Genomic DNA, 57,353 nt, shown 5'->3' with positions numbered 1-57,353 from the left:
CCCCGGCATGGTCTTCTTCGCGAAGGACCTCGAGCGCGGTGCGCCGTCCTGGGTGAGACGGATGCCGATCGAGCACTCCGGCGGACCCAAGGAGTATCCCCTCGTCGGCGACGTCCCCACCCTCGTCTACCTCGCGCAGGTGGCCAGCCTGGAGCTGCACGTGCCGCAGTGGCGCTTCACGCCGGACGGCGGGCGCGGCTTCGCCGACCGTCTCGTCCTCGACCTCGACCCCGGCCCCGGCACGGGGCTGCCGGAGTGCGCCGTCGTCGCCGGGTGGGCGCGGGCCATCCTCGAGGGCATGGGCCTGGAGCCGTACCCGGTCACGAGCGGAAGCAAGGGCATCCACCTGTATGCGGCCCTTCCGCCACGGCAGACCACTGAGCAGGCATCCGCCCTCGCCAACGAGCTCGCCCGCGCGATCGAGGCCGACCACCCCGACCTCGTCGTGAGCAGCATGAAGAAGACCGAGCGCCGCGGCAGGGTGCTCATCGACTGGAGCCAGAACAACGGCTCGAAGACGACGATCGCGCCGTACTCGATGCGCGGGCGGCCGCACCCGACCGTCGCGGTCCCCCGCACGTGGGAGGAGCTCGACGACCCGGAGCTGCGCCACCTCGAATTCACCGAGGTGCTCGAGCGCATCGACGAGATCGGCGATCCCATGGCGCCGCTCGGGTTCCACGCGGGAGGCCGCGAGGCGGAGTCAGGACCCCTCTCCGCCTACATCGCCAAGCGCAGCGCCGACCGCACACCCGAGCCCGTGCCGGCGAACCCCCTCGGCGCGGCCCCCGCGACCCCCGGCAGCGAGAGGCCGGTCTTCGTCATCCAGGAGCATCACGCGACCGCCCTGCACTGGGACTTCCGGCTCGAGCACGACGGCGTGCTCGTGAGCTGGGCCGTGCCGCGCGGCGTGCCGCACTCGTACAAGCGGAACAACCTCGCGATCCAGACCGAGGACCACCCGATGGAGTACGCGACCTTCGAGGGCACGATCCCCGTGGGCGAGTACGGCGGCGGCAGCGTCACGATCTGGGACGACGGGCGCTACGACCTCGAGAAGTGGCGCGACGACGAGATCATCGCGACGCTCGAGGGCCGGCCCGGCGGTCCGCTCGGGCGCGTGCGCCTCGCGCTCATCCGCACCGAGGGCGAGGGCGAGAAGTCGAGCTGGCTCCTTCATCGCATGAAGACGGATGCCGACGGCCGGCCCCAACCGGACGGCGAACCCGTTGTCGCGAGCGATCAGGCCGACGAGCCGCGACCGCGGTCCGGGCGCGCTGCGCGGAGGCGGCCGGCGGTCGAGGAGCGGCCGAAGGAGTCGAACCCGCCGACGGCCGAGACCTCGGGCCGCGACCTCACGAAGCTGCCACGCGCACCCGAGGGCACGGATGCCCACCGCGTGATGCGGGCGACCGCGGCGACGCCCGCCGTCGCACAGCGCGCGGCGGCTCGATGGGGCGAGGCCGCGTGGGCGGAGGCGAAGTGGGACGGCATCCGCGCCGTCGGCGTCTGGGACGGGCACCGCTTGCGCCTGTTCGCCCGCAGCGGCAACGACATCACGCACCGCTATCCCGAGCTCACCGGGGTCGACGCGGGCTTCGGGGATCAGCCGTGCGTCGTCGACGGCGAACTCGTCGCGCTCGAGCCCGACGGGCGCCCGAGCTTCCCCCTGCTGCAGACGCGCATGAACCTCGAGCGCGCGGGAGACATCTCGCGCGAAGCGCGCCGCACGCCGGTGCGCTACTACCTGTTCGATGTGCTCGCGATCGACGGCCACGACCTCGCGGGGCTGCCGCTGCGCGAGCGGCGCGACGAGCTCGAGCGCATCGCGTCCCGCGTGATCCCCGCGGTCGCAGTGCCTCCCGTGTTCGACGACGTCGACGTCGCCCTCGACACGAGCAGGATGCTGCGGCTCGAGGGCATCGTCGTCAAGGATCCGTCATCGCGCTACCTGCGCGGCGTGCGGTCGGAGTCGTGGCTCAAGGTCAAGCTCACCCGCACGCAGGAGGTCGTGATCGCCGGCATCCGGCCCGGCCAGGGCGGGCGCAGCTCGACGTTCGGGGCGCTGCTGCTCGGCATCCCCGGTCCTGACGGACTGCAGTACGCCGGACGTGTCGGCTCGGGGTTCAGCGACTCGACGCTGCGGATGCTCATGAACAAGCTCACGCCGCTGCGGACCGACGAGAACCCGCTGGTCGGCGTGCCGCGCCTCGACGCGCGCGATGCGCTGTGGGTGAGGCCCGAGCTTGTCGGCGAGGTCGAGTACGGCGAGTTCACACCGGGCGGGATCCTCCGCCACCCCCGCTGGCGCGGGCTGCGCCCCGACAAGGCTCCGGACGAGGTCGTGCGCGAGGACCTTCCGCTGCAGTAGCGCCGCTCAAGCGTGCGCGTCGTGCTCGATGTGCCCCGCGGGTTCGAGCTGGAACGTCGAGTGCTCGACGTCGAAGTGATCCGAGAGGCACGACTGCAGGCGCGTGAGGATCCCCGCGGCCCGTCCATCGCGCAGGGCCTCGTCGTCGACGACGACGTGCGCCGTGAACACCGGTGCGCCACGCGTGAGCTGCCACACGTGCACGTCGTGCGCGTCGACGACGCCGGGCGTCGAGAGGATGTGATCGCGGATCTCGGCGACGTGCGTCCCCTTCGGCGCCGACTCCGCGAGCACCGACATCACCTCGCGGAGAAGGCCGATCGCCCGCGGCACGATCATGGCGGCGATGAACAGCGAGGCGATGGCATCCGCCTGCACCCAACCCGTCGTCACGATCACGATCGCCGCGACGATCACGGCGCCGGACCCGATGAGGTCGCCCATCACCTCGAGGTACGCGCCCCGCACGTTGATGCTCGTGCGCTGCGCCGCTCCGAGCAGCCACAGGGCGACGCCGTTCGCGACGAGACCGACGATCGCGACGACGAGCATGAGGCCGCCCGCGACCTCGACCTCGCCCGGCTCCACGAGCCGTCGCACGCCCTCGATCGCGACCCAGCCCGATAGGACGATGAGGATCACGGCGTTCGCGAGCGCCCCGAACACCTCTGCGCGCTGGTAGCCGAACGTGCGCCGGTCGTTCGCGGGGCGCGACGCCACGGTACTCGCGATGAGCGCGATGACGAGGGCCGCGGCATCCGTGAACATGTGCGCCGCGTCCGCCAGCAGGGCGAGCGATCCCGACACAGCCGCGCCCACGATCTGCACGACCATGACGACGGACGTGATGGCGAGCGACAACGCGAGAAGGCGCCGATTGCTCGCACCACGGATGCCCCGTGCCCGGCCCTTCGCGTGGTCGTGCATGCCTCCAGGCTAGGCCGCACGTGCGTCTCGAGAGGCGCGATCCAGCCTGTCGGGAATGATCCCGATTATCAGTGGCCGGGCCTTCTGAGAGGTCAGAGCTGCTCGAGGAGCGGCGTCAGCTCGGCGAAGGCGCGGGCGCGGTGCGACTGCGCGTTCTTCTCGGCGGCCGACATCTCGGCGACCGTGCGCTCACTGCCCGGTTCCTGCCCGTCGGGGAGGAAGATCGGGTCGTAGCCGAATCCGCCCTCCCCCGCCGGCGTGTGCGCGAGGCGCCCCGGCCACCGGCCCTCGACGACGCTCTCGCTCGATGCGTCTCCGGGCACCACGAGGGCGATCGTCGAGACGAACTGCGCCGTGCGGTGCGGGTCGCCGATGTCGGAGAGCTGGTCGAGCAGGAGGCTCACATTCGCGGCGGCGTCCTTCGCATGGCCCGCCCAGTACGCCGAGAAGACCCCGGGCGCGCCGCCGAGCACATCGACGCAGATGCCCGAGTCGTCCGCGAGCGCCGGAAGCCCGGTGTGCGCGGCGGCGGCGCGCGCCTTGATGAGGGCGTTCTCGACGAACGTCACGCCGTCCTCGACGGGTTCGGGTCCGTGGTACGCGATGACCTGCAGGTCGGGGCGAGTCGCCGCCACGATCGCCTGGAACTCCTCGACCTTGTGCGCGTTGTGGGTCGCGAGCACGATCTGCCGCAGCTCGGCGGCCTCGGGCTCGGCGGCGACGTCGGCGACGGCATCCGCCATCTCGTGCGGGTGCGCCGTCACGTGGAGCTCCCGGTGCTCTCGGTGCTGCTCTCGGCACCCTCGGCGCCGCCGCCGGCCAGCGCCGCGAGCTGGTGCTCGCGCAGCGACGCGCAGCCCGCGACCCCGAGGTCGAGCAGCGCGTCGAGCTCGCGCTTGTCGAACGGCGCGCCCTCGGCGGTGCCCTGCACCTCGACGAACAGCCCGCGGCCGGTCACCACGACGTTCATGTCGGTCTCTGCGCGAACGTCCTCGACGTAGGCGAGGTCGAGCATCGGTGCGCCGTCGATGATCCCGACCGATACCGCCGCGACCGAGTCGACCAGCACGGTCGATCGCTGGGCGATGAACTTCTTTTCGCGCCCCCACTCGATCGCGTCGGCCAGGGCGACGTACGCGCCCGTGATCGCGGCGGTGCGCGTGCCGCCGTCGGCCTGCAGCACGTCGCAGTCGATCACGATCGTGTTCTCGCCGAGCGCCTTCGTGTCGACGACCGCGCGCAGCGCGCGGCCGATCAGGCGCGAGATCTCGTGCGTGCGCCCGCCGATGCGGCCCTTGACGGCCTCACGGTCGTTGCGCTCGTTCGTCGCGCGCGGGAGCATCGCGTACTCCGCGGTGACCCAGCCCTTGCCCTTGCCGGTGAGCCACCGGGGCACGCCGTTGGTGAACGACGCGGTGCACAGCACCTTCGTGCCGCCGAACGAGATGAGGGCGGAGCCCTCGGCGTGCGCGCTCCAGCCACGATCGATCGTGATGGGCCTCAGCTCGCCGGGCGCGCGGCCGTCGCTGCGGACGATCGGGGCATCGGTGGAGGGAAGCGTCACTGGGGATCTCCTTGTGGTCGTTGAGCCGGGTATGTGAGCGGGGGTGCGTCCGCCCGGGGTGTCAGCCGGTGGGCAGGTCGATCGCGCCGGTCTGCACGAGCCGCACCGCAGAGACCTCGCGGCCCATGAGGCGGTGGGCGAGGTCGAGGAACTCGTCGGCGGATGCGCCCGTCGCCTCGTAGACGTGGGTGGGCGCGGCATCCGGCCCCGCGAGCAGGTCGCGGGACACGAGCTGGCGGTAGACGTCCTTCGCGGTCTCGGTGTCGCTCGAGACGAGCGAGACGTCGGGACCCATCACGTAGCTGATCGCGCCCTCCAGGAACGGGTAGTGGGTGCAGCCGAGCACGAGCGTGTCGACGCCCGCGTGGCGCAAGGGCGCGAGGTAGTCCTCGGCGACCGCGAGCACCTCGGGCGTGCCGGTGACGCCCGCCTCGACGAACTCGACGAAGCGCGGGCACGCCCGCGCGAAGACGGTGAGGCGCTCGTTGACCTCGAGCATGTCCTGGTAGGCGCCCGAGCTGATCGTGCCCGCGGTGCCGATCACGCCGATGCGGCCGTTGCGTGTCGTCGACATCGCGGTGCGCACGGCGGGGCCGATGACCTCGACGACGGGGACGTCGTAACGCTCGCGCGCGTCGCGCAGCATGGCGGCGGATGCCGTGTTGCACGCGATCACGAGCATCTTGACGCCCTGCTCGACGAGCGTGTCGAGCACCTCGAGCGAGTAGCGCCGCACGTCGGCGATCGGCTTCGGCCCGTAGGGCGAGCGGGCGGTGTCGCCGAGGTAGAGGATGGACTCGCGTGGGAGGAGCGCCGAGACAGCGCGCGCGACCGTGAGTCCGCCCACACCCGAGTCGAAGATTCCGATCGGCGCGTCGGCGCCGTCGCGAGTCGGTCGAAGGGTCACGATCAGCCAGCCTACGCCAGCGCCCTGATCACTAGGCTGACCGCATGACGGCCTGGACGAGCTCCGCCCTGCACACCGACCGGTACGAGCTCACGATGCTCGACGCAGCCCTGCGCGACGGAACCGCCGGCCGCCGGTGCGTGTTCGAGCTCTTCGGCCGAAGGCTTCCCGGAGGCCGCCGTTTCGGCGTCGTCGCGGGCACAGGGCGCCTCCTGATGCTCCTGCGCGACTTCCGCTTCGGGCACGACGAGCTCCGATACCTGCGCGACGAGCGGGTCGTCGACGCGGAGACGATCGACTTCCTCGAGGGCTACCGGTTCAGCGGCGACATCACGGGGTACCGCGAGGGCGAGCTGTACTTCCCCGGCTCCCCCATCCTCACCGTCGAGGGCACGTTCGCGGAGGCCGTCGTGCTCGAGACGCTCGCGCTCAGCGTGCTCAACCACGACTCGGCCGTCGCGACCGCGGCCGCCCGCATGAGCGTCGCCGCCGGAGAGCGTCCGCTCGCCGAGATGGGCTCGCGCCGCGCCGGCGAGGCATCCGCGATCGCCGCGGCCCGCGCCGCCTACATCGCCGGGTTCAGCGCGACGTCGAACCTCGAGGCCGGCCGCCGGTGGGGCATTCCGACGATGGGGACCGCTGCCCACGCGTGGACGCTCCTCCACGACACCGAGGAGGCGGCCTTCCGCGCCCAGGTCGAGACGCTCGGCGTCGACACGACGTTGCTCGTCGACACGTACGACATCCGCGAGGGCGTCGAGACGGCGGTGCGGGTCGCGGGCACGGGGCTCGGCGGCGTGCGGATCGACTCGGGCGACCTGCCGATCGTCGCCGCCGAGGTGCGGGAGCTCCTCGACGAGCTCGGCGCGATCGACACGAAGATCACCGTGACGAGCGACCTCGACGAGTACGCGATCGCGGCGCTCGCCGCCTCACCCGTCGACTCGTACGGCGTCGGCACGTCGGTCGTGACGGGGTCGGGCACGCCGACCGCGGGCATGGTCTACAAGCTCGTCGCACGGCAGGACGACGACGGCGCCTGGATCGGCGTCGAGAAGGCGTCGGCCGACAAGGCCTCGCGCGGCGGGCGGAAGGCCGCCTTCCGCACGCTCGACGAGGGCACCGCGACGAGCGAGCTCATCGTCGTGTCGGACGGCTTCGAACAGATCGACACCCCCGACCGGCACCCCGGTGCGAGAGCGCTGCAGGTTCCCCTGGTCGTCAACGGTGAGACGGATGCCTCGTACGAGGGCCCCGAGGGCGTCGAGGCGGCGCGCCGGCATCACGCGCGTGTGCGCGAAGAGCTGCCGGTGCGTGCCCTCGCGCTCAGCCGGTCCGACCCGGCCATCCCTACGGTCTACGTCGACGCGGACGCGGTGTGACGGCTCAGCCCGCCATCGACTCGTAGATCTCCTTGCAGGTCGGGCACACGGGGAACTTCTCCGGGTCGCGCCCGGGCGTCCACTTCTTGCCGCACAGCGCCCGCACCGGCTTGCCGGTGAGGGCCGACTCGAGGATCTTGTCCTTCTTCACGTAGTGCGAGAAGCGCTCGTGGTCACCCGGCTCGATGTTCTCTTCGCGGATGAGCTCTTCGAGCTCGCGATCGAGAGTGGCGAGTCCGCCCTGGTCAGGGCCTTCGAGGGGGGTGCTCATGGAGGGTAAGTCTACTCGCGGGCTCGCCTCCGGAGGCGGTGACGGATGCGCCGCATCCGTCCATCCGAGACCCGCATCAGGTCGTCTCGGCGAACTCCATGATTCGACCGCCGCGACGCTCGAACAGGACCGAGCCGATCGCGATGCCGACGACCAGCACCCCGAACCCGATGCCGGCGCCGCCCCACAGAGCGGTCGTCGCGGCCTCGGAGTCCCCTTCGATCGCGAGCCAGCCCCACCACAGCGCCGGGACGCTCAGGACGATCGCCCCGAAGAGCACGAGGCTCTGCGCGACCGCGCCGGTCGCGCCGACGCGCTGCGGCTGCTCGAACGGGCTCTCACCCGGGTGCGACACCGCGTAGGGGGCGAGGACCGACGAGATGCTTGACAGCCCGAGGCCCGACAGGAAGAGCGACGCGCACACGCCGATCAGCGCAGGGAGCATCGCCCAGCGCCCGTGCAACACGATCGCCACCGGGATCGCGACCGCGAGCAGCGGGATGCCGATGAACAGCACGGGGACGAGGCGTCCGATGCGGTCGGAGAAGCCGCGCACGCCACTGCCGACGTGCATCCACACGGCGGTCGAGTCGTAGGCGACGTCGTTGTGCGGCAGCCATCCGAGGAACAGCGCGATGAAGGGCACAGGCACGAGCGCCACGATCGCGGGCGGGACACCGGCGATCAGGAGAGGGATCGTCGTGACCGCAGCAGCCACCGGGATGATCACGATGTTGACGAGGTAGCGCGCGTCCCGCAGCCAGTAGAAGAGGCTACGCGCCGCGACCGCACCGCCCGGCGTCCCGGGCGCGACGGCGAACCATCCGAGCCCGCCGCGCTCGCGCACCGACGCCGGTCGCTCGGTCGTCGTGAGCAGCCGGTGCACGAGCAGCGCCCACAGGCCCGCGAGCACGACGACCGTCGCGATCGCCACGAACAGGCTCAGGCCCGCGTCGCCGCCCTCGGCGATGAGCCCCGGGAACGCCCATGCGGCGCCGAGCGGCGTGCGCGCCAGGATCTGCACCGCCTCGACGAGCTGCGGCGGCACCCGGCCGTCCCACTCGAGCGACGCGAGGAACACGCCGACCGGCACGACCACCACGACGACCGCGAGCAGGAACACACCCGACAGCTCGCGCGACCGCCGCTCACGGAGGAACAGCGATGTGAGCGCCATGCACGTGCGGGCCAGGAGCGCGCACGTGATGACACCGAGAACGACGGATGCCGCGCCCGCCCCCCACGGGACGCCGACGTCCCTCCACATGATGGCGGAGCTGATGGCGGCCGCGAGCAGCGCCGCGATCGGGACGCTGATGAGTCCCGCGACCGCGAGCACCGCGGCGAGACGTCCCGTGGGAAGGCCGATGAGCGCGAACCGGCGCGGGTCGAGCGGGTCGGCCACTCCCCCGACGATCGGTGCGATCGCGAAGCCCGCCGTGACGGCGGAGCCGCCGAGGACGGCCACGGTGAGGGCGACGTCGGTTCCGGCATCCGCAAGGCTCAGCAGCGCCCAGCACACGAGCGCCGTCGAGCCGAGGACGACGATGAGCCACGCGATCGTGCGCGTGACCGCTTCGATGTCTCCTCGCAGTGCTCCGAGGAGCATCGCGACCCTCAGTCGGAGAACGTGTGCAGCCACTCCAGGCCCTCCACGTCGCTGAGGCCGCCCGCGAGCTCGATGAACCGCTGCTCGAGGGTGAGCTCGCCGCGCACTTCGTCGATCGTGCCCTCGGCGAGCACCTGCCCGGCCACGAGCACCGCGACGCGCGAGCACACGCGCTCGACGAGCTCCATGCCGTGGCTCGACAGGATGACGGTCCCTCCGTGCGCGACGTACGTGGAGAGGATGTCGAGGATGATCGCGCTGGAGACGGGATCGACCGCTTCGAAGGGCTCGTCGAGCACGAGGAGTCGCGGCGAGTGGATCATCGCCCCCGCGAGCATGACCTTCTTCGCCATGCCGGCCGAGTAGTCGGCGACGACCCGGCCGAGCGCGTCGGTGAGGTCGAACGCGCGAGCGAGGTCTGCCGTGCGGCTCTCGACGACCGCCGCCGGGAGGCCGCGCAGCACCCCGTAGTAATGGAGGAGCTGACGCCCGGTCAGCCGGTCGAACGTGCGCAGCCGGTCGGGCAGCACGCCCATGCGGCGCTTCGCACCCCGCGGGTTCGCGCGCACGTCGATGCCCGTCACGTGCACGGACCCGCGGTCGGGACGCAGCAGCCCCGAGATCATCGACAGCGTCGTGGTCTTGCCGGCGCCGTTGGGGCCGACGAGTCCGTAGAACGTGCCGGCGGGCACGGTGAGGTCGACACCGTCGACCGCGAGCGCCCCGCCGAACGACTTCGACACACCCCGCAGCACGAGCGCCGCCTGCGCCGGATCGACGTCCGACACGGTGAGGACCGCCGGCACGTGCTCGACGGGCTTCGGCTCGATGACGGATGCCGTGTGTGCAGGCGCCTCGGGTGCGGTCGGTGCTTCGGCGATCTCGCCCTCGGCGATCTCGCCCTCGGGCGCCGTGACCTCAGCAGCCTCGACCATCGGCTCTGCCTCCGTCGCCTCGGGCTCGACCGTCTCGGGCGTCTCCGCCTCCACCGTCTCGTCGTCGACGACGACGGCCTCCTCGTCGGCCACCGCATCCGTCTCGGTCTCGATCTCCGTCTCCTCCTCGATCGTCGTGAGAGCCACGGCGACTTCGCCGGCGCGGACGGGCGGGGGCGGAGGCGGCGGCACGTCGATCTCCACGTCGGTCGACGCGAGCGCTGCGGCCGGCAGCGGCGGCCTCGGAGGAACGGCGATGTCGCCCTCGATCATGACCTCCTCGGCCGGCCCGGGCACGACGACGTCGGGCGGCAGCGGCGGGGGCGGACCGGGATCCGCCTTCGCGGCGGCGCGGCCCTTGCCGCGTCTCCTCCCCTTGCCCTTCGCCTCGCGCGGACGATCGGACTGCGCCGGGAACGGCGAGCCGGACCCGGTCGCCGGTGGTGCGGCGTCGGTCGCAGCATCCGTCTTCTCTGCCGATTCAGCGTGCGCCGCGGCGTCGGCCGGCAGGGGCGGCCGGGGTGGGAGGATCAGCAGCTCCGGCGTCTGCGCGCTCTCGTCGGGCCGTTCCGGGTCGTCTGGAGCGGAGTCGTGTGGCACCGGCAGAGAGGGAGTCACCTGTCCAACGTATCAACCGCGCTGTGAAACTCCCCAGTGGGGCACGGTTTGTCCACAACAGCGCGTTATGTCACAAAACGGCAACGGACGGCGAACATTGTGCGCCCTTTCAGGAGCCCTCGCTACCATGAACCAGGCACGAAGGAGTGTCGCGTCAGTGAACTGACGCCAAACGAGCACTCCAGGAGACAACCGTGACACTTCAGACCGTCATCCTCGCGGCCGGCATGGGTTCGCGGCTGGGCCGAGCCCTTCCGAAGCCCCTCACCGAGTTGAACGACGGCCGCAGCATCATGCAGCAGCAGCACGACAACATCCGTGCCGCCTTCGGCCACGACGCCCGCATCACGACCGTCGTGGGCTACCGCGCCGAGACGATCGTCGAGGCGTTCCCGCACGTCGACTACGTCTACAACGACCGCTACGACCAGACGAACACGTCCAAGAGCCTTCTGCGCGCCCTCAACGCGACGGGCCGCGCGAGCGTGCTGTGGATGAACGGCGATGTCGTGTTCGACCCGCGCGTCCTGGGCCGCGCCGTGTCGTTCATCGAGCGCGACCAGTCGTTCGTCACCGTCAACACCGCGAAGGTGAGCGACGAAGAGGTCAAGTACACGATCGACGAGCGCGGCCACATCGCCGAGCTGTCGAAGACCGTCAAGGACGGCATCGGCGAGGCGGTCGGGATCAACTACATCTCCAGCGCCGACAAGAAGGCGTTCATCCGCCAGCTGCAGCGCGTCGACGACCAGGACTACTTCGAGCGCGGCCTCGAGCTCGCGATCGCCGAAGACGGCCTGCGCCTCGCACCGATGGACATCTCCGACCTGTACGCCGTCGAGGTCGACTTCGCCGAAGACCTCGAGCGCGCGAACCTCTTCGTCTGAGTCGTCTCAGCCGTCGTCGCCGTCGGCCGATTCCGGTTCGTCGGGCGTTCCACAGGTTCCGGCCAGATCGGCGTGCTTAGGATCGGCCTGATGGCCGAGAAGGTGCACCGCATCCACTCCCTGCCCGACGACACGCCGTGGGACGGGGGGCTTCCCCCTGCCGGATCGCCGGAGCATCCGCGAACCGTCCGCGCCCTCGACAAGGTGCTCGCGATCCAGCGGCCGGTCGTGCTCGCCCACCTGCGCAGCATTCGCCTGCGGCATCCGGATGCCACGGCGACGGACGTCGTCCGGATGCTCGAGCGGCGCTATCTCGCCGCCGTGACCACCGGCGGCGCTGCGGTGGGGGCGACAGCGGTCGTCCCGGGCATCGGGACCGGCGTCACGTTGACGCTCAGCGGTGTCGAGACCGTCGCGTTCCTGGAGGCCACGGCGCTCTTCGCGCAGTCGGTCGCCGAGGTCCATGGAATCCCGGTGTCGGATCCCGACCGTGCGCGGGCCCTCGTGCTGACCCTCATGCTCGGCAAAGAGGGCGTCGACCTCGTCACGCAGCTCGCGCGACAGGCCGCGGGCAAAGGCGTCACGCGCGACCGATACTGGGGCGAGCTCATCACCAAAACGCTCCCCCGCGCCGCGATGGGCCCGCTCGTCGACCGCCTGAAGACCGCGTTCACACGTCAGTTCGCTGCGAAGGGCGGCGCGTCGTTCATCGGCAAGGCGCTGCCGTTCGGCGTCGGAGCCGTGATCGGCGGCGCGGGCAACCACATCCTGGGGCGTCGAGTGCTCGTGAACTCGCGCCGCGCGTTCGGCGTCGCGCCCGTCGCGATGCCGCCCGAGCTCGAGCCGCGACCGGGCGCGACGCGGCTCGAGTCGGCTGCCGCGCAGACGTTCCGACGCGCGGGCGGTGTCATCGTCGACGGGGTCGCGAAGAGCGCGACCGCCGTGGGCGGCGCCGCGCGCAAGGTCGGCGGCACGTTCCGCCGTCGCAGCGCGCTTCCCGCGGCGGGCGACGAGTCTGACGAGGACGAGTTCGAGCTCAGCTGAGCCGCCCTGCCGTCGCTCACGCGGCCGTAGCACCCGGGCGCCGTCCGGCGGTACGCTCACCGCGGGAAGACGGATCAACGCTCGGGGGGCGCCGTGGCACGAACATCCGACGACGACAGCCGCACGCCGCTGCCGCGCGAGTTCCCCGCAGTCGAGGCGGAGGCAGATCTCGAGCCGGAACCGCCCCGGCCGAAGCCACGGGGTGAGGGGCCCGAAGGCGGCAAGCGCCCGGTGCCCTCTCGTCGCGCGGCCCCCGGTGAACCGCCCGAGGGTGAGGCGCCGGAGGCCGGCGAGGGGGCGGAGCCGGAGGAGGCGGGCGCCGAAGAGCCGCCCGGTCCTCCGCGCATCCCGCCGACGGCGCCGGCGTTCCCCCTCCCGGACGTGCCGCGCACCGTGTCGCTCGTGACGGACTCGGTCATCACACGACCGCTCGCCGAGCGCATGGCGTCGGCGAGCGAGGACGAGCTGATCGGCATCGTGATCGAGCTGCGGACCGACAGCGGGATCCCCCTCGAGAACGCCGCGCAGGAGCTGCTCGCGATGATCCGGATCGCCGCCGGCGGGCGCACGCTCGAGGCGTATCCGACGACGACGAACCATTACGTCATGGCGGCGCTCACGGCGGACGAGATCCTCGAGCTGGTGCGCATCGACGCCGACAAGGGCCGCACGCCGCCGCGAGACCGGCAGGAGCAGAAGACCGCTCCGCGGAGCTTCATCAACCGCGTGTGGCCCAACTTCGAGGTCCGCGCGACGATCCATCGCTCGGTCACGACGATGAAGGCGGATGCCGCGGTCCGCTCGTTCGACGCGACGGGCGACGGCATCGTGTGGGCGGTGCTGGACACCGGGGTCGACCGGACGCACGCGCACTTCCGGACATACGACACGCTCGACCTGCCCGAATCACTGAGGCCGCGGAGTTTCGTATCGGGTACGACGGATGCCGACGCACTGCGCGATCCGAACGGCCACGGCACCCACGTCGCAGGCATCATCGCGGGGGGCCAGATCGCGAAGCCGCGCGGCAAGCGCATCTGCGCCGCGACGTGGTACCGCACGGCGGAGGGTGCCACCGGCGTCGAGCGAGTCGAGCTCGACAGCATCTCGGGGATGGCCCCGAAGGCGAAGATCCTCTCGATCAAGGTGCTGCGCGACGACCGCACCGGCGATCTCGCGTCGCTCCTTGAAGCGCTCGAGTACATCGAAGAGCTCAACCGGTCGGGTCGCGAGCTCAACGTCCACGGCGTGAACCTCTCGCTGGGGTATCCGTTCGATCCCTCGTGGTTCGCGACCGGTCTCTCGCCGGTGTGTCGCGAAGTCGACCGGCTCGTGGCCAACGGCGTGTGCGTCGTCGTGTCGGCCGGCAACACCGGATACGGTGCTGCGCGCGACACTTCGGGGCGCGAGATGCGCCTCGGGTTCGGCATGACGATCAACGACCCGGGCAACGCCGCGCGCGCGATCACGGTCGGCTCGACCTCCATCAAGCCCTACTCCACGGGCGTCTCGTACTTCTCGTCGAAGGGGCCGACCGGCGACGGCCGCCCCAAGCCGGACGTCGTCGCCCCCGGTGAGCGGGTCGTGAGCGCGGGTGCCGGGGAGCTGCTCGAGCGGGCGCGCGCGAACGTCCAGTTGAAGGCCGATGAGAAGGCATCCGACATCACCTATGTCGAGGACTCGGGCACCTCGATGTCGGCGCCGCATGTATCAGGAGTGGCCGCTGCCTTCCTCTCGGTGCACAGGGAGTTCATCGGCAAGCCCGACGACGTCAAGCGGATCCTCCTGGATTCCGCGAACGACCTCGGGCGCGATGCGACATTCCAAGGTCGCGGGCTCGTCGACGCGATGCGTGCGATCCAGAGCGTGTGACGCGGCGACGGTGCCGCGGACGAGGGGTGAGAGGAGACCGGCCATGGCCATGTCGCTGCCGTACGCCGAGGTCGAGTTCGACAAGAAGGGCGCGTTCGTCGATCCGGCGCAGCTGAAGGAGCTCGACGCGCTGCTCGCGCAGAAGCATCCGACTGATGTGATCGTCATCTCGCACGGCTGGAACAACACGCACGGGCAGGCACGCTCGCTGTACGAGCAGCTCGTCGACTCCATCACCGCCGTGCGCGGCAAGGTCGCCGGGGCGCGGCAGCGGCGGTTCGTCGTGGTGGGCGTGCTGTGGCCGTCGATCCAGTGGGCACCGGATGAGAACTCCGGCGCAGGTGCGGGAGTCGGCGATTCGGCGGCAGAGCTCGAGACGGAGATCCGCGAGCGGGTCGAGGACCCGGAGATCGCCGACCGGCTCATCGCGCTCGTGCCGAAGCTCGAGGGCTCGTCCGCCGCTCAGGAGGAGTTCCTCGAGCTTCTGCGCGAGACGCTGCCGAAGTCGACGAAGGGCGAGGACGTCGCGGCGTTCACGGCGCTCAAGGAGGCCGATCCCCAAGAGGTGATCGCCGCCGCGAAGACGCTCGCTGCCGAAGACGCGGCACCTGCGGCGGTCGGCGGCGCCGCATCCGTCGAACCCGCGGGGCTGCCGCCGCTCGCCGAAGAGGGCGGCGCAGCGGGCTTCTTCGACAACGTGATCCAGATGGGCCGGAACCTGCTCAACGTCACGACGTACTACACGATGAAGGAGCGGGCGGGAGTCGTCGGCAAGAAGGGCGTCGCGCCGCTTCTGGACCGCATCCACAAGGAGGCGCGCGACGCGCGGATCCACCTCGTCGGGCACTCGTTCGGCGGCCGGGCGGTCACCGCCGCGGCACTCGCGACGAAGGCGCCGATCGCGTCGATGTCGCTGCTGCAGGCCGCGTACAGCCACTTCGGCATGGCGACCGACTGGGACGGCTCGGGTGCGAACGGCATGTTCGCGAAGGTCCCGGCGAAGGTCAGCGGGCCGATCATCGTGACACACACGCACCGCGACAAAGCGGTCGGGCTCGCTTACCCGATCGCGTCGCGCCTCGCGCGGCAGATCGGGCAGGGGCTCGGCGACGAGAACGACCCCTACGGCGGCATCGGGCGCAACGGCGCCCTCAAGACGAGGGGCGGCAAGACCGGGACGCTGCTCGATGTCGGCGGCCGGTACGACTTCGCTGGTCCGGGTGTGTGGTCGCTGAAGTCCGACGACTTCATCTCGGGCCACTCCGCCATCACGGGACGGCAGGTCGGGTACGCGGTGCTGTCGGCCGTGATGGCGTAGCAGGCGGGCCGGGGTCGCTGGAGTCGACGTATCGTTGACGCATGGGTCTGTTCACACAGCGGCCGGAGCACAACGAGCAGTGGGCGGGGCTCCCGTCCGAGCCCGTCGAGAGGACGCCCGCGGAGCAGCTCGGCGATGCCGTGCCAGGCATCGATTCGCTCGTGATCCCGGATGCCGCGGCCGGCGTCACCTCGATCGAGATCCCGGTCCCGCCGGCCGATCCGGGCGGGGGCACGGACGCCGAGTGAGCGCGCAGACCGTTTCGCCGGTCGAGCAGAGCGCAGCGCGCGTATCGAGACCCCGCACCCGGTCCGAAACGTCCTAGAACGGCGGCGGATCAGCATCCGCCTCATGTCCGCTCGGACTCACCCACCGCATCGCTCCGGCATCGGGGTCGCGTTCGAGCTTCCACAGCGATCCGTGTTTCAGGCGATGGTGGGACTCGCACTCGGGCGCGAGGTTCTCGGCGCTCGTCGTGCCGCCGTGCTGCCAATCCACGCGGTGGTCGACGTCGCAGTCGCGCGCAGGACGGGAGCACCCGGGGAAGACGCACGTCGGATGCGCCACGCCGAGCCATCGCCGCAAGTCCGCCGGCACGCGGTACGTGCGCCGGTCCACGTCGAGCACGGTGCCCGTCACGGGATGTGTGAGCATGCGAACCCAGGACGAAGCATCCCCGGCGAGCCGGCGAGCCGTGTCGCGGTCGATCGGCCCGTATTCGTGGAGGATCGCGGGCTCATCGGACTCGCCGAGGAGCGTCAGCACGGGAATCGTCACCGCCACGCCCGCGGTGCGGCACACTTCGGGTGTCGACTCGGGATGCACGCGCTCACGCGCGACGCGCGCGCGGACGCGGAACTTCGGCGGCGTCAGCCGACCCGCGAACTCCCAGACCCGCTGGTCGAACGCGTCCCACGCTTCACCGTCGTCGGGCAGCGACGATGCGAGCTGCGAAGCGACGACGGCGTTCTGCTCGCACACGGCTCCGCCGAGGAACGACGCCCAGAGGCGGGGCATCCGGTCCTTCAGGATCGCGGCGCGCTCGGCGCGCGTGCGCACAACGGACTCCGACATGCGCAGCCGCACGGCGATGTCGGCCGCGGCCGCGCGCACCGCGAACTCGCGACGCTCGCGGCGCACGGCGGCCGCCGAGCGCTCGCGCGGATCGGTCCAGTCCGGATCGATGGTCGGATCCGGTCCGACCCACGACTCGGGATCGGCCTCGGCGTCACACAGGATGCTGTTGATCGCCCGGTACTGCTCGGCGATCAGCATCCGCTGCCTCACCGTGACCATCTCGAGGTCGTTCATCGCCGCGACGACCGCGTCATCGACGGGGCCGGAGACCACTCCGTCTCGGTCGGCGAAGAAGGCATCGACGTCGGGGTCGTGCAGATCGCGCTCGTCGATGAACCACGGGTCGTCGTCCACGAAGTGCGATTCGTTCATATGTTCGAATGTAGCGGACAGCGCGGACATCCGCAGAACGCCGTGGGTGGGGATCGCGATGCAGTGCGGGGCGTGTTGCGCGCTTACTCGACCGGCCGACTCGCCCCCGCGAGCAGCTTCTCGTCGAGGAACGCGATCACGCGATCCACACCCGCCTGCTGACGGTCCCTCGTGAGCACGGAGTGACCCTTGCCGTCGAAGTCGACCGCGAAGAAGCGGCCGCCGAGCTCGCGCTCGAGCGTCTCCCACCGCGAGCCCACCGCGGGGTCGCACCTGTACCGCAGCCCGAGCACCTGCGTCGACGACGACTTCACCGCCCTGAGGTCATCGGGACTCAGCCCGAGGTCCGCGCCGCGCAGGCGCGCACCGCGCGGCAGGCCAACCGCCGCCGGGAGGGATGGCTCCGCCACGACGGGCGCGATGACCGGGGCATCCGCCATCATCGCCAGCGCGAACCCGCCCGTGAAGCACATGCCGATCACGCCCACGCCCTCTCCCCCGAGTTCCTCGTGCAGGTCGCGCGCGAGGGCGCGCAGCCAGCCGGCGACAGGACTGGTCCTGCCGCGCGCGAGGATCGCGAACTCGCGCCGGACGCAGAACTGCCACAGGTCGCCGGCGACGTTCGGGAGGGAGTATCCGGCGCCGGGTGTTCCGAACAGTCGCGGCAGGAGCACGATGTGCCCGTGGTCCACGAGCTCGTTCGCGAAGTCCACGAGCACGGGCTGGATCCCGGGGATCTCATGCAGCACGATGACGCCGGTCCGTCCGCCCCCAGGCGGGTCCTTGCGATAGACCTCGCGCGTCTCGTCGCCCGCACTGAACGTCGTCAGGCTCCAGTCGTCGAGCTCCTTCATGGCCCGATGGTGGCACACCGGCACCGTCGGCGGAAGCCGCGGCGATCCGTGGATATTGCAAGCGCTTGCACTCGGCTCTCGACAACGTGCCCCGCCATCTCTAGCCTCGCCTTATGGACAGCACGCTCGCGTGCCTCGCCGCATGGATGACGCGGCAGCGCTGGTACGCCGGCAAGGGGCGCGCGCCGAGCCTGCGTCTGGTCGCGTGGTTCGACCTCGCGATCGCAGGCCAGGAGGCGGATGCGGCCGATCCCGCCCTCCTCCGCGTGCGCACGTTCCTCGTGCTCGACGAGGGGGCCTTGCCCGTCGTGCTGTATCAGGTGCCGATCGTCGCGCGCGCGACGGCGAGCGTCGAGGATTCCGGCGACCACGTCATCGGCGACCCCGAGCCGGGCGTGACGTTCATCGACGGACCGCACGATCCCGTCTACGCGCGCGCGCTCTTCTCGCTCGTGACCCGCGGCGGCGCGGGCTCCGGCCCGCGCACGACGGCCAGGGGCGTGCCCGCGGCCGACTTCGAGACCCACACCGCCTCGTACGAGTCGACGGTGCTCACCGGCGAGCAGTCGAACACGTCGATCATCTATCGCAGCGCCGACGGAGGGCCGTCGGTGATCTGCAAAGTCTTCCGGCAGCTGCATCCGGGTCTGAATCCCGACATCGAGCTGCAGAGCGCGCTGTGCGCGGCCGGTTCGACGCACGTCCCCGCGGCCGTCGGCCTGCTCGAGGGAACGTGGCCGGACCTCGCGACCGCCGGCGGCTCGGTGAGCGGCTCGCTCGCGTTCGCGCAGGAGTTCCTGCCCGACGTCGACGACGCGTGGCGCGTCGCGCTGCGCGCCGCCGCCCGGCGCGAGGACTTCTCGGCCTCGGCGCGCGAGATCGGCGAGGCCACCGCCGATGTGCACGTCGCGCTGGCGCGGCTGTTCCCGACACACGAGACCCACCCGGGCGATCGCGAGGCCACCGCCGCGACGTGGACGCGCCGGCTCACGATGGCGATCGCAGAGGTTCCCGGCATCGCCGAGCAGCGCGACGCGATCGAGGCGGTCTACGCGCGAGCGCTCGAAGCCGCGTGGCCGCCCCTGCAGCGCATCCACGGCGACCTCCACCTCGGCCAGGTCCTCCACTCGCCCGGGCGCGGGTGGGTGCTGCTCGACTTCGAAGGCGAGCCGCTGCGGCCGATGGCCGAGCGCGTGCGAGCAGACCTCGCGTTGCGCGACGTCGCCGGAATGCTCCGCTCGTTCGACTACGTCGCCGGCTCGATCCGCCTCGACACCCCCGAGCAGTCGCCCGATGCGGCGCTCGCGTGGGCGCGCGATGCGCGGCGCGCGTTCCTCGACGGGTACGCCGCCGTGTCGGGTCTCGAACTGGATGTGCAACGCGATCTGCTCGCGGCGCTCGAGATCGACAAGGCCGTGTACGAGGCGATCTACGAGGCGCGCAACCGCCCCACGTGGGTCCCGATCCCTCTGCGGGCGATCGCGCGGCTCGTCGAGCAGCCGGCCGTCAACGCCTGACTGCCCACCGGATCACGAGCTCACTCGTCGAGCTCGGCTGCCTGCTGTTCCTCGTCCTCGTCCACGTCGCCGCGGGCGACGGAGCGGTCGTGCCACGCGTCCCACTCCTTCATGAGGCCCTCGATCGCGTCGTGGAACCTCGCCGTCGCCGCGCCCGGGGTCGTGTCGCCGAAGTAGCGCCGCACCCAGTGCGCGAGGCGAGCCGTGGCATCCGGATCTTCGAGGACCCGCGTGATCTGCGCGACGACAGCGTGGGCGGATGCGGCGTCCAGCCACTCGCACGCCGACAGATAGCCGTGCGTGTCGACGATCGCTTCGGGGTCCGCCGGCCGCGTGATCAAGAGCGGCTTGCCGGCCGCCAGCCGGTCGTACACCATCGCCGAGATGTCGACGATCGCGACATCCGCGATCGAGAGCTGCCACCCGAGGTCGGGACCGTCGTCGTAGACGTGGTGCGCCGACGGGTCGGACGCGTTCGCGGCCTCGAACGCCGCGATGATGCGCTTGTTCGCCGCGCCGTACTCGGGGTCGACGACGCCCGAGCGCGGGTGCGGCCGATAGATGACGCGATGCCGGCCGGTGGCCAGCAGTGCGGCTACGAGCGCCTCGCCGTGGGTGCGCACGGAGCCGTAGTGCGCCGAGGGGCGGTCGCCCTCCCAGGTCGGGGCGTACAGCACGACGGTGCGCTCGTCGGGCGTGAACGGCAGCGTGCCCGAGTAGTGGTCGGCCTGCGGGCGGCCGATCTGGATGGTCCGCCGCTCGAGGTCGTAGTCCCACAGCACGCGCGAGAGGCGCTCGCGCGCCGCGTCGCCCGCGACCAGGGCGTAGTCGTACGCCTTGAACTGGTTCGTGGTCATGTACATCTTGTCGGACTCGCCGTGGTTGATGAACACGTGCCAGCGGCGGCCGTACCGGAACATCTGGAAGTTCCGCGTGTTCTGATTCACGTAGAGGACGACCCGGATGTCCTGCCTCGCGATGAACCGCTCCAGGTCGCGCACTGTCGGGACGAACGCCACGGGCGGCGAGTCTTCGGCGAGCAGAGCGCGGGCGCCCGTCGCCGCGCGGCTCAGCACCACCACGGGCCAGCGCTTCGCGAGCTCGGAGAGCGGCTTGTACCACTGCCGCATCTGGTACATGTTCACCGCGCCGTCGGCGAAGTACACGGCGACCTTGAAGTGATGATCCGGATGCGGCGGCCGCTCCGCGAGCCTGCGGCGGACCTCCACGACGGCGCGTCGGTTCGTGACGGCCTTCCGCAGGAGGGCCACCGCCTTCTTCGCATCCGCCACCAGACTCACCCGTTCAGCCTACCGACGGGCGCACGTGACATGATCGACGCGTGCATGTCGAGGAGCCCGGCCGCAGAGACGCGCCCACGGCGCCCGACGGCGCGGGCGTCACGTTCGTGATGCCCGTCCTGAACGAACGCGACTACCTGCGTCGCGCGGTCGAGTCGACCCTCGCGCAGGTCGTGCCGGGGCCGTCGGAGCTCATCATCGCGCTGGCGCCGTCGACCGACGGCACCGACGATCTCGCGCGCGAGCTGGCCGCGGAGGACGACCGCATCGTGCTCGTCGACAACCCGGCGGCCGACATCCCCATCGGGCTCAACCTCGCGATCCGCGCCGGCCGCTACCCGACCATCGTGCGCGTCGACGCCCACTCCGAGCTCGACCCCGGCTACACGCGGCGCGCGCTGGACACGCTCACGCGCGTGCGCGCGGCGAACGTCGGCGGCGTCATGCGGGCCGACGGGCGCACGCCGTTCCAGCGCGCCGTTGCGCGCGCATACAACTCGCGCATCGGCCTCGGAGGGGGCGCCTACCACGGCGGCACACGCGAGGGTGAAGCGGAGTCGGCGTACCTCGGCGTCATCCGGCGGGTGGTGTTCGATGAGGTCGGCGGCTTCGACGAGACGATTCGCCGCGGCGAGGACTGGGAGCTCAACCTGCGCATCCGGCGCGCGGGCTACCGCGTCTGGTTCGACCCGAAGCTCGCCGTCACGTACTGGCCGCGCGAGAGCTGGAGCCGCCTGGCGCGGCAGTTCATCGCGACGGGCCGATGGCGAGGCGAGCTCGTGCGCCGCTACGGCACCCGCAACTCCTTGCGCTTCTTCGCTCCCCCGCTGCTCGTGATCGCGATCGCGCTGTCGGTCGTCGTGGGGGTGCTCCAGCTGGCGCGCGTGCTCACCGGGTGGTGGGCGGTCGCGGCATCCGTCGTCTACATCCCCGTGCTCGTGTACGTGCTGCTCGTGCTCGCCGTGGCGATCGGCCCCGGCGGGGGCTCGGGCTGGCGCGACAAGCTCTGGACGGTCGCCGTGCTCCCGACGATGCACGTCTCCTGGGGACTCGGGTTCATCGCCGGTGTGCTCGGCGGCGCGCACGACACGGTCGACACATCACGCCTCGGCGACCGCAACACGCCGCTGCCGTGATCACCCCGCGTCGACGAACCCCTGATCGAGGATCCGGTTCACGACGCGCTCTGCCGCGTGACCGTCGTCGCGCGCGTTGAACGTCGCCCGCCACCGCGCGTACGCGTCGGCGAACAGCGACGGGTCGACGTCGAGGAGCGCGGCGACGAGCTCGTCCTGGGTCCGCACGACGGGGCCGGGAGCCCGCTCGACGAGGTCGAAGTAGAAACCGCGCAGCTCGCCACGGTAGCGCTCGAGGTCCGGCACGAGGAAGAACATCGGCTTGCCCGTCACCGAGTAGTCGAACATGACGGAGGAGTAGTCCGTGATGAGCGCGTCGGCGACGAGGAGCAGCTGCGACGTGTCGGGGAACCTCGTCACGTCGATCACGCGCGGGCCCTCGGCGTCGCGCCCGGGTTGCAGCGTGCGTGAGTGCCCGCGCACGAGCACGACGCTGTCGGTCGCTGCGGCGAGCTCGGCGGGATCGACGAAGTCCACGATCTCCGCGCGATCGTCGCGCCAGGTCGGCGCGTACAGCAGCACGCGCTCGTCGTCGCCGATCCCCAGCGCGCGGCGCGTGGCCGTGCCGTCCCCGTTCACGAGGACGTCGTTGCGGGGGTAGCCCTCGACCCACACCGGCCGGCGCAGGAAGGCGTACGCCTTGCGCAGGATTCGCTCCGCATACGGGTTCTGCGCGAGCAGCACGTCCCACCGACGCGATTCGCGGATGACCGCGGCCGCCCGGCGGGGGTCGAACCCGGGCCGGTGCAGCGCGAGGCGCTTGAGCGGGGTTCCATGCCACGTCTGCAGCACGACCTGCCCCTTGCGGCGCGCGAAGCGCCGGCGCAGCCAGTCGTTCACGACGAGCAGGCGCGCAGCGCCACGAGCGCGCCACCACTCGGGGCTGCCCTCGACGACCGGGATCGCGCCGTCGGGCACCTGCACCGACAGGTCGACGACGCTCCAGTAGCGCGTGACGTTCGGCGCGCGCTTGGTCAGCTCCCGGTCGATCGCCAGCGGATTGCAGCTCGCGTTGCGGCCGTAGAAGCTCTCGAAGAACACCGCGTTCTCCAGCCCGCCCGGCCGGGTCGCGTAGCGCCGCTCGAGTGCCGCCTGCCCCTCGCCGGAGTCGTACGCGGGGTCGATCGGCGGCCCCACGCGGACGACACCGCCCTCCAGGCTCGCGCGCAGAGTGCCGAGCTGGGTGAGCGGGACGGATGTCTCGACCGCCGTCTCGGCCCCGTCGGCGTCGATGAGGCGAAGCCGGTACTCCGCGACCGGCAGCGGCAGCTCCGGACCACCCCAGCGGGCCGCCCGCAGCGGGATCACCGCGCGCCAGGTCTTGCCGCGGCCCGTCAGCGCGCCGGTCGTCCGCGCGCGCGGGCCGACCAGTTCCACGGACTGCGGACGGGCGCCGGTGCCCGTCAGGATCAGGCTCGCCCCGCCGTCGGTCGAGAAGCGGGCGTCGGTCATCGGGTTCCCTTCGTCGGGGGTGGGGTCGGATGCCGCGAAGGCGGCGCGCTCCTCGAGCCGCCCGAGCCGGGCGCGCCGCGCCGCGCGAGCCCCGTCTCGATCGCACGGTACACCCTCTCGGTGTTGCGGCCGTCGCGGAACGCGTGCACGCGCGAGCTCAGGCGCTCGGCCCGAGCCACGCGCTCCGCGCGCGCGGCATCGTCGCCGAGGACGGCGTCGAGCTGCTCCACGAGACCTCGCCAGTCGGCGGACCAGTCGTCGCCCGCGACGTCGGAGAAGCGGCCGTAGAATCCCCGCCGGTGCCCGTAGGCCTCGACGTCGGGCGCGAGGAAGAGGGTCGGCAACGGCACGAGGGACGCGTCGAACGCGAGCGACGAGTAGTCCGTCACGAGAACGTCGAGGCCGGGCAGGAGCGGTGTGACGTCTGCCACGAGGTCGCTGCTGAGGGAGCGGACGCGCTCGGTCGGGAACGGCGGCCGGTACTCCCCCGCCCCGAGCGGATGCGAGCGCACGAGCAGCACGGCATCGTGGCGTTCGAGCGTGTCGACGATCGCGCGCCACCGCGCGGCATCCGGGATCGCGGGGTCCGGCTCGCCATCGCGCCAGGTCGGCGCGTACAGCACCAGCCGCGAACGCGGATCGAGCGGACCTGTCGCCTCGTCCATGCGCGCGCGGGCGGCGCTCCTGCGCACGGCAGGCTCTCCTCGCGAGAGCACGTCGACGCGCGGCTCGCCCGTCACGGGCACGCGCCCGTCCGGAAGGCCGAACGCCGACTCGAGCCGCGCGCGCACGAGGTGCGACGCCGCCGGCAGCACATCGATGCGCTGGGCCGCCGCACGGTACATCGCCGCGAGGCCTCGCCGCACGAGGACCGCGACGGCGCGCGGCAGTCGCGCCGGCGGACGCACCGTCTCGGACGAGTCCAGCCCGATCCGCTTGAGCGGGATCCCGTGCCACAGCTGCGCGACGAACGCGCCCGACACGGCGTACCGGTTGACGTCGCCGAACCCGTGGGTCACCACGACGACGCGGGCGCGCGCGGTGCGCCAGAAGCCCCGCAGGGAGGATTTGCGGACGGTCCGGATGCCGCGGGCCGCAGCATCCGCCTCTTCTCGCGCGTTCGCGACCAGCCACACCGCCGGCACGCGGCGCTCGGCCGCGACCTTCCACAACTCCAGCGCACCGTCGGCGACGCCGACCGCGCACCCGAAGACCCACTCGTCGCGCGAGCGCGGGATCACGAGCGTGGCGACGCGTCCGGCGGCGTAGAGCGGGATGCTCGCGAGCTTGCGCGCGTTTCCCGCGCCGAACGAGAAGGACGCCACCCCGCGAGCCTATCGCGGGGTGGCGTCCGGAGCCCTGGGGTGATCAGGGCTCGAGCGTGCCGAGCGTCACGTCGATGGTGTGCGACTCGCCGTCGCGCACATATGTGAGCGTCGCATCGCTCCCGCCTGCCGCCGCGCGAACCTGCGCGGTCAGGTCGACGGAGTCGGTGATGGGAACGCCGTTGAACTCGGTGACGACGTCGCCCACCTGCAGCCCGGCCTCGTCGGCCGCGCCGCCGGGGACGATCTCGGCGATGTGCGCACCGCTGATCGTCGAGCCCTCGACGAAGGCGGCGGACTGGACGCTCGCGCCGAGCAGGCCGTGGGTTGCCTCGCCGTTCTCGATGATCTCGTCGGCCACGCGCTTGGCGATGCCGGACGGGATCGAGAAGCCGACTCCGATCGAGCCGGAGCCCTCGGCCTGGCCGCCGCCCGCCGTCGCGATGGCGACGTTGATTCCGATGAGCCTGCCCTCGGAGTCGACGAGCGCGCCACCCGAGTTGCCCGGGTTGATCGCAGCGTCGGTCTGGATGACCGCGATCGAGATGGTCGCGGACGGTGCGTTCTGGCGCGGCCCCTGGCCGAAGTCGAATTGGAACGGACCCTCGCCCTCGCGCGGCGTGGGGCGGCCAGCATCGTCGTCGCCCTCGGCGTCGGGCACGGCTGCGGAGGCGATCTGGATCGACCGGTTGAGCGCGCTCACGATGCCCGTCGTGACGGTGTTCGACAGGCCCAGGGGCGCACCCACGGCGATCGTCTCATCGCCGACGTTGAGCTTCGACGAGTCGCCGAACTCGATGGGAGTGAGGCCCGACGCGTCCTGCAGCTTGATGACGGCGAGGTCGTACGTGGGATCGGTGCCGACGACCTCGGCGTCGTACACGCGTCCGTCCGACGTCGTGACGCGGATCTGGGCGTCGTTGGTCGCGCCGTCGAGGGTCACGACGTGCGTGTTCGTGACGACGTAGCCGTCCTCGGTGAGGATGACGCCCGAGCCGGTGCCGCCACCGGCGCCGCTCGTCGCCGAGATCGTGACGACGCTCGGCACGACCTTGGCGGCGATCGCAGTGGTCTGGTTGACCGAGTCGGGGTCGTTGATGGTCACGGTCGAAGGACCCGATGTCGCGACCGTCGGCGAGGGCGAGAACCAGTTCGCGCCGGCCCACGCGCCTCCGACGCCCGCCGCACCGCCCACGAGGGCTGCGGCGACCACGGCCGCCGCGATCGTGCGGCCGGCGCCCTTCTTCTCGGAGCGGGTGGTCTTGGTCGCACCGGTCGGCGTCGATGATCCGGATGCCTCGCCCGCCGGGCCGAGGGGAACCGTCGGGTTCGAGGACGTGTGGCTCGACGCGTGTGCGACGGGGTAAGCGGGGTAGGCAGGCTGGCCGGGGTGCGAGGCCTGCCCCGGGTAAGGCTGCCTGGCGTACGCCTGCGGGTGCGGCGGGCGCACGAACGCGTTGCCTCCGGGCTGACCGGGCTGACCGGGCTGGCCGGGCTGTGCGGGACGGCCGTACTGGCCCTGCTGCGCCCCGTACGGCGCGCCCGGGTGAGGTGCGCCGGCGGCCGGCGGCTGCCATGCGGGCTGCTGGGGCTGCGCGGACGGTGCCGGCGGCACGGTGGGTGTCGCGGACCCGGGGGCGTCCGTCGTGTTCTCGGGGGCCTGGGACGCGGGCTGCGCGGACTCGGCCGCAGGCTGCGGGGACTGGGACTCCGCCGCGGGCGGGTTCTCGGCCGTGGGCTGCGGGGATTCGGCCGCAGGCTGCGCGGCCTCAGCTGCCGGCTCACCCGCGGTGGGGTTCTGGTCGCTCTGGCGTCCCTCGTCGATCTCGCTCATTCGATGCTCCTTCGTGAAAGCCAGATACAGCGTGACGCGCGATGCTGTGCGTTTCTTATGTCGCCGCCCGGACACGCCTATGTGATCCTCTGAGCGCGCCGGAAACAAGGCCCCGAGAAGAGTAGCGTCTGAGGAATGCGACAGATTCCCGGCGCCTGGCTCCGAACAGCCCGGGGCGCGGGCCTCGTCGACGCGGACGGCACGGCTCGCCCGACCATCTTCGCCGAGATGAGCGCGCTCGCTGTGCGCACCGGCGCGATCAACCTGGGCCAGGGCTTCCCCGACGAAGACGGACCGGGTGAGGTGCTCGAGGCGGCGCGCGAGGCGATCGCGAACGGTGTCAACCAGTACCCGCCGGGTCGCGGCATCCGGACTCTCCTCCAGGCCATCGCGCAGCACCAGCAGCGCTTCTACGGACTCGAGCTCGACCCGGACCGCGACGTGCTGGTCACCGCCGGCGCGACCGAGGCGATCGCGGCGGCACTGCTCGCCCTGACCGACGGACCCGACGACGAGGTGGTCGTGTTCGAGCCGCACTACGACTCGTACGCGGCGTGCGTCGCGCTCGCGGGCGCGCGGCTCGTGACGGTGCCGCTGCGCGGCGACGACTTCCAGCCCGACCTCGACGAGCTCGCGCGGGCCGTGACGGACCGCACGCGCGTGATCCTCGTGAACGACCCGCACAACCCCACCGGAGCCGTGTTCTCTCGCGAGGTGCTCGACGAGGTCGTCCGGCTCGCCGACCGCCACGACGCGATCATCGTCACCGACGAGGTCTACGAGCACCTCGTGTTCGATCGCCCGCACGTGCCGATCGCGACGCTTCCCGGCGCGTGGGACCGCACGCTCACGATCTCCTCGGGCGGCAAGACGTTCTCGATGACCGGCTGGAAGATCGGGTGGGCGACCGGCCCTGCCGACCTCATCGACGCCGTGCTCGCCGTCAAGCAGTTCCTCACCTACGTCAACGGCGCGCCGTTCCAGCCCGCGATCGCGCTCGGCCTCGGCATGCCCGACGAGTTCTTCATCGGGATCGCCGACACGCTCCGCGCGAAGCGCGACGTCCTGGGCGCGGGACTTCGCGAGGCGGGCTTCGCGGTGCGCGTGCCGTCCGGGTCGTATTTCACGGTGGCGGATGCCGCTCCGCTCGGCGCGACGGACGCCGACGAATTCTGCCGGCGCCTCCCCGAGCGGGCCGGCGTGGTCGCGATCCCGCTGACCGCGTTCGCGACGCCCGAGCACCGCGGCGAGTACGCGACGCTCGTCCGGTTCGCGGCGTGCAAGCGCTTCGACGTGCTCGAGGAGGCGGCGTCGCGGCTCGCGTCCCTCGCGTCGCTCAGAACCTGACCCCGCAGCTCAGTCGCGCGGCACGACCCGCAGCCGCCGCAGCCGAAGCGACGGATTCACGCGACGCACGCGTTCGACGGCGTCGACGTCGAGGTGCGCGAGCGCGACGTCGGTGCCCGTGCCGACCGCCGCGATCTCGACCCCCTGCGGGTCGACGATCATCGAGTTGCCCACCCCGAGCGGCGGCGGGTGGTCGGCCGCGGCGACGTAGAGCGTGTTCTCTATCGCCCGCGCATGCAGGAGGGTTCGCCAGTGGTGCTCCTTGAGCGGGCCGCGCACCCACTCCGCGGGGACGAGGATCGCGTGCGCGCCGGCATCCGCCAGCATGCGTCCGACCTCCGGGAACCGCAGGTCGTAGCACGTCATGAGCCCGAACCGCATGCCGTCGACCTCGAAGGTCTCGGGCTCGCCGAGCTCTCCCGGCTCGACCCAGTCCGACTCCCGCTGACCGAATGCGTCGTAGAGATGCAGCTTGCGGTAGCGCGCCACCACGCCCGACTCGTCGACCGCGACGACCGCGTTGCGCACGCGCCGGCCGTCTCCCGCTCGTTCGAGCAGCCCCGCGACGATCGTCACGGCGTACGTCGACGCGAACGCCGTGAGCGCCCGCGTGAACGGACCGTCGATCTCCTGCGCGTTCTCGGCGAGCGACTGGTCGAACGGATCGATGAAGTAGCTCGAGTACTCCGGGAACACGACGATCCGCGCACCGCGCGAGGACGCCGTGGCGACGAGGTCGTCGATGAGGTCGAGGTTGGCCGCGGCATCCGCCGTCGGCGCGAACTGGGCGACGGCCACGGGAACGGCGACGGTCATCGGCCCGCCCTCTCGGAATGGCGGATGCGGATGACCACCGGCGCGATGACCCACAGCACGATGATGACCAGACCGAGGGCGACGGATGCCACGACCGCGGCGCCGTCCGACACGACGACGTCGAACACGAACGCGACCACGCCGACCAGCACGAGCGAGACCGTGACGAGCGACGTCACGAGAGCCGCGTGACCGTACGCGACGACACGAGGCTTCGCGAGCCGGCGGAAGAGCACGCGGTGGAGCGCGACCGGGGCGAGGGCGACGATCGCGGTGAGCGCGGCCAGCACGACGAGCGTGAGATACAGGAGTCGCTGACCCTCGTTGAGGTCGGCGAAGCCGGGCTGGAACGCGAGCGCGAGGAGGAAGCCGGTGAGGATCTGGGTGCCGGTCTGGAGGACGCGCAGCTCCTGGAGGACTTCGTTCCAGTTGCGGTCGGCGCGCTCGGCGGGCGTCTCGTTGCGGCCGTCGTCGACGTCGTCGGAGCCGACTCCGCGGAGGGAATCCATGGGGTAATCCTCGCGTCCAGGGGGCGAAAGGGGCAACCGCGGTCTGAGCACCTCGAAACCCGTGCTAGGCTTGGTTCTCGTGCCGCGGGGTGGAGCAGTTCGGTAGCTCGCTGGGCTCATAACCCAGAGGTCGCAGGTTCAAATCCTGTCCCCGCAACAAGAAGAAGGCCCCAGATCAGGGATTTCCTCCCGATCTGGGGCCTTTTGCATGGCTTCGTCACGGACGAAGTACGCTCAAGAGTACGCTTGAACGATTCGAACTCCCGTCACTGGCTGCTCGTTCGTTCGTGCTACCGCTGCCAGTCGTCGCGCTCGTTCTGCACCGGCGTCGGGGCAATGTCGGTGACGGCCCTGACGTTCGCGATGCGCTTCGCCTTGCGTTGCCTCGCAGCATCGAGCTTGTGGGTCTTGGCACCGCGGTGGATGCAGCCCATCCACGTCCGGTTCGGGCTGCGCGAGTGATTGCAGTCGCGCCTCGGCCCGGGATGCGGCACGGGGGGTGGCTAACCCCACCCCCCGGTATCCGGCTCGCCGCATGGACGCACCCGGAGCACCGTCCGTAGCCTGAGCGATGGCCGAACGAGCCGGGAGCACTGGGCATGGCATTCACGGGTGAGCGCACGCGCACGGCGACAGTGATGGGGCTGGTGGCACTGCTCGCGGGAGCGGGTGCGCTGATGGTCGCACCGAGTGCACCGCTGCTCGGCCCCGAAACCTCGGGCGACCCGGCGCTCGCGGCGGCGGTGCGCGCGGCGATCGACGACCCGATCGGATACAACGGGCTGTCCGTGGCGCTCATCGAGAACGGCGAGGTGCGCTACGCGGGGATCGGGCCGAGTGGCGCCCCGGGACATCCGCAGATCGACGAGCACACGCGTTTCGAGATCGGCTCGGCCACCAAGACCTTCACCGCCGCAGTGCTCGCCGACATGATCGCGAGCGGGCTCGTGCAGCCCACGAGCACCCTCGGCGAGCTGCTGCCGACCGCGGGGCCCGGCATCGCCGACATCACGCTCGAGGAGCTCGCGAGCCATCGCTCCGGGCTGCCGCGGCAGTACAGCGACGGGCTCGCCGAGACCTGGCGCGTGCTCTCCCTGCTCGCCGGCAACCCGGGCAATCCCTACGCGGGGCGCTCCACCGAGTGGATGAGCTCGGTCGTCGCGCCCACGGTCGTTCCCGACGCGAAGGCTGGCACCGTGGAGTACTCCAACGTGGGAATGAGTCTTCTCGGTCTCGCGCTCGCGGAGAGGGCAGGCACGGGGTATCCGCAGCTCGCGGCCGAGCGCGTCTTCGAACCGCTCGGCATGAGCGACACCGAGTTCATCCTCGAGGGATCGGACCTCCCTGCGAACGGCGCGATCGGCGATCGACCCAACGGTTCGTTCGCGGAGCCGTGGCGCGGTGACGGCTACATCCCCGCCGGCATCGGCACTGTCTCGAGCGCGCACGACATGGCCGCCTTCGTCTCCGCCGTGCTGGATGGCAGCGCTCCTGGCGTGGATGCCGCGACCCCGCGCTTCGACGTCAAGCACGGCCTGCAGGTCGGCTACGCCTGGGTCACGCTCGATGTGGACGGCACACCGATCACCTCGCACAACGGCGAGACCGGCACCTTCACGAGTTTCATCGGCTTCGATCCGGCGTCGAAGACGGGAGTGGTGGTGCTGAGCAATACCGCGCGGTCCGTGGACTCGGTGGGCATGCGGTTGCTCGGTGTCGAGGCGCTGCCCTACGAGCCCGAACTCGCCACCCTCGTCGTCACGATCGTGCTGCTCGTCGCTTCGCCCCTGTATCTGATCCTGTTGGCTCTTCGGCGCAAGCCCTACCGCTGGTTCCGTGCGGCGCCCGACCGGCTCCGGGTGATCGCGGCGGTCGCCGCCGGGGTCGCGACCCTCACGCTCGCACGCCTCGCTGGCAGCTGGCAACTCGTGCCCGGTTGGCTGTGGGCGGTGGCCGTCGTCGTTGCTGCGGCGGGAGTGGCGGGGCTCGTGTTGCGGTGGAGAGACTTGCGCTGGCGTGCTGGCGGTGCCGGGTGGTGGCGGTACGGCACGACCACTTTCGGTGTGCTCGCCTCGGCGGCGCTGCTCGCGCTCTCGCTCGCCTGAGCGCGGGGCCCGTCGGTCTCTCGGCAAGCGACCGCAAGGTGATCCTGCTGGCATCCGGTGCCTCTCGCACACCTTCTACAAGCTGCGCGAGCTGCGCAAGCACGAGGCGAGCGATCCCAGCCACATCTTCTCGGACGCCGCGCGCGAGGCCTCTACGGGCGAATCGAGTGGTTCAGGAACGGCATGCACAGCAAGGTGCTCGAGACCATGCCCGCGTTCCATAAGTTCCGCCCCGAGGCGATGTTCGGGCACTGGCTCATGGCGATCGGCGCGGTGGGGAGGAGAACTGCACGGTTCGCGGCGTCCGGATGGCGACGTGCTCGTGGCTGGTGACGGTCGCGAGGTCGGTGTCGACGAGGCGATCCACCTGCCGCCGTCGGAACCTCAACTACGCGAGCCGCACCGAGGAGTTCATGACCAGGCTCCCCGCCGCCCCGATCTACTTCCACAAGCCCAGAGGGGACCGCGCGCCGCGCAGCGGCGTGTGATGCCGCCTTCTCTGTCTTCCCTACCGCTGCGGATCCAGCACGGCGCTGATGTCGTCGAGGAACCGAGTCACGAGCTGGAGCTCCTCGTCGCTGTAGCGATCGGCGAGCTCCCGCATGCCCCGCAGGCGTGCGCCGAAGTGGCGGTAGAACTCCTGTCGGGAGGTGTCCGTCAGGACGACCACTCGCGCGCGGCGGTCTCGCGGGTGCGGCTGACGTTCGACGTGGCCGGCCGCCTCGAGCCGGTCGAGAAGCTTGGTCGTGGACGCGGTCGTGATGCGCAGGTGACGCGCGACGTCGTGCGGACTGACGGTCTCGCCGCGCTGCTCGCGCATGATCATCATGCGCATGGCCGCGAGGTCGGTGGCGTTCATGTCCATGTCGCCCTTCATGCCACCGTGCATGCGGTCCATGGCGTCGCTGAACGCTCGGATCGCCTGGAGCAGCTCCATGACGTAGCGCTCGTGGCCGCTTTCGGCAAGCCCGGGATAGGACACGTGGACACTCCTTACACTCGCCTGTATCATCGGCGAAAACATTCACTAGCTAAACTAGCAATTTCACGAGCCGATCGGGGGACGGCATGACCGAACAAGACCTCGTCGTGCTGCTGGACGACGCGGGAGAGGCGATCGGCACCGCGCCGAAGTCGAGCGTTCACGGCACCGACACAGCCTTGCACCTGGCGTTCTCCTGCCACGTCAGAAACTCGGCGGGTCACGTTCTCGTCACCCGCCGCGCACTGGGGAAGACCACATGGCCGGGTGTGTGGAGCAACTCGTTCTGCGGGCACCCGCGTCCGGCGGAGCCGGTCGTTGCGGCGGTGCACCGCCGCGCCGAGCACGAGCTCGGAATCACGATCACGGACTTGGAGCTCGCCCTCCCCCTCTTCCGCTACCGTGCGACCGACGCGAACGGGATCGTCGAGCACGAGGTGTGCCCCGTCTACCTGGCGCGCACCGACGACGTGCCCGAGCCCAATCCGCGCGAGGTGAGCGAGGCCCGCTGGGTCGACCCCGCCGACCTCGCCGCGTCGCTCGCCGCCACGCCCTGGGCGTTCAGCCCATGGCTCGTGCTGCAGGCGCAGCAGCTTCGCCTCTTCGGCGCGGCGCCCGAACCGGCGCCCGCCGTCGCCCGCGCATCATGATCCAGACGGATCGCCGCACGGACGACGCGATCGCGGCGGCGCTCTCGCGGATCCGCACTCGCGCCGAGCCGCTGGGCGGCGGATTCGCACGGCTCGCGGACGCGATCGGCCGCGCCGCGTCGGGAGGCAAGCGGCTGCGGCCCGCACTCGTCACCGCCTCGTTCGCCGCGTTCGGCGGACGCTGCGACGACACTCCCGCCGTCTTCCCCGTCGCCGCAGCATTCGAGCTGCTGCACACCGCCTTCGTCGTCCACGACGACGTGATCGACCACGACACGCTTCGGCGCGGTGTCCCCAACGTGGCCGGCGAGTTCCGCCTGCTCGCGGGCGCCCGGGGCGCGGATGCCGAAGGACAGGAGACCCTCGGCGACGCCGCGGCGATCCTCGCGGGCGACCTGTTGCTGCACGAGGCGTCGCGCCTCATCGCCACCGCCGAGGTCGACGCCGTCACCCGCGAGCGGCTCTTCGCGCTCTACGACGACGCCGTGTACGTGTCCGCGGCCGGCGAGCTCGCAGACGTCGAGCACGCCGTCTCGGACGACTGCCCCGACACGAGCTCGATTCTCGACGCGACCTTCAACAAGACGGCCGTGTACTCGTTCCGCGCTCCGCTGCAGGCGGGCGCGGCGCTCGCGGGCGCGTCGTCGAGCGCGCTCGACGCCGTCGGCGCGGCGGGCGGATGCCTCGGACTCGCGTTCCAGCTCGTCGACGACCTCATCGGCACGTTCGGAACCCCGGCCCAGACAGGCCGCGACGTCGGCGTCGACCTGCGCGAGGCCAAGCGCACGCCGGTCGTCGCGCTCGCTCGTGGCACGCGCGAATGGGCGCGCGTGAGCGACGCGATCGCGGTGGCTCACACCGGCCCCGTCGCGATCCGCGAGGCGCAGCGCGCCCTGGAGGCCAGCGGCGCCCGCGCACGGGTCGCCGCGCTCGTCGACGAGACGCTCGCCGACGCGGCCCACGCGGCCACGGCCCTGCCGGGCGAGGCATCCGCGCTCATCGACTCGCTGTCCACCGCGATCAGGGAGCGGATCCCATGAAGCGCGACCGCACGGCGCCCACGGGCATCGCCCTGTACGACCGGACGGCGACGGATGCCTCCGCCGCCGTGATTTCGGCGTACTCGACCTCGTTCGCACTCGCGTGCCGCCTGCTCGGTCCGCGTCCGCGTCCGCACGTGCGCAACGTCTACGCGCTCGTGCGCGTCGCCGACGAGGTCGTCGACGGGCCTGCAGCCGCGGCCGGACTCGACCTCGCGACGCAGCGCCGCGTGCTCGACGACCTCGAGGCCGAGACCCTCGCGTCGATCGAGCGAGGATTCAGCGTCAACCTCGTCGTGCACGCCTTCGCGGCGACGGCGCGCGAGACGGGCATCGACGCCTCTCTCGTCCGTCCGTTCTTCGCCTCGATGCGCACCGACCTCGAGACGGCTCATCACGATGCGGCGTCGCACGACGCATACGTCTACGGGTCGGCGGAGGTCGTGGGGCTCATGTGCCTGCGCGTGTTCGTGAACGCAGGTCGGCCGCATCCGATCGATCCCGACCCCGACCTGCGCGACGGCGCGCGTCGCCTCGGCGCGGCGTTCCAGGAGCTCAACTTCCTGCGCGACCTCGACCATGACGCCGGCGCCCTCGGGCGCGACTACCTCGACCTCGGCTCGCGAGGCACCCGCGCCGAAGTGCTCGACCGCATCGACGCCGACCTCGCCGCGGCCGCGTCCGTGATCCCCCGACTGCCCGCCGACAGCCGTCGGGCGGTGACCGCCGCCCACGACCTCTTCGCGGCGCTGTCCGCGCGCCTGCGGCGCAACGCCGACGGCAGCGGACGCGTGCGCGTGCCCGACTCCGTCAAGGCGACGCTCGCGGCACGGGCATGGCTGGGCTTCGCTCCGCGGACGGTCCGCGCGTGACGCCGCCCGCCGCCGGCGCGCATCGCCCGGCCATCGTGATCGGCGCGGGCGTCGCAGGCCTCGCGACCGCGGCGCTGCTCGGCGCCGAGGGCTGGGACGTGACCGTGCTCGAGGCGCGCGACGAGGTCGGCGGCCGCGCGGGCGTGTGGCAGCGCGACGGCTTCGTCTTCGACACCGGTCCGAGCTGGTACCTCATGCCGGAGGTCTTCGAGCACTTCTTCCGCCTGCTCGGGACGACCGCCGCCGAGCAGCTCGACCTCATGCGCCTCGACCCCGCCTACCGCGTGTACGGGCCTCCGGGAACAGGCGACCCGATCGACGTCGTCTCGGGCCGAGCCGCGTCGACCGCCCTGTTCGAGAGCCTCGAGCCGGGCGCCGGCGCCGCCCTCGGCGCGTACCTCGACTCGGCCGCCGACGCGTACGAACTCGCCGTCTCACGGTTCCTCTACGACACGTACTCGACGACGACGGGACTGCGCGACCCCACGCTGTTGAGGCGCCTGCCGCGGCTTGCGCCCCTGCTCACGCGCAGCCTCGCGGATCATGTGGAGCGGCGGTTCGAGCATCCGCGTCTTCGTCAGATCCTCGGCTACCCCGCCGTCTTCCTCGGCACGTCGCCGTACGCCGCGCCGAGCCTGTACCACCTGATGAGCCACCTCGACCTCGCCGACGGCGTGCTGTACCCGCGCGGCGGGTTCGGCGAGGTCGTCCGCGCGCTCGAGCGCCTCGCGACCGAGCACGGCGCGGTCATCCGGACGAACTCCCGTGTCGCGCACATCACGACGACGGATGCCGCGGCCACCGGCGTCCGCCTGGCCGACGGCCGCGCGCTCGACGCCGACCTCGTCGTGTCGACCGCCGACCTGCATCGCACCGAGACAGAGCTGCTCCCGCCGAGCCTGCAGAGCTACCCCGAGCGTTGGTGGACGAAGCGCACGCCCAGCCCCGGCGCGCTCCTGCTGCTCCTCGGAGTCGAGGGAGAGCTCTCGCAGCTCGCGCACCACACGCTCGTGTTCACGGACGACTGGCGCGCGAACTTCGCCGACGTCTTCGGCGCCGGGGCACGCATCCCCGACCCCGCGTCCCTGTACGTCTGCCGCCCCAGCGCGACCGATCCGTCGGTCGCGCCGCCCGGGCACGAGAACCTCTTCGTGCTCGTGCCCGTCCCGGCCGAGCCCGGGCTCGGGCGCGGCGGCGTCGACGGCGCGGGCGACCCGGCCATCGAGGCCGCTTCCGACCGCGTGATCGCGCAGATCGCGTCTTGGTGCGGCATCCGCGACCTCGCCGACCGCATCGTCGTGCGCCGCACGATCGCACCCGGCGACTTCGCCGCGGATTATGGCGCGTGGCGCGGCAACGCGCTCGGCCTCGCCCACACCCTCCGCCAGAGCGCCCTGTTCCGGCCGCGCACGACCTCGCGCAAGGTGTCGGGGCTCGCCTACGCGGGCGCGTCGGTGCTGCCCGGGATCGGCGTGCCGATGTGTCTCATCTCGGCCGAGCTCGTCGTGAAGGGCCTGCGCGGCGACCGTTCGCCCGGACCGCTGGCCGAGCCCGTCTCCGTGGGGACGTGACGGATGCCGGGCGCCTACCTGCTGGCGATCCTCGTGTCCGCGGCGGCGATCGTCGCGCTCGACGCGCGGTTCCGCCTCGCCGCATGGCGCGCTCGGGGTCGCACGCTCGTCGCGGTTGCCGTCGGGACGGTGTTCTTCATCGCGTGGGACCTCGTGGGGATCGCGGCCGGCGTGTTCGTCAAGGGCGACAGCCCGCTCTACCTCGGCATCGACCTCGCGCCGCACCTGCCCGTCGAAGAGCCGGTGTTCCTCGCGTTCCTGTGCTATCTCGCACTCGTGGCGTGGGCGGCCGCGCGGCGCTTCCTCGAGCGATCCTCGGCGTCGAGCGGGCAATGGAACCGCGCTGCAGGAGACACGGGGGGCGAACGATGACGTACGTGCTCCTCTCCCTTCCTTTCCTGGTCATCGCGGCGGCGACGACCCTAGCGACAGCCCGTCGGTCGGGCTTCGCGAGGCGCATGGCCGCCTCCGGCATCGCCGCGGTCGTGCTCGTCGTGCTGACAGCGGTGTTCGACAACGTCATGATCGGCGTCGGACTCTATTCGTACCCCGCCGAGCACCTGAGCGGGCTGCGCATCGGGCTCGCTCCGATCGAGGACTTCGCCTACCCCCTCGCCGCGGCGTTCCTCGTGCCGGCCGTCTACACGCTCACGCGGCGCCACCAGGGGCGCTCATGAGCCTGGACGGGCGCGTGGGCGCGGCATCCGCCCTGCGTCAGCTCGTGATCGCATCGCGACCCGTGAGCTGGGTCAACACCGCCTACCCGTTCGCGGCCGCGTACCTGCTCACCACCCGCGACATCGACGCCTCGCTCATCGTGGGCACGGTGTTCTTCCTCATCCCGTACAACCTCGCGATGTACGGGATAAACGACGTGTTCGACTACGAGTCGGATCTGCGGAATCCGCGCAAGGGCGGCGCGCACGGCGCGGTGCTCGACGTGCGCCTCCACCGTACGACACTGTGGACGGCCGGCCTCCTGTGCCTGCCGTTCGTCGTGTTCCTCGTGGTCGCCGGGTCGCCCTGGTCGTGGGTGGTGCTGGCCGCGAGCCTGTTCTTCGTCGTCGCGTACAGCGCTCCCCCGCTGCGGTTCAAGGAAGTGCCGTTCGCGGACTCAGTGTGCAGCAGCATCCACTTCTTCTCACCCGCGGTGTACGGCCTCGTGCTCGCGGGCGCCGCGTGGAGGTGGCAGCTCGCGGCGGTCATCCTCGCGTTCGCGCTGTGGGGAGTCGCGTCGCACGCGTTCGGCGCGGTGCAGGACGTCGCGGCCGACCGCGCGGCCGGCATCCGCTCGATCGCGACGCAGCAGGGCGCCCGCTGGACCGTGCGCTTCGCGCTCGCGTGCTACGCGGCATCCGGTCTCGTGATGCTCGCGACCGCATGGCCCGGCCCTCTCGCGGCCCTGCTCGCGGTGCCCTACATCGCGACGGTGTGGCCGTTCCGAGCGGTGACGGATGCCACGGCCCAGGAGGCCGTCCGGGGGTGGCGCCGGTTCCTGTGGCTCAACCAGTTCACGGGATTCGCCGTGACGCTCCTGTTGATCTGGTGGTGGCTGCTCACCTCGGCGTGACGCGCCGTGCGGTCGCCCGGGGTCACGCCGAGGTGGACGAGGTCAGCCGCCCAGTTCGAGGAGCTTCTCGACGGCTGCGGTGAGCCGCTCATCGGCCTCGCCGAATGCCGCCCAGTCGCCCTTCTGCAGCGCCGCCTCGCGGTCGAGCAGTGCCTGGCGGGCCTCCTGCAGGGCGGCCTCGTACTCGTCCGCCGGCGGAGTCGGCTCGGCCGTCTCACCCGGGTCGGGCGTCGGCGTGGGCTCGGGCGTCGGCGTCGGGCCCGGGGTGGGCGTCACGTCCGCGTCACCGGTCGAGGCACCCGATTCGCCGCCGAACAGGGCGTCGAGCGCTTCTTGCAGCGTGTCCTCGAACGCGACGTCGGCGCCGAACGAGACCAGCACCTTCTGCAGCAGCGGCAGCTGCGTGCCGCCCGTCGACTGCACGAACACAGGCTGGACGTACAGCAGACCGCCGCCGACCGGCAGGGTCAGCAGGTTGCCGTTGCGCACCTCGGACGAGCCGAGCTGGAGCACGTTGATCTGATCGGCGATCGTCGGATCGGAGTCGAACGTGTTCTGCACCTGGCCGGGGCCCGGAACCGGGGTGTCGGCGGCGATCTCGAGCATGCGCAGCTTGCCGTAGTCCTCGGATTTCACGCCCGCTTCACCGCCCGCATCGGAGTCGACGGCGAGATAGCCCATCAGGACGTTGCGCGCGGCTCCCTCGGAGGACGGGATGAAGGTCGTGAACATCGAGAACGACGGCGCCTCCTGACCGGGCATCTGCATGGTCAGGTAATACGGCGGCTGCAGGCGCTGGTCGTTCTGCGGGTCGTTCGGCGTCTGCCAGCGGTTGTCCTGGTTGTAGAACGAGCGCGCGTCGTCGACGTGGTACACGCCGACCATGGCGCGCTGCACCTTGAAGAGGTCGGTCGGGTAGCGCACGTGGCTCATGAGCTCGGCCGACATGTCGTCGATCGACTTGACGGTCGACGGGTAGATCGTCTGCCACGCCTGGAGGATCGGGTCCTCCTCGTCCCACGCGTAGAGCGTGACCGAGCCGTCGTAGGCGTCGACGGTGGCCTTCACCGAGTTGCGGATGTAGTTGATGTCGTCGAGCGAGAAGCGCGGCGCGGTGTTGTTCGAGTCGGCGATCGCCTGCTGCAGGCTCACCTGCGTCGAGTACGGGTACTTGTCGCTCAGCGTGTAGCCGTCGACGATCCACACGATGCGGCCGTCCACGACGCTCGGGTACGGGTCGCTGTCGAGCTCGAGGTATGGCGCCGCCTTGCGCACGCGCGTGAGCGGGTCGCGGTCGTAGAGGATCTGCGACTCCTCGTTCACACCGTCCGAGAACAGGATCTGCTCGGACTGGAACTTGAGCGCGTAGATCAGCCGGTTGAAGACATTGCCGACGCTCGGTCCGCCGTCGCCCTCGAACGTCGTCCGGGTCTCGTTGGAGCCCTCGTCGGTGCCGCGCGGGTAGTCGAGCTCGACGGGCTCCGTCCCCTCGGGCGCACCCACGATCGAGTACGTCGGCGAGAACTCGCCGAAGTACACACGTGGCTGGAAGCCCTCCTGCTGGGTGAGGAAACCCGCGGACGGGATCCCGCGCTCGAGGAACACGGGCTCGCCGTCGGTCGTGCGCTCGTTGCCCGCGGCCGCGACGATGCCGTAGCCGTGTGTATAGATGAGCGATGTGGACTCCCACGACGACGAGGCCGCGCCGAGCTGGTTCATGTTGAGCTCGCGCACCGAGACGATCGTGTCCTGCGAGTTGCCGTCGATCATGTAGCGGTCGACGTCGAGCGGGTCCTGGAACTGGTAGTACGAGCGGTACTGCTCGAGCTGCCGCACAGCGGGGCTCACGACGCCCGGGTCCATGATGCGGATCTGGGCGGTCGTCTCCGCGTCTTCGCGGAGCTGGCCGGCCTCGGCATCCGTCTCCGCCTCGAACGGCATCTTCTCGAGCGTGTCGATGCCGTATGCGGCCTTCGTGCCCTCGAGGTTGCGTTCGTAGTACTGGCCGTCGAGGCTCAGCTGGTTCGGGCGCACCTGGAACGTGTTGACGACCCAGGGGTATCCGACGCCGACGACGATCGCCGAGACGATGAGCAGACCTGTCGCGATGAGCGGGTACCGCCAGCGGCCGATGACAGCCGTCACGAAGAAGAGCACGGCGACGAACGCCGCGACGATCGCGAGGATCGTCTGACCCGGGATCACCGCCTGCGTCTCGGTATAGCCGGCGCCGGTGATGCGGCCGAGCGCGCCCGGCTCGACGAGGGTCTTGTACCGGTCGAGCCACAGGCTCGCGCCCTGCACGAGCAGGTAGAGGCCCGCGAGAACGGCGAGCTGGATGCGCGCGGCCTTCGAGATGCGCAGTTCGCGCTGGCCGATGCGCACAGAGCCGTAAAGGTAGGAGACGAGCGCGGTGACGAGCAGGCACACGAGCAGAACCGCAGACACGAAGCCGAGCACCGCGCTGTAGAACGGCATCGCGAAGAGGTAGAAGCCCGTGTCGAGGCCGAACTCCGGGTCGGTCGTCGACGTGGCGACGCCGTTGAACCACAGCCACGTGGTCTCCCACTGCGCCGAAGCGGCGAAGCCGGCGAAGAAGCCGAAGAAGATCGGGATCCCCCACATCGCGAGGCGGCGCAGCGGCTCGACGACCTCCTGGTACCGGTCGAGCTGCGAGCTCAGTCGCGCGTACACCGGACGAAGGCGGTAGGCGAGCTGGATCGCGCCCCACACGGGGACCGCCATGCCGAGGAACCCGATCGCGAACATCACGACACGGGCGACCCACTGCGTGAGAAGCACGCCCTGATAACCGAGCTGCTCGTACCACAGCCAGTCGGCGTAGAGGTTTCCGAAGACGAAGAACCCCACCACGAGCGCGGCGATGATCGCGATCGTGATGGCGATTACCCGTCGGGATCGGGATGGTGTGGCCCTGGTCGGCGCGGGGGTCGTGGTCACCTTCTCATCCTAGGCGGGCGGGCCGGGCGGCGGCTGACGGGACGGCGGAACCCGCAGGCAACGTTCAGCGCTCGCTAAAGCAGAGACGGCGTCAACCGACCATGCACGTGGGCAGCGCGTCGACGTCTCCGTCCTCGCGCACGGCGTCGAGCACATCCAGCGCACCATCGAGATCCTCGACCGCGAACACGCGCAGGCCGTCCGGCACATGGCCCACGACCTCGTCGCAGTTCGCCTCGGGCGCGAGGAACCAATCGGCGCCCGCGTCGACCGCTCCCCACATCTTCTGACGGATGCCGCCGATCGGCCCGACCTCGCCGGCGGCGTCGATCGTGCCGGTGCCCGCGACACGCTCGCCGCCGTTGAGCTCGCCCGGTGTGAGGGAGTCGATGATGCCGAGCGCGAACATCATGCCCGCGCTCGGGCCGCCGACGTTGTTGAGCTGGATCGTCACGTCGATCGGGAAGTCGTAGTCGTTCGTGAGGGTGACGCCGATGAGCCACGTCGTCTCGCCCTCGACCTCGGTCTCGCGAGGCGTGATCGAGACCCTCTGCTCCTCGCCGTCGCGCAGGATCGTCACCTCGACCGGCGCGCCGCCGCCCTCGTTGATGATCTCGCGGAGGGCCGTGGCATCCGTCGCCTCTCGTCCGTCGGCCTCGAGGATCACGTCACCCGCCTCGAGGGCGCCCTCGGCGGCCGAGTCCTCGATGACCGAGTGCACGAGAAGCGTGTGCCCGACGTCGAGGCCCAGCTCGCTGAGTGCGGCCGCGGTGGCTTCCTTCTGCGAGTCGACCATCAGGGCCGCGCTCTGCTCGTTGCGCTCCTCCGAGGTCTGACCCTCGGGGAAGATCGCGTCGATCGGCAGCACGGCGCGGCTCGGCTGGAACCACGCGATGGCGAGCTCGAACCACGATGGCGTGCGCTCGCGGTTGCCCACGACCTGGACGGTGAGCAGATCGAGCGCACCGGCGGTCGGGAACGTCTCGGCGCCCTCGATCGAGATGAGCGGCACATCGGTGCCGTCGGCCGAGCGCGCGGTGCCGAGCGTGTTGTACACGGGTCCGGGCTGCTGGATGACGTACGAGGTGGGCAGGAAGGTGATCACCAGCAGCGCGACCAGCGCGATGGCGAGCGCCCACGATCCCGCGGCAACGGAAGGCGTCATGCGACGGCGGCGGGGCGCGGGAGAGATCGTCACGTTCTCGTCGAACAGGGCCACGGGGGTCTTTCTCACTCGGTCGTTCGCGACCGGCGTAAGGCGAGGGATCGCTGCCGGGCAATGCGACGAAGGGCTGCGACTAGCGTAGAGCGCAACTCGATGACCCTGCTGAAAGGCGGCTGAAGTGGCAGACGACGAACGCAGCCCCGAGGACGAGTTCCGCGAGATGATCCGGCAGCTGTTCGGCGGCGCGGGCGAGATCGATCCCGAGCAGCTGTCGCGCCTGTCCGGCCTGGAGATCGACCCCGCGATGATGCAGGCGGTCATGCGGCAGCTCCAGGACGCCTTCTCCGGCGACGGGTCGATCTCGTGGGACCTCACGCGCCGCCAGGCTCTGCACATCGCGAATCAGGACGGCCTGGCGATCACGCAAGGCCAGCGCGCGGACCTCGACCAGGCGTTCGCGCTCGCCGACCTGTGGCTGAGCGAGGCGACCACCATCTCCGAGCTCGCGAAGGCGCCGCAGCCGATCACGCGCGGCGGCTGGGTCGAGGCGACGCTGCCCGTGTGGCAGGAGCTCGCCGAGCCGGTCGCCACGAGCATCGCCGACGCCCTGACCGCCGCCCTCAGCGACCAGGCGCCCGAAGACATGCAGGGCCTCGTCCAGGGCGCGGGGCGCATCATGCGCACCGTCGGCGGCTCGCTGTTCGCGACGCAGCTCGGGCACGTCGTCGGCAGCCTCTCGAAAGAGGTCGTGGCGGGCGGCGACGTCGGCATCCCGCTCATGCCCGACGGCGAAGCGGTCATCCTCCCCCAGAACTTCGCGGACCTCGGGCGCGACCTCGAGATCCCGGACGACCAGCTCGCCCTCTATCTCGCGGCCCGCGAGCTCGCCCACGCGCGGCTCTTCCGGCACGCGCGCTGGCTGCGACTGCACGTCATCTCGCAGGTGACCGAGTACGCCCGAGGGATCCACGTCGACACGAGCGCTCTCGAAGAGCTCGCCTCGCGCTTCGACCCGTCCGAGCCCGAAGAGCTGCGCAACGCGATCGAGAGCGGCGCGTTGCTGCCGACGCGCTCCGAGACGCAGGTCGAGGCGCTGCGCCGGCTCGAGAACCTCCTCGCCACGATCGAGGGATGGGTCGATGTCGTGACCGCCGCGGCGACGTCGCGACTGCCGTCCGCGCCGCGCATCGCCGAAGCGGTGCGCCGCCGCCGCGCGGTGGGCGGCCCCGCTGAGCAGGCGCTCGGGTCACTCGTCGGCCTCGAGCTGCGCCCGCGCCGCATGCGCGAGGCGGCGGCGATGTGGCAGGCGGTGACGGATGCCGTCGGAGTCGCCGCTCGCGACTCGCTGTGGGACTACCCCGACCTCATGCCCACCGCCGACGACATCGACGACCCGGCCGCGCTCATCGCGCGGCTCGAGGCGCGAGCCCGCGGCGAGGAGCCGGCACCGGACGCGTTCGACGACGCGCTCGCGCAGCTGCTCGAGGCGGAGAGCGGCTCGCGGACGGATGAGGCTTCGGGCGAGAAGGGCGAGGCGCCCGACGAGGACGAGGGCGACGGTCCTGCGGAGGAGGATCCGCACCCGGGCGGCCGCCCGATCTGAGCAGGCTCGGAGTGGGCGGCATCCGTTCCTCCCCAGCCGTACCGGTGGGCGGTGCCCGGCCGGCGCATGTGGACAGCAAGTCGACGGATGCCGCGCCGGGCCATCATCGGGGAATGCTCCGCCTGCACCCCGCGAACCCTCCCCTGTGGCGCGATGCGACGACCGTCCAGTTCGGCGTCGACGCCGTCGTGATCCTCGAGCACCCGCTGCCGTGGCAGGAGCGGCTGATCGCCGAGCTGGAGCGCGGAGTGCCGCAGGCGGTGCTCGAAGGACTCGCCTCCGCTCTCGGCGCGACGCCGGACGCGACGGCCGCGTTCCTCGCCCTCGTGAGCCCGGCGCTCGCCGACGAGCCTCCCCCGCCGCGCAGGCTCGTCGTCGTCGCCGCCGTCGGCGTCGCTCCCGAGACGGTCGAGGCCGCCGTGCAGGCGATGTCGTCGAGCGGGCGCTTCGCGGTCGAGCGGGCATGGCGGCCGGCGGATGCCGCATCCGACGCCGACGCCGTGTTCGTGCTGCTCGCGCACCACGTCGTCCATCCGCGCGATGCCGCCGCGCTCATGCGATCCGACGCCGTGCACGTGCCGATCGTGTTCTCGGGATCGCGCACCGAGATCGGACCGGTCGTCGTGCCCGGAGTCACATCGTGCCTCGCGTGCGAGGCCGCGCATCGGCGTGACGCCGATCCGGCGTGGCCACAGCTCGCGGCACAGCTCGTCGGGCGGCGCAGCGTCCCCGTCGATCCGGCCGAGGCCTGGGAGGCGGGGCTCACCGCCGCGCGACTGCTCGACCAGGTGCTCGGGGTCAGCGCGCAGCGGAGCCTCGGGTCGGAGTCCTCGTCGGTGATCCTCCCCGCCGGCTCGCCCCTGCGGTCGATGCGGTCGCACGTGCCTCACGCAGACTGCGGCTGCCGATCTCCTGCAGGAACCGCGACGGACGCCGATCCCGCGCGCCGCGAGACCACGACAGCTCGAGCGTTCGCGCGGCCCGCGTGATCCCGACGTACGCGAGCCGGCGCTCCTCGTCGACCTGCTCGAACGTCGTCGCGTACCCGATGGGCAGCAGGCCCTCGGCGAAGCCGATGAGGTGCACGTGGTCCCACTCGAGCCCCTTCGCCGCGTGGAGCGTCGACAGCGTCACCGTGCGGAGCCCCGGCTCATGGTGCGCCTTCGCCCGCGCGAGGAGGTCGTCGGTGAACGCGCGCAGGCTCGTGCCGGCGGGCGCCTCCTCGGCCAGGCGCAGCAGCGCCGCGCGCGCCTCCCATGCGTCGCGCAGGGCTCCGCCCGCCTCGGGCGGCTCGTCGGTGAGTCCCAACGAACGCAGCACATCGCGCACGACGTCGACGAGGCCCGATTCAGTCGGGGCGACGGATGCCCCGCGCAGCGCCATGATCGCCTGGCGCACCTCCGGGAGGTCGAAGTAGCGCTTGCCGCCCAGCACGGTCGCCGCGATGCCGGCATCGGCGAGCGCGCGCGCGATCTCGACCGACTGCGCGTGAGACCGGTACAGCACCGCGATCCGGCGCGGATCCACGCCCGCGGCGATGCGGGCCGAGATCGCCGCCGCCGTGCCGCGGGCCTCGCCCCCGTCGTCCTGGTACCCGGTGACGGTCGGCGTCGGGCCGGGTTCGACGTCGCCCGCAGCCTCGAGGTGGAGGGCGCCGGGGCGGCCGCGCATCAGCTCGTTCGCGACGGCGAGGATCGAGGCATCCGACCGGTAGTTGGTCTCGAGCCGCACGACTCTCGCCCCCTCGTGCCGGCGCTCGAAGTCGAGGAGGAAGCGCGCGTCGGCGCCCGCGAACGAGTAGATCGTCTGGCTCGCGTCGCCCACGACGCACACGTCGCGGCGGTCGCCGAGCCACAGCTCGAGCAGGCGGTGCTGCACGGGCGAGACGTCCTGGAACTCGTCGACCGTGAAGTGCCGGTACTGCTCGCGCACCGCCCCGACGACGGTCGGCTCGGCCTCGAGCATGCCCGCGCATGCGAGCAGAACGTCTTCGAAGTCGAGCTGGCGACGCTCGTCCTTGAGCTTCTCGTACGCGCGCTGCAGATCGGCGACGCGCGAGACGTCGAGGTGCCCGACGCCGCCCGCACGCGCCGCAGCGTACTCGTCGATCGTGCGCATCGTGACCTTGCGCCACTCGATGCCCGAGGCGACGTCGCGGAGGGTCGCGACGTCGAGGTCCATGCCGATCGAGTCGGCGGCGTGCGCCAGCAAGCGCACCTTGTTGTCGACGATCGTCGGCGGTCGGTCGCCCGCGAGCGTCGGCCAGAAGAAGTTCAGCTGCGCGAGCGCCGCCGCGTGGAACGTCCGAGCGGAGACGCCCTCGACGCCGAGGGCGTGCAGACGCCCCCGCATCTCGCCCGCCGCCTTCGCGGTGAACGTGACCGCCATGACGCGTCCCGGCGAGTACGCGCCCGTGTCGACCCCGTGCGCGATGCGGTGCGTGATGACCCGGGTCTTGCCGGTGCCGGCGCCGGCGAGCACGACGACGGGCCCCCGAAGGGTCGTAACGGCTTCGAGCTGGCGCTCGTCGAGACCGGCGAGTGCTCCGCCGCTCATGCCAGACCCGCGTGCCAGTCCGAGATCAGCCGGTGCGCGATCGACGCGGGACCCGGGAGCAGGATGTCGCTCTCCCCCCGCAGGCCGCTCCCGATCTCGTCCCGGTCGAACCACCGCACCTCGACGATCTCCTCACCGTCCGCGCGTGCCCTGTCGTCGTCAGCGGCCGTCGCGAGGAACCCGAGCATGAGGCTGCGCGGGTACGGCCACGCCTGCGAGCCGCGGTAGCGCAGGTCGACGACGTCGACGCCCGCCTCCTCGCGGAGCTCGCGCACGATGGCCGCTTCGAGCGACTCGCCCGCCTCGACGAAGCCCGCGAAGCACGAGAACCGGTTGGCGCCCCACAGCGCATTCGAGCCGAGGAGCAGCCTGTCGGGGTCGGTCGCGCTCGTGATCGCGACGATCACGGCGGGGTCCGTCCGCGGGAAGTGCTCGCGCCCGCACGAGGGGCACGAGCGCGCCCAGCCCGACATCGTCACGAGCGTGAGCGCTCCGCACGCCGGGCAGTGCGGCGCGTCGAGCAGCCACCGGCCGAGGCTCAGCGCCTCGACGAACGCGCCGGCGTCGAACGCCGAGAGTCCACCGCCGACCACGCGCAAGGGGCCCCATCCCCCGGGCGGGTCGAGCGGGGCATCCGCCTCACGTGGGAAGACCGCGGCGAGCACCGCCCCTCCCCCGTCGGCGGCGTCGGCACGCCCGAGGAACGCCCACTGGGCGCCCCCCGGCACGGCCTCTGGCCGCACCCAGCGGAGGGCCTCGCCGCCGCCGTCGAGCGGCGCGGAATCGCCGTGCAGCACGAGGACGCGGGTCGCGGCATCCGCCCTGCTCTCGTCGATCAGGCCGGGGTTCGCGCGCTCGTCACCGGCTCGATCGAGCGCGGCGCGGGCCAGCGGCGGCTGCTGCGGACGAGGGGACGCCGTCATCGAGGACCTCTCTGCGCTGGTCGGCGGCCAAGGGCGTGGCGCGAGGGCGGACCGGCACGGGGCGACCTACCCTGGGCACATGGCACGCTCACCCCTCACTCTAGCCGCGTCGGTGACCTCGGCTCTCCCGCGGGTAGGCGTCGTCGGAGCAGGTCTGCTGACCGAGGGCGCCGCCGGTCGCTACGACTCCGCGGTCGCCGAGCTCGAGGACGGCCGCCGTGTCGTCGTGCGCGCTCCTGCCGAGCCGGATGCCGCGGCCGAACTCGCCGCCGAGGCCCGCGCGCTGCGCGCGCTCACGCCCGGCGTGCGCGAGCTGCTCCCGTTCCGCGCACCCGAGTTCCTCGGCGAAACGGGTGTCGGCGAGGCGCGTGCGATCGTCGTCTCCTTCCTGCCCGGATACCGCGTCGACGCGGCGCACCTGCCCGCGGGCCGCGGAGCCGCGACGTCTGTGGGCGAGGCGCTCGCAGCGCTGCACGCTCTGCCCGTCTCCATCGTGCGCGCCGAAGGGCTGCCGATCCGCACGCCCGCCCAGGCTCGCCAGGAGGTGACCCGGCTCATCGACCGCGCCGAGGCGACACGGCGCGCGCCGGAGGATCTCCTCCGCCGCTGGCGCCGCGCGGCCGAGGCCGACGAGCTGTGGCGCTTCGAGTCGGCCGTCGTGCTCGGCGGAGTCGGTGCGGCGTCGTTCCTCTTCGAGGACGTCGCCGGTGCCCCCGCGGTGACGGGGCTGCTCGATTGGCACGGTCTGTCGGTCGGCGACCCCGCGACCGACCTGCAGTGGCTCGCATCGGCTCCGAAGGCTGCCGACGACGTGTTCGAGTCGTACGCCGCGCACAGCCACCGCGCCCCCGACGGGCTCGTGCGGCACCGCTCGCGTCTGTACGCGGAGCTCGAGTTCGCGAAGTGGCTGCTCCACGGCGACGAGTCGGGACGCGAAGACATCGTCCTCGACGCCGTGCGCCTGCTCGACTCGCTCGCCGACGGCGTGCGCGGAGACGAACTGGTGCCGGATGCCGCGCTCGATGTCGACGACGCGATCGCGCTGCTCGGACGCACGCCCGAGAAGGCGCCGGCCGAGGTCGACACGTCGATGCAGACCGACACGTACGACCCCGAGGAGCTCGCGTCGTGGGTTCAGGAGGAGGAGCGCGAGGCGATGGCGCCGGAGCCCGAGGACGGGGCGCCTGCGGCAGACGATGGCGCTCGCACCGAGCCGTCCCAGCCGGCGACGCTGTTCGACGAGATCGAGGCTTCGGCCGATGACACGTCGACGGCGCCGATCGACGTGTCGGCGCTCATCGATCGCGATCAGGCGGATGCCGCGGACGAGCCGCCGGTCCGTTCGGGTGCCCCCGACGACGTCGAGGCTGCGGAGGCCGCCGAGGCGGAGCGCGCCTCGCGGGCGGCGTTCCAGCGCTGGACGAGCTCCGCTTCGGAGTAGACGCGGTCCGAGCGGATGACGAGGTCGTCCGACACGTAGTACAGAGCGACGTCGATGTCCTCCAGCGGCACGCCGTGCCGCTTGTGGTACGCGAGGCGGTAGAGGGCGAGCTGCAGCATCCGCTCGTCCTTCTCGGCCGCCGTGCGCGGAGGCTTGCCCGTCTTCCAGTCGACGATCTCGATGCGGCCACCGCGGTCAGGGCGGCGGTACACGGCGTCGAGCTTGCACACGACCCGGCCCAGTCCATCGGCTCCGGCGAGGAGGATGTCGATCTCGGTCTCGACCTCGATCGGTCGCAGGTCCGCCCACTCCGAGCGCTCGAAGATCTGCTGGAGTCGCTCGAGCTCGGCGGCGTCCTCGCGCGATGCCTCGGTCTCGGGGGCGTCGTCGCCATCGAGCTCCCACAATCCATCGTCGATCGACGGCCCCGGGCCGACAAGCTCGGACCGCTGCTCGACCCACGCGTGGAACAGCGTGCCGAGGCGCGTCTGCCGGTACGGGCGCTCGGGAAGCGGGCGGGCGATCGCGTCGACGGTCCGGCCGTAGTCCTCGACGAACTCCTTGAACCGCGATGCCGCGACGCGCGGGGGCGCATCCGCCCACGGACGGCGCTCACGCGCGGCGCGCTCGCGCAGCAGGCGCTCGAGCTCAGGCTCGGGAACGGCCCGGGTCGCGCCGGCCTCGCGGTCGCGCACGAGCGCGGCGGCGTCGAGCACGACCGTGCGACGCTCCCCGAGCGGGTCGAGGGGCCACTCGAGCGTCGCGCCGGCGCGGTTCGCATAAGGGTTCTCCGTAGGGTCGCCGAGCTCGATCGGATCGAGTCCGAGCGCGCTGACGATCTCTTCCAGATACGTGCTCGGCTGGCGCGAGTCCTTCTGCCCGCCCCACTGCGAGCCCGTGAGAAGCAGTCGCGTGCGGGCACGCGTCACGGCGACGTACGCGAGGCGGCGCTCCTCGTGCTCGAGGTGCGCCTTGACGCCCGTCTTGAAGCCGGTGACGGCCCCCTGCAGCGCTTTGCGGTCACCCGGAGCATCCGGATCCCAGTCGAACACCGGCAGCGCGCCGCGGTCGCCGCGGAACGGATACGGCAGCACGCCGAAGCCGAGCCAGCCGAGCGTCGACTGCGGCCGCTTCGGCAGCTCGTCCTTGACGAGCCGCACGACGGCGACGGCGTCCCACTCGAGGCCCTTCGAGCCGTGGATCGTCAACAGCTGCACGACACCCGGCTCGGGCGGCTCGGGACGCGGCATGAGCTCGTCCGTCTCCTCAGCGTGGTCGAGCCACGCGAGCAGGCTCGAGATCGAGCCCCGCTCGTCCGCGGCGAGGAACGACCGCACCTCGTCGACGAACGACCGCAGCTGAGCGGATGCGAGGCGCGCGGGACCGCGCGTCTCGTTCGCGGCGAGCTCGACGTCGAGCCCGAGCTCGAGCTCGATCGCGCGGATGAGCTCCGGGATCGGCTGGCCCACGGCCGAACGCAGCCGCTGGAACATCGCGCCGGCGTCGCGGATGCGGCTGACGCCCTCCGCCGTGAACCGCGAGAGCAGTCCGTGCTCGGGTGAGACCGACCGCACGAAGTCGACGGCATCGACGATCGACGCCTGCTCGTCGGCGCCGACCGAGCCGCGAAGGCGCGCGAGGAGCTCGTCGTCATGGCGCGTGAGCGTCTCGTCACGCTGCGACAGCGTGACCGCGAGGTCGTGGAGCGCCGCCATGTCGGCCACCCCCACGCCGAATCGCGGGCCCACGAGCAGGCGGATGAGAGACGAGCCCTGAGTCGGGTCGCTCAGGACGCGCAGCGTCGCGACGACATCGACCACCTCCGGCGTCGAGAGCAGACCGCCGAGGCCGAGAATGCGGTGCGGGATTCCCCGCCTCGCGAGCGCGTCCGCGAACGTCGACATGTGGCGCTTCGCGCGGAAGAGGATCGCCCCCGCGTGCGGACGCCCCGTGGGGTTGTCGCGCTCGTGCTCGTCCCGGACGAGCGTGAACCACGACGCGACCTCGTCGGCCTCCTGCTCGATCGTCGACGTGAACCGGTGCTCGACCACCCCGGGTCCCGCCCCCGGTCGTGCGCTCAGCTCCGCGACCGGGATGCCGATCGGCGCCGCGTGCGCGATGAGCGCGTTCGCCGCGTCGAGGATGCGCCGGTCGTTTCGCCAACTCACCATGAGCTGGAACGTCGCGCACCGCGTCTCGCAGGCGAACGCTCGCGCGAAAGCCCCGAGGTTGTCGGCGCTCGCGCCGCGCCATCCGTAGATCGACTGGTGCGGGTCGCCGACCGCCATCACGGGGGTGTCGCGGAAGATCGCCGACAGCAGCTCGGTCTGGATGACCGACGTGTCCTGATACTCGTCCAGCAGCACGACGCGGAACTGCTCGCGCAGCTCGTGCGCGACCTCGGGCGCGCGCGTCACGATGTCGAGCGCACCCGCGACCTGATCGGCGAAGTCGAGCGACCCCTGCGCCACCTTCGCGGCGGCGTAGTCGCGCACAAGCCCCGCCAGCACGGGGAGACCGCCCATCGCGTTGTGCAGCTTCTCGATGTCACCGGGCGACGCGAGGTCGGGCTTGATATGGGGAGCGACGGATGCCTCGACCCGCCGCGCGAACTCGGAGACCCGATCGAGGTCGGCGCGGTTGTCGAGCACCTCGCCCGCGAGGCGCTGGACGGCGTCGACGACGGTGCCGAAGCGGTCCTCCCGCTCGGACAGACGCTCGTCGGCCGACGCGACGACCACTCGACGGGCCATGAGCCATGCGCCGGACTGGCTGAGGAGCGCGGCGTCGGCGTCGCGTCCGATCCGCGCGCTGTGCTCGCGCACGATCGCGTCGGCGAACGCGTTGTAGGTCGATACGCGCGGGCGCAGGAGCATGTCTTCGGCAGGACGCGCGGTCCCGGCATCCGGATCCCACCCCGTCCCCAGCTGCACGCACAGCCGGTCGAGCGCCGCCGCGAGCGCCGTGCGGCGGTGCCGCTCCGGCAGGATCGTGATGCGCTCCCACATCGCGGCGAGCTCGCCGGATGCCGCGAGCCGCGGCAGATGCGGGATGAGGCCACGCCGGCCGTACTCGTCGATGCGGGCGAGACGCGCCTCGATGCGCTCGGCAAGCTCGCCCGCCGCCTTGCGCGTGAATGTGAGGCCGAGCACCTCGTCGCGGCGGACATGGCCGTTCGCGACGAGCCACACGACGCGCCCTGCCATCGTCTCGGTCTTGCCGCTGCCGGCGCCCGCGATCACAAGAGCCGGGGCGGGCGGCGCCTCGATGACGCGACGCTGGTCGGGCGTCGGCTCGGGAAGCCCGAGCGCGGCCGCCACAACCGGCGCGGAGAGCTCGAGCGGGCCGTCCCAGCGCACGGCGGCGGCCTCGGTCGCGATGGACGTCACGCCGAGCTCACCGCCTTCACGGTGTGCAGCCGGCAGACTCCGAAGCGATCGGTCGTGCAGTGCTGGTCGACGTTGGCGATGAACGATGCGGCCGCCATGCCCTGCGCGTCGGCGATGACGCGCCGCAGGAACTGGCCGCGCGTCTCGGGCGTCAGGGCCTTCTGGTGCGCGATGCGGTAGTGCGTGTCCTTCAGCTTGCGCGAGAGCACGAGCAGGCGCGCGCCGGCGTTCTCGGCGTCGGGCGGGAATTCCACGAGCCCCGAGTCGATCGCGAGCTGATACGCGGCGAGCTGCGCGTCCTCGACGACCTTCGCATCGCTCACACGGTCTTCCGAGCGACCCGTCTTGAGGTCGACGACGACCACCCTGCGCGCGGCGGATCCGAGCGGCACGGCCTCGCCCCGGTCGGGCGGGTACAGCTCCACGCGGTCGATCGAGCCGCTGAGCACGGCGGTGGCGACCGGGAGCTCGGCGGTCTCGGCCGAGGCGTCGAGCAGGGACTCCGTCGCCGGGTCGCGCTCGATGTACGGGCGCACGCGGGGCGCGGCATCCGGGTCTTCCGGCGCGTCTATCTCGAGGCGGAACCGCGTCTCGGCGCCGATCGGCTCGCCGCCCTCGCTCTCGAAGCGACGCAGGTACGCGTCGAGGCGTCGCACGAGCGTGTCGGCCCACGTGCGCTCCTGGCGTTCGAGCCACGGCGCCTCGAAGTCGAGCTCGCCCCACCGCTCGTCGACGACGGCGCGCAGCTCGTCGAGGCCGCCGCCGCGCTCCATGGCCGCGTGCAGGATCGTGCCGAGCCCCGCGGAGAACGACCGCGTGTCGCCGCCGAGCGTGCGGATGACCCAGTCGAGCCCGCACTTCTCGAAACCCTCGAGACGCGACGGTGACACGCGCACAGGCGCGCGCTGCAGGTCGTGGACCGGCGCGGTGGAGGTCGGCGGCGCGACGCCGTACCACTCGTCGGGCCGCGCGCCCGGGACTCCCGCCTCGGCGAGCAGCACGAGCTGGTCGGCCGCCGCCACTCGCGCGGCTGCGTCGCGCGACGTCGTGAGCGTGCGCCGGTGCAGGGCGACCAGACCGCGGAGGGTGAGCGGATGCTCGTCGCGCGCGCCCCCGTCGTCGGACGGCGGGGGCAGGAACGAGAAGAGCGGGCTCGGACCCAGATCGTCGTCGTCGACGGCGGTCACGACGAGACGCGTGCGGGCACGGGAGACCGCTCGCGCGAAGAGTCGCAGCTCTTCGTGCAGCACGCCGCGGCGGCGATCGAGCACGGCCGGCTCGACGGACGGGCGCCTGGCGCGCCACGCGTCGATGTCGTCGGCGAGACGCCACACGTCGAGGAGCCCGCCGCGCAGACGCGTGTTGGGCCACACGCCCTCCTGCAGGCCCGCGATCACGACCGCTTCGAACTCGGTGCCCAGCGCGGCGGCGGGTGTGAGGAGCGAGACGGCACCGGGTCGCTCCGGCACCGTGAGCAGGTCTTCGGGCACCTCGCTTTCGAGGACGTCGCGCAGGAAGGGGCCAGGACCGGAATCGACGGATGCATCGGCGCCCGACCGCTCGACGTAGCGCTTCGCGGCGCCGAAGAGCGCGACGAGCGCATCCAACCCGCGCCCCGCCTCGGCGGCGAGCGGACCCGTGCCGGACGCACGCCGCGCCCACTCGCGCTCGAGGCCCGAGCGCTCCCACACGAGCCAGAGGAGCTCGTGCACGGTCGCACCGCGCTCGCCTGCCTCGTGCACGAGCCGCAGGGTCGTGGCGAGCCGCTCGGCACGGTGGGCGTCGGGCGCGTCGATGAGGGCGAGCACGACGGGCTCGGCCATCGCCTCGGCGAGCAGCTCCTTCGCCGATCGAGAACCGCCGGCGGCGAGCTCGATCGTGCGCAGCCGCGCGCGCACGCGGCGCAGGCCCACCGCGTCGAGACCGCCGAAGGGCGTCAGGAGCGCGTCGGCGAGCTGCTCGGGGTCGCGCAGCGACGGCTCTTCGAGCCCGAGCCGCACGAGCGACGCGATGTCGCGCACCACCGGCTCTCGTCCGAGCGGCCGCGGCGCGCTTCCGGCCCGCACGGGCACCTCTCGCGCCGCGAGCTCGGCCTCGAGGTGTGCGAGCTGCCGCGTGTCGTGCGCGATGACGGCCAGCTCCTCCCACGGGATGCCGTCCATGACGTGCCACGTCCGCAGGGTTCGCGCGATGCGGTCGACCTCCTCGAACGGCGATGACGCGTGCACCGCCTCGATGCGCTCGTCCGCGGCCGGCTCGCCCGGTGCGCGCCGATGCTCGACGCGACCGCTCGCCCCGATCGACGCGGTGATCGTGCGCGTGAGGTGGGTCAGTGCACGCGATCCCCGGTGCGGGCCGTCGAGGACATGAACGGTCTCGAGGACTGCGACGAGCTGTTCGAACAGCTCGGGACCCGCGCCGCGGAAGGACCCCGATCCGATGTCGGGGTCGCCGAACGCGACCACGGCGATACCGCGACGGCGCGCCGCCTCCAGGAGCGCGATGCCGCCCCTCGTGAGCTCCTGCGCGTCGTCGACGAGCAGCACGCGGAGGCCTGCCGCGGGGCCGATCCGGTCCGGACCCGCCTCGGCGAGCAGAGCGGCGGCCTCATGCACGAGCTCGGCGGGATCGCGATGCGCGCTGCGCATGCGCGACAGCGCGTAGCGGTAGTCCCCGAGGAACCCCGCGCCCGCGACCCACGTCTCGCGCCCCGACGCCTCGCCGAGCGCGCGAAGCTCTGCGGACCGCAGCCCGAGGTCGGAGCACTGCGCGAACAGCGCCCGCAGCTCGGAGCGGAACGGACGCGAGCGCCGCACTCCCGTGCCGAGGCTCTCGGGCCAGCGGTCGCGTCCGGCGGCGGCGTCCTCCTCGTCGCCGACGAGCAGCTCGGCGATGACGCGGTCCTGATCGCCCGCCGTCAGCAGCTGCGGCGGTGCGGCACCGCCCGCCACTGCCGCGGCGCGCACGAGCTGGAACGCGAACGAGGCGATCGACCGCGCGAGGGGTCCTGGCGTCGCGACGTCGAGCCCGGCGGCCACCCGGTCGCGCAGCGCTGTCGCGGTCTGCCGTGTCGGAGTGAGCACGAGCAGCTCTTCGGGAGCGACCGCCCCCTCGCGAAGCAGCCGCGCCGCGCGGGCGACGAGCGCCTCGGTCTTGCCCGTGCCCGGGCCGCCGATGACGACACCGGATGCCTCGACCCCGAGCCCGACGACCGCGCGCTGCCCCTCGTCGAGGGTCGGGGACGCGCGATGGCCGGGGTTCATGTGAAGCACAGTAGTCGTCGGCGGCGACATCGCCGGATCCCGGCGACGTCGCCCGCTCCACCCGCCGGGGGTCTCCGCGCGAGCGTTCGCCGAGAGCGTTCGCGGAGGCGTGCGCGGGCGGGCCGGGGCATCCGCTTCTGTCATAGAGTTGCCATGCGCCCGACCCGCGGCGCGGAAGGAAAGGCAGTCACGTGGAGATCCGCATCGGCATCACGAACACCGGCCGCGAGCTCAGCTTCGAGACAGACGAAGCCGCCGCCGACGTCAAGAAGTCCGTCGCGAGCGCGCTCGACTCGGGTGCGACCCACGTCACCTTCACCGACAACAAGGGCAACGCCTTCATCGTGCCGACCACGGGCCTCGCCTACGTCGAGATCGGCACCGAGGAGTCCCGCCGCGTCGGATTCGTCGCCTGACATGCAGATCCTCCTCGGCCTCATCGTCGGCGCGTGCATCGGCGTCGCGCTGCACTTCGCGGTCCCCGGCCGCTCGACCCGCGGGGTCGCACTCGCCCCGGTCCTCGGCGCGCTCGTGGCAGGCCTCGCGTGGATGATCCTCACGTGGGCCGGTCAGGGCGTCGACAGCCTGTGGATCTGGCTCGCGGCATTCGTCGCCCCCGCCGTCACGGTGTGGCCGACGCTTGTCGTGCTCGCACGCATGCGCGACGCCCACGACGAGCGCGAGCGCGAGCGGCTGCGCATCGCCTGACGGCTTCGCCTCGGACCCCGCTTACGCGGCGAGCCCCATCGCGTCCATGCGGCGCGAGTGCGCGGCCATGAGCTCGGTGAAAACCGGCTCGACCCTCTGCTCTCCCGCCGGATCGAGCGATCCGGGGCGCAGGGCGGCGCGCGCGATGAGGAGGGTGTCGCCGACCAGCCGGCGACCCCACATCGCGAGCAGCGACCGCCACTCAGGGTCGCTCTCGATGGCCGCGCCGAGCAGGTCGACGAGCGCGTCGCGGTCGTCGTCGGCCCGGAGGATGCGCGCGACGCGCCTCCCCGTCTCGCCGTAGCTCGCCGAGAGCGCGAGGTAGAAGTCATCGAGCATGCCCGCCGTGATGTGCACCGCGAGCATCGTCTCCTGTGGCCGCACGCCGTGCGTCGCGGCGCGGAACGCATCGAGCGGCTCGCGGAACGGCAGCATGAGCTCGGTCGGGTCGTCGCCCCGCTCGCGGATGAGGGCGACGAGCTCCTCGTGCTTCGTGAGGGCGGCGCCCGCCGCGCGCGACAGGGCCTCCTTCTCGGCGAGCTCGGGCGTCGGCGCGATGAGCTCGCTCAGCGTCTCGAAGTAGCCGAGCTGCAGATACGCGGCCTGGCCGAGGAACGTGTCGATGTCGGGCGCGAGCTGCTCGAACGCCACGCGATTGGCGTCGCCGAGGTCGCCTCGTGCGCGCAGCTGCAGCCGTCGACCGGGCTCGCGGCGCTGCCAGAACCACCTCACCACAGCCTCCACCCTAACCGGCGGTGGGCTTACTCACGGGACGGTCCGGTATCCTGGATCGGTCCCCGGCGTTGGATCGGGGCTCCCGCGCCTGTGGCAGAGAATGGGCGTGGACCGCACCTCCGCCCGCGCCGGGGAGACCTGTAGCGCCAGGGCACGGACTCAGGCAGCTTCTGACTGCCGGACAGGCAACAGTCATCGTGACGACTTTCGTCGAACTCGGCGTCGATCAGGACATCGTCGACGCACTCGCCGCTCGCGGCATCGTGGACGCGTTCCCCATCCAAGAGCAGACCATCCCCCTCGGCCTCCCCGGACAGGACATCATCGGCCAGGCCAAGACCGGAACCGGCAAGACCTTCGGCTTCGGCATCCCGGTGGTCCAGCGTCTCGGCCTCGACCCCGCGCCGGGCGTCAAGGCGCTCATCGTCGTGCCGACGCGCGAGCTCGCGGTGCAGGTCTACGAAGACATGGACATGCTCACGTCGAACCGCTCGACGAGCGTGGTCGCCATCTACGGCGGCAAGGCGTACGAGGGCCAGATCGACCAGCTCAAGGCGGGCGCGCAGATCGTCGT

The 57,353-nt window shown here is 71.7% G+C and carries 47 protein-coding genes, 1 tRNA gene and 1 pseudogene (2 of these 49 running past the window's edge); 25 read left to right on the top strand and 24 right to left on the bottom strand.

Annotation, left to right across the window (positions count from 1 at the left end; genetic code table 11):
- Window positions 1-2,371 carry the 3' portion of an ATP-dependent DNA ligase gene (locus tag BJ991_RS09980; RefSeq protein ID WP_179489633.1) on the top strand. 203 nt of this gene lie to the left of the window's left edge, so only the last 2,371 of its 2,574 coding nucleotides appear in the window; its start codon lies beyond the left edge, outside the window; its stop codon occupies window positions 2,369-2,371.
- A 6-nt stretch (window positions 2,372-2,377) separates the two neighbouring features.
- On the opposite strand, the gene BJ991_RS09975 is transcribed toward BJ991_RS09980, so the two are convergent.
- From BJ991_RS09975 to murI, 4 genes are all read right to left on the bottom strand, one after another.
- Entirely contained in the window at window positions 2,378-3,298 is a 921-nt protein-coding gene (locus tag BJ991_RS09975; protein WP_179489631.1) for a cation diffusion facilitator family transporter, read from the bottom strand.
- A gap of 92 nt (window positions 3,299-3,390) precedes the next feature.
- Window positions 3,391-4,041 (bottom strand): RdgB/HAM1 family non-canonical purine NTP pyrophosphatase, encoded by a 651-nt coding sequence (rdgB, locus tag BJ991_RS09970; RefSeq protein WP_179492686.1) that lies wholly within the window; start codon window positions 4,039-4,041, stop codon window positions 3,391-3,393.
- Window positions 4,042-4,058: 17 nt separating this feature from the next.
- A complete protein-coding gene (rph, locus tag BJ991_RS09965; protein WP_179492684.1) occupies window positions 4,059-4,835 on the bottom strand; it encodes a ribonuclease PH in 777 nt (258 codons plus the stop codon).
- Between the two features lie 88 nt (window positions 4,836-4,923).
- Window positions 4,924-5,769 (bottom strand): glutamate racemase, encoded by an 846-nt coding sequence (gene murI, locus BJ991_RS09960; protein ID WP_179489629.1) that lies wholly within the window; start codon window positions 5,767-5,769, stop codon window positions 4,924-4,926.
- A 44-nt stretch (window positions 5,770-5,813) separates the two neighbouring features.
- Between murI and BJ991_RS09955 the strand changes: the two genes are divergently transcribed.
- Complete coding sequence (locus BJ991_RS09955) at window positions 5,814-7,151, top strand: nicotinate phosphoribosyltransferase (RefSeq protein ID WP_179489627.1); 1,338 nt, start codon at window positions 5,814-5,816, stop codon at window positions 7,149-7,151.
- A gap of 4 nt (window positions 7,152-7,155) precedes the next feature.
- Here BJ991_RS09955 and BJ991_RS09950 read toward each other — a convergent pair whose 3' ends face one another.
- The 3 genes from BJ991_RS09950 to BJ991_RS18825 all read right to left on the bottom strand — a co-directional run bounded on the left by BJ991_RS09950 (window position 7,156) and on the right by BJ991_RS18825 (window position 10,584).
- Entirely contained in the window at window positions 7,156-7,422 is a 267-nt protein-coding gene (locus BJ991_RS09950; protein ID WP_179489625.1) for a DUF3039 domain-containing protein, read from the bottom strand.
- A gap of 76 nt (window positions 7,423-7,498) precedes the next feature.
- The gene (locus BJ991_RS09945) at window positions 7,499-9,031 is read right to left on the bottom strand and encodes a hypothetical protein (protein WP_218852921.1); all 1,533 of its coding nucleotides are present in this window, start codon (window positions 9,029-9,031) and stop codon (window positions 7,499-7,501) included.
- An 8-nt stretch (window positions 9,032-9,039) separates the two neighbouring features.
- The gene (locus BJ991_RS18825; protein ID WP_343048706.1) at window positions 9,040-10,584 is read right to left on the bottom strand and encodes an ABC transporter ATP-binding protein; all 1,545 of its coding nucleotides are present in this window, start codon (window positions 10,582-10,584) and stop codon (window positions 9,040-9,042) included.
- A gap of 194 nt (window positions 10,585-10,778) precedes the next feature.
- Between BJ991_RS18825 and BJ991_RS09935 the strand changes: the two genes are divergently transcribed.
- The 5 genes from BJ991_RS09935 (at window position 10,779) to BJ991_RS09915 (ending at window position 15,953) form a co-directional block, all read left to right on the top strand.
- Entirely contained in the window at window positions 10,779-11,471 is a 693-nt protein-coding gene (locus BJ991_RS09935) for an NTP transferase domain-containing protein (RefSeq protein ID WP_179489621.1), read from the top strand.
- A gap of 90 nt (window positions 11,472-11,561) precedes the next feature.
- Entirely contained in the window at window positions 11,562-12,515 is a 954-nt protein-coding gene (locus BJ991_RS09930; protein WP_179489619.1) for a hypothetical protein, read from the top strand.
- Window positions 12,516-12,608: 93 nt separating this feature from the next.
- On the top strand, window positions 12,609-14,387 hold the full coding sequence (locus BJ991_RS18820) for a S8 family serine peptidase (protein WP_179489617.1): 1,779 nt from the start codon (window positions 12,609-12,611) through the stop codon (window positions 14,385-14,387).
- A gap of 43 nt (window positions 14,388-14,430) precedes the next feature.
- Window positions 14,431-15,705 (top strand): alpha/beta fold hydrolase, encoded by a 1,275-nt coding sequence (locus BJ991_RS09920; RefSeq protein WP_179489615.1) that lies wholly within the window; start codon window positions 14,431-14,433, stop codon window positions 15,703-15,705.
- A gap of 41 nt (window positions 15,706-15,746) precedes the next feature.
- Entirely contained in the window at window positions 15,747-15,953 is a 207-nt protein-coding gene (locus BJ991_RS09915) for a hypothetical protein (protein WP_179489613.1), read from the top strand.
- Window positions 15,954-16,026: 73 nt separating this feature from the next.
- Here the strand turns inward: BJ991_RS09915 and BJ991_RS09910 are convergent, their stop codons facing one another.
- Window positions 16,027-17,154 (bottom strand): HNH endonuclease signature motif containing protein, encoded by a 1,128-nt coding sequence (locus BJ991_RS09910; RefSeq protein WP_179489612.1) that lies wholly within the window; start codon window positions 17,152-17,154, stop codon window positions 16,027-16,029.
- Between the two features lie 83 nt (window positions 17,155-17,237).
- Complete coding sequence (locus BJ991_RS09905; protein ID WP_179489610.1) at window positions 17,238-18,008, bottom strand: dienelactone hydrolase family protein; 771 nt, start codon at window positions 18,006-18,008, stop codon at window positions 17,238-17,240.
- 113 nt (window positions 18,009-18,121) lie between these two features.
- On the opposite strand from BJ991_RS09905, the gene BJ991_RS09900 reads away from it, so the two are divergent.
- Window positions 18,122-19,525, top strand: coding sequence for a maltokinase N-terminal cap-like domain-containing protein (locus tag BJ991_RS09900; protein ID WP_179489608.1), 1,404 nt, complete (start codon window positions 18,122-18,124; stop codon window positions 19,523-19,525).
- Between the two features lie 20 nt (window positions 19,526-19,545).
- Here BJ991_RS09900 and BJ991_RS09895 read toward each other — a convergent pair whose 3' ends face one another.
- On the bottom strand, window positions 19,546-20,826 hold the full coding sequence (locus BJ991_RS09895) for a CDP-glycerol glycerophosphotransferase family protein (RefSeq protein WP_179489606.1): 1,281 nt from the start codon (window positions 20,824-20,826) through the stop codon (window positions 19,546-19,548).
- Window positions 20,827-20,867: 41 nt separating this feature from the next.
- On the opposite strand from BJ991_RS09895, the gene BJ991_RS09890 reads away from it, so the two are divergent.
- On the top strand, window positions 20,868-21,962 hold the full coding sequence (locus tag BJ991_RS09890) for a glycosyltransferase family 2 protein (protein WP_343048705.1): 1,095 nt from the start codon (window positions 20,868-20,870) through the stop codon (window positions 21,960-21,962).
- Here BJ991_RS09890 and BJ991_RS09885 read toward each other — a convergent pair whose 3' ends face one another.
- From BJ991_RS09885 to BJ991_RS09875, 3 genes are read right to left on the bottom strand one after another with little or no spacing between them, the layout of a single operon-like run.
- Complete coding sequence (locus BJ991_RS09885) at window positions 21,963-23,414, bottom strand: CDP-glycerol glycerophosphotransferase family protein (protein WP_179489604.1); 1,452 nt, start codon at window positions 23,412-23,414, stop codon at window positions 21,963-21,965.
- Entirely contained in the window at window positions 23,411-24,739 is a 1,329-nt protein-coding gene (locus BJ991_RS09880) for a CDP-glycerol glycerophosphotransferase family protein (RefSeq protein WP_179489602.1), read from the bottom strand. The genes BJ991_RS09885 and BJ991_RS09880 overlap by 4 nt, the downstream gene beginning before the upstream one ends.
- Before the next feature lie 43 nt (window positions 24,740-24,782).
- Window positions 24,783-26,573, bottom strand: coding sequence for a S1C family serine protease (locus BJ991_RS09875; protein ID WP_179489600.1), 1,791 nt, complete (start codon window positions 26,571-26,573; stop codon window positions 24,783-24,785).
- A 135-nt stretch (window positions 26,574-26,708) separates the two neighbouring features.
- Here BJ991_RS09875 and BJ991_RS09870 point away from each other — a divergent pair, with 135 nt between their 5' ends.
- Complete coding sequence (locus tag BJ991_RS09870) at window positions 26,709-27,920, top strand: pyridoxal phosphate-dependent aminotransferase (protein ID WP_179489598.1); 1,212 nt, start codon at window positions 26,709-26,711, stop codon at window positions 27,918-27,920.
- 9 nt (window positions 27,921-27,929) lie between these two features.
- On the opposite strand, the gene BJ991_RS09865 is transcribed toward BJ991_RS09870, so the two are convergent.
- Both BJ991_RS09865 and BJ991_RS09860 read right to left on the bottom strand, forming a co-directional pair.
- A complete protein-coding gene (locus tag BJ991_RS09865) occupies window positions 27,930-28,736 on the bottom strand; it encodes a carbon-nitrogen hydrolase family protein (RefSeq protein WP_179489596.1) in 807 nt (268 codons plus the stop codon).
- Window positions 28,733-29,245: a DUF6328 family protein gene (locus tag BJ991_RS09860; RefSeq protein ID WP_179489594.1), complete on the bottom strand. Its 513-nt coding sequence runs from the start codon at window positions 29,243-29,245 to the stop codon at window positions 28,733-28,735. The genes BJ991_RS09865 and BJ991_RS09860 overlap by 4 nt, the downstream gene beginning before the upstream one ends.
- A gap of 83 nt (window positions 29,246-29,328) precedes the next feature.
- Here BJ991_RS09860 and BJ991_RS09855 point away from each other — a divergent pair.
- Window positions 29,329-29,402: transfer RNA gene (locus BJ991_RS09855), tRNA-Met, on the top strand.
- Between the two features lie 133 nt (window positions 29,403-29,535).
- Here the strand turns inward: BJ991_RS09855 and BJ991_RS09850 are convergent.
- Window positions 29,536-29,739, bottom strand: coding sequence for a hypothetical protein (locus BJ991_RS09850; RefSeq protein WP_179489592.1), 204 nt, complete (start codon window positions 29,737-29,739; stop codon window positions 29,536-29,538).
- 105 nt (window positions 29,740-29,844) lie between these two features.
- Between BJ991_RS09850 and BJ991_RS09845 the strand changes: the two genes are divergently transcribed.
- Together BJ991_RS09845 and BJ991_RS18425 are read left to right on the top strand one after the other, a co-directional pair.
- Window positions 29,845-31,350 carry a serine hydrolase domain-containing protein gene (locus BJ991_RS09845; RefSeq protein ID WP_179489590.1) on the top strand — a complete coding sequence of 502 codons (1,506 nt, stop codon included), beginning with the start codon at window positions 29,845-29,847 and terminating at the stop codon, window positions 31,348-31,350.
- 183 nt (window positions 31,351-31,533) lie between these two features.
- Window positions 31,534-31,683, top strand: a complete 150-nt coding sequence (locus tag BJ991_RS18425) for a hypothetical protein (RefSeq protein ID WP_246301069.1) — start codon at window positions 31,534-31,536, stop codon at window positions 31,681-31,683.
- A 175-nt stretch (window positions 31,684-31,858) separates the two neighbouring features.
- On the opposite strand, the gene BJ991_RS09835 is transcribed toward BJ991_RS18425, so the two are convergent.
- Complete coding sequence (locus tag BJ991_RS09835; RefSeq protein ID WP_343048704.1) at window positions 31,859-32,332, bottom strand: MarR family winged helix-turn-helix transcriptional regulator; 474 nt, start codon at window positions 32,330-32,332, stop codon at window positions 31,859-31,861.
- Between the two features lie 86 nt (window positions 32,333-32,418).
- Between BJ991_RS09835 and idi the strand changes: the two genes are divergently transcribed.
- Genes idi through BJ991_RS09800 form a run of 7 tightly spaced genes read left to right on the top strand, consistent with a single transcriptional unit; the run spans window position 32,419 to window position 38,035 of the window.
- A complete protein-coding gene (gene idi, locus BJ991_RS09830) occupies window positions 32,419-32,982 on the top strand; it encodes an isopentenyl-diphosphate Delta-isomerase (protein WP_179489586.1) in 564 nt (187 codons plus the stop codon).
- Complete coding sequence (locus BJ991_RS09825) at window positions 32,979-34,022, top strand: polyprenyl synthetase family protein (protein ID WP_179489584.1); 1,044 nt, start codon at window positions 32,979-32,981, stop codon at window positions 34,020-34,022. Before idi ends, BJ991_RS09825 begins: the two co-directional genes overlap by 4 nt.
- Window positions 34,019-34,894 carry a phytoene/squalene synthase family protein gene (locus BJ991_RS09820; protein WP_179489582.1) on the top strand — a complete coding sequence of 292 codons (876 nt, stop codon included), beginning with the start codon at window positions 34,019-34,021 and terminating at the stop codon, window positions 34,892-34,894. Before BJ991_RS09825 ends, BJ991_RS09820 begins: the two co-directional genes overlap by 4 nt.
- The gene (gene crtI / locus BJ991_RS09815) at window positions 34,858-36,465 is read left to right on the top strand and encodes a phytoene desaturase family protein (RefSeq protein WP_179489580.1); all 1,608 of its coding nucleotides are present in this window, start codon (window positions 34,858-34,860) and stop codon (window positions 36,463-36,465) included. Before BJ991_RS09820 ends, crtI begins: the two co-directional genes overlap by 37 nt.
- A 3-nt stretch (window positions 36,466-36,468) precedes the next feature.
- A complete protein-coding gene (locus BJ991_RS09810; protein WP_179489578.1) occupies window positions 36,469-36,837 on the top strand; it encodes a lycopene cyclase domain-containing protein in 369 nt (122 codons plus the stop codon).
- Window positions 36,834-37,142: a lycopene cyclase domain-containing protein gene (locus tag BJ991_RS09805; protein WP_179489576.1), complete on the top strand. Its 309-nt coding sequence runs from the start codon at window positions 36,834-36,836 to the stop codon at window positions 37,140-37,142. The genes BJ991_RS09810 and BJ991_RS09805 overlap by 4 nt, the downstream gene beginning before the upstream one ends.
- A complete protein-coding gene (locus BJ991_RS09800; protein WP_179489574.1) occupies window positions 37,139-38,035 on the top strand; it encodes a prenyltransferase in 897 nt (298 codons plus the stop codon). Before BJ991_RS09805 ends, BJ991_RS09800 begins: the two co-directional genes overlap by 4 nt.
- Before the next feature lie 42 nt (window positions 38,036-38,077).
- Here the strand turns inward: BJ991_RS09800 and BJ991_RS09795 are convergent, their stop codons facing one another.
- Window positions 38,078-40,996, bottom strand: coding sequence for a UPF0182 family protein (locus BJ991_RS09795; RefSeq protein WP_179489573.1), 2,919 nt, complete (start codon window positions 40,994-40,996; stop codon window positions 38,078-38,080).
- A 91-nt stretch (window positions 40,997-41,087) separates the two neighbouring features.
- Window positions 41,088-42,215: a PDZ domain-containing protein gene (locus tag BJ991_RS09790; RefSeq protein ID WP_179489572.1), complete on the bottom strand. Its 1,128-nt coding sequence runs from the start codon at window positions 42,213-42,215 to the stop codon at window positions 41,088-41,090.
- A 124-nt stretch (window positions 42,216-42,339) separates the two neighbouring features.
- On the opposite strand from BJ991_RS09790, the gene BJ991_RS09785 reads away from it, so the two are divergent.
- A complete protein-coding gene (locus BJ991_RS09785; protein ID WP_179489571.1) occupies window positions 42,340-43,764 on the top strand; it encodes a zinc-dependent metalloprotease in 1,425 nt (474 codons plus the stop codon).
- A gap of 798 nt (window positions 43,765-44,562) precedes the next feature.
- Here BJ991_RS09785 and BJ991_RS09780 read toward each other — a convergent pair.
- Complete coding sequence (locus BJ991_RS09780) at window positions 44,563-46,320, bottom strand: ATP-dependent helicase (protein WP_179489570.1); 1,758 nt, start codon at window positions 46,318-46,320, stop codon at window positions 44,563-44,565.
- On the bottom strand, window positions 46,317-47,243 hold the full coding sequence (gene nudC / locus BJ991_RS09775) for an NAD(+) diphosphatase (protein WP_179489569.1): 927 nt from the start codon (window positions 47,241-47,243) through the stop codon (window positions 46,317-46,319). Before nudC ends, BJ991_RS09780 begins: the two co-directional genes overlap by 4 nt.
- Window positions 47,244-47,322: 79 nt before the next feature.
- Here nudC and BJ991_RS18815 point away from each other — a divergent pair.
- A pseudogene (locus BJ991_RS18815) lies at window positions 47,323-48,066 on the top strand (phosphotransferase); the annotation flags it as partial.
- A 485-nt stretch (window positions 48,067-48,551) separates the two neighbouring features.
- On the opposite strand, the gene BJ991_RS09765 reads toward BJ991_RS18815, so the two are convergent.
- Together BJ991_RS09765 and BJ991_RS09760 are read right to left on the bottom strand one after the other, a co-directional pair.
- On the bottom strand, window positions 48,552-52,073 hold the full coding sequence (locus BJ991_RS09765; protein ID WP_425487525.1) for an ATP-dependent helicase: 3,522 nt from the start codon (window positions 52,071-52,073) through the stop codon (window positions 48,552-48,554).
- Window positions 52,070-55,336 carry an ATP-dependent helicase gene (locus BJ991_RS09760; RefSeq protein ID WP_179489568.1) on the bottom strand — a complete coding sequence of 1,089 codons (3,267 nt, stop codon included), beginning with the start codon at window positions 55,334-55,336 and terminating at the stop codon, window positions 52,070-52,072. The genes BJ991_RS09765 and BJ991_RS09760 overlap by 4 nt, the downstream gene beginning before the upstream one ends.
- A gap of 191 nt (window positions 55,337-55,527) precedes the next feature.
- Here BJ991_RS09760 and BJ991_RS09755 point away from each other — a divergent pair, with 191 nt between their 5' ends.
- Both BJ991_RS09755 and BJ991_RS09750 read left to right on the top strand, forming a co-directional pair.
- Window positions 55,528-55,752, top strand: coding sequence for a DUF3107 family protein (locus BJ991_RS09755; RefSeq protein ID WP_179489567.1), 225 nt, complete (start codon window positions 55,528-55,530; stop codon window positions 55,750-55,752).
- Window position 55,753: 1 nt separating this feature from the next.
- Window positions 55,754-56,044, top strand: coding sequence for a hypothetical protein (locus BJ991_RS09750; RefSeq protein WP_179489565.1), 291 nt, complete (start codon window positions 55,754-55,756; stop codon window positions 56,042-56,044).
- A 21-nt stretch (window positions 56,045-56,065) separates the two neighbouring features.
- Here the strand turns inward: BJ991_RS09750 and BJ991_RS09745 are convergent, their stop codons facing one another.
- The gene (locus BJ991_RS09745) at window positions 56,066-56,779 is read right to left on the bottom strand and encodes a ferritin-like fold-containing protein (protein ID WP_179489563.1); all 714 of its coding nucleotides are present in this window, start codon (window positions 56,777-56,779) and stop codon (window positions 56,066-56,068) included.
- A 197-nt stretch (window positions 56,780-56,976) separates the two neighbouring features.
- On the opposite strand from BJ991_RS09745, the gene BJ991_RS09740 reads away from it, so the two are divergent.
- Window positions 56,977-57,353, top strand: the start of a protein-coding gene (locus tag BJ991_RS09740) for a DEAD/DEAH box helicase (RefSeq protein WP_179489561.1). 1,135 nt of this gene lie beyond the right edge of the window; 377 of the gene's 1,512 nt are visible here — the first part of the coding sequence; it begins with the start codon at window positions 56,977-56,979; its stop codon lies off the right edge, out of view.

Origin of the sequence: Microbacterium immunditiarum, from assembly GCF_013409785.1 — a bacterium.
In the GTDB taxonomy this organism is placed as follows: domain Bacteria; phylum Actinomycetota; class Actinomycetes; order Actinomycetales; family Microbacteriaceae; genus Microbacterium; species Microbacterium immunditiarum.
This window is presented reverse-complemented; position numbering and strand designations above follow the sequence as displayed.

Coding starts and splice junctions, on each gene's coding strand:
- BJ991_RS09760 (WP_179489568.1), bottom strand. CDS start 55,336: ATGAACCCCGGCCATCGCGCGTCCCCGACCCTCGACGAGGGGCAGCGC.
- BJ991_RS09885 (WP_179489604.1), bottom strand. CDS start 23,414: ATGACCGACGCCCGCTTCTCGACCGACGGCGGGGCGAGCCTGATCCTG.
- BJ991_RS09870 (WP_179489598.1), top strand. CDS start 26,709: ATGCGACAGATTCCCGGCGCCTGGCTCCGAACAGCCCGGGGCGCGGGC.
- crtI (WP_179489580.1), top strand. CDS start 34,858: ATGGCTGGGCTTCGCTCCGCGGACGGTCCGCGCGTGACGCCGCCCGCC.
- BJ991_RS09905 (WP_179489610.1), bottom strand. CDS start 18,008: ATGAAGGAGCTCGACGACTGGAGCCTGACGACGTTCAGTGCGGGCGAC.
- BJ991_RS09805 (WP_179489576.1), top strand. CDS start 36,834: ATGACGTACGTGCTCCTCTCCCTTCCTTTCCTGGTCATCGCGGCGGCG.
- idi (WP_179489586.1), top strand. CDS start 32,419: ATGACCGAACAAGACCTCGTCGTGCTGCTGGACGACGCGGGAGAGGCG.
- BJ991_RS09860 (WP_179489594.1), bottom strand. CDS start 29,245: ATGGATTCCCTCCGCGGAGTCGGCTCCGACGACGTCGACGACGGCCGC.
- BJ991_RS09900 (WP_179489608.1), top strand. CDS start 18,122: ATGGACAGCACGCTCGCGTGCCTCGCCGCATGGATGACGCGGCAGCGC.
- rdgB (WP_179492686.1), bottom strand. CDS start 4,041: ATGGCGGATGCCGTCGCCGACGTCGCCGCCGAGCCCGAGGCCGCCGAG.
- BJ991_RS09875 (WP_179489600.1), bottom strand. CDS start 26,573: ATGAGCGAGATCGACGAGGGACGCCAGAGCGACCAGAACCCCACCGCG.
- BJ991_RS09955 (WP_179489627.1), top strand. CDS start 5,814: ATGACGGCCTGGACGAGCTCCGCCCTGCACACCGACCGGTACGAGCTC.
- BJ991_RS09865 (WP_179489596.1), bottom strand. CDS start 28,736: ATGACCGTCGCCGTTCCCGTGGCCGTCGCCCAGTTCGCGCCGACGGCG.
- nudC (WP_179489569.1), bottom strand. CDS start 47,243: ATGACGGCGTCCCCTCGTCCGCAGCAGCCGCCGCTGGCCCGCGCCGCG.
- BJ991_RS09920 (WP_179489615.1), top strand. CDS start 14,431: ATGGCCATGTCGCTGCCGTACGCCGAGGTCGAGTTCGACAAGAAGGGC.
- BJ991_RS09825 (WP_179489584.1), top strand. CDS start 32,979: ATGATCCAGACGGATCGCCGCACGGACGACGCGATCGCGGCGGCGCTC.
- BJ991_RS09950 (WP_179489625.1), bottom strand. CDS start 7,422: ATGAGCACCCCCCTCGAAGGCCCTGACCAGGGCGGACTCGCCACTCTC.
- BJ991_RS09945 (WP_218852921.1), bottom strand. CDS start 9,031: ATGCTCCTCGGAGCACTGCGAGGAGACATCGAAGCGGTCACGCGCACG.
- BJ991_RS09915 (WP_179489613.1), top strand. CDS start 15,747: ATGGGTCTGTTCACACAGCGGCCGGAGCACAACGAGCAGTGGGCGGGG.
- BJ991_RS09810 (WP_179489578.1), top strand. CDS start 36,469: ATGCCGGGCGCCTACCTGCTGGCGATCCTCGTGTCCGCGGCGGCGATC.
- BJ991_RS09800 (WP_179489574.1), top strand. CDS start 37,139: ATGAGCCTGGACGGGCGCGTGGGCGCGGCATCCGCCCTGCGTCAGCTC.
- BJ991_RS09930 (WP_179489619.1), top strand. CDS start 11,562: ATGGCCGAGAAGGTGCACCGCATCCACTCCCTGCCCGACGACACGCCG.
- BJ991_RS09820 (WP_179489582.1), top strand. CDS start 34,019: ATGAAGCGCGACCGCACGGCGCCCACGGGCATCGCCCTGTACGACCGG.
- BJ991_RS09845 (WP_179489590.1), top strand. CDS start 29,845: ATGGCATTCACGGGTGAGCGCACGCGCACGGCGACAGTGATGGGGCTG.
- BJ991_RS18425 (WP_246301069.1), top strand. CDS start 31,534: ATGCACAGCAAGGTGCTCGAGACCATGCCCGCGTTCCATAAGTTCCGC.
- BJ991_RS09975 (WP_179489631.1), bottom strand. CDS start 3,298: ATGCACGACCACGCGAAGGGCCGGGCACGGGGCATCCGTGGTGCGAGC.
- BJ991_RS09750 (WP_179489565.1), top strand. CDS start 55,754: ATGCAGATCCTCCTCGGCCTCATCGTCGGCGCGTGCATCGGCGTCGCG.
- BJ991_RS09780 (WP_179489570.1), bottom strand. CDS start 46,320: ATGAGCGGCGGAGCACTCGCCGGTCTCGACGAGCGCCAGCTCGAAGCC.
- BJ991_RS09910 (WP_179489612.1), bottom strand. CDS start 17,154: ATGAACGAATCGCACTTCGTGGACGACGACCCGTGGTTCATCGACGAG.